Source organism: Vibrio sp. Y29_XK_CS5 (assembly GCF_024181835.1).
GTDB classification, from domain to species: Bacteria; Pseudomonadota; Gammaproteobacteria; order Enterobacterales; family Vibrionaceae; genus Vibrio; species Vibrio harveyi.
In genome coordinates, this window is the sequence record NZ_JAMZAM010000005.1 from 57,672 (window position 1) to 115,342 (window position 57,671).

At 43.2% G+C, this 57,671-nt stretch carries 51 protein-coding genes (1 of these 51 only partly in view); 32 read left to right on the top strand and 19 right to left on the bottom strand.

Annotation, left to right across the window (positions count from 1 at the left end; all coding sequences use genetic code 11):
* Positions 1-181, top strand: the end of a protein-coding gene (gene sixA / locus NL647_RS18975) for a phosphohistidine phosphatase SixA (protein ID WP_061065315.1). It extends 284 nt beyond the left edge of the window; only the last 181 of its 465 coding nucleotides appear in the window; its start codon lies off the left edge, out of view; its stop codon occupies positions 179-181.
* 102 nt (positions 182-283) lie between these two features.
* Here the strand turns inward: sixA and smrB are convergent, their stop codons facing one another.
* On the bottom strand, positions 284-814 hold the full coding sequence (smrB, locus tag NL647_RS18980; protein ID WP_253650554.1) for an endonuclease SmrB: 531 nt from the start codon (positions 812-814) through the stop codon (positions 284-286).
* 61 nt (positions 815-875) lie between these two features.
* Here smrB and prmB point away from each other — a divergent pair, with 61 nt between their 5' ends.
* Together prmB and aroC are read left to right on the top strand one after the other, a co-directional pair.
* Positions 876-1,808, top strand: a complete 933-nt coding sequence (gene prmB, locus NL647_RS18985) for a 50S ribosomal protein L3 N(5)-glutamine methyltransferase (protein ID WP_005433096.1) — start codon at positions 876-878, stop codon at positions 1,806-1,808.
* Between the two features lie 221 nt (positions 1,809-2,029).
* Positions 2,030-3,115, top strand: coding sequence for a chorismate synthase (gene aroC, locus NL647_RS18990; RefSeq protein ID WP_005448015.1), 1,086 nt, complete (start codon positions 2,030-2,032; stop codon positions 3,113-3,115).
* A gap of 83 nt (positions 3,116-3,198) precedes the next feature.
* On the opposite strand, the gene NL647_RS18995 is transcribed toward aroC, so the two are convergent.
* Positions 3,199-3,822 carry a trimeric intracellular cation channel family protein gene (locus NL647_RS18995; RefSeq protein WP_005433103.1) on the bottom strand — a complete coding sequence of 208 codons (624 nt, stop codon included), beginning with the start codon at positions 3,820-3,822 and terminating at the stop codon, positions 3,199-3,201.
* Positions 3,823-4,149: 327 nt separating this feature from the next.
* Between NL647_RS18995 and NL647_RS19000 the strand changes: the two genes are divergently transcribed.
* From NL647_RS19000 to NL647_RS19010, 3 genes are all read left to right on the top strand, one after another.
* Positions 4,150-4,680 (top strand): elongation factor P hydroxylase, encoded by a 531-nt coding sequence (locus tag NL647_RS19000; protein WP_253650635.1) that lies wholly within the window; start codon positions 4,150-4,152, stop codon positions 4,678-4,680.
* Between the two features lie 15 nt (positions 4,681-4,695).
* Positions 4,696-4,959 carry a YfcL family protein gene (locus NL647_RS19005; RefSeq protein WP_005448019.1) on the top strand — a complete coding sequence of 88 codons (264 nt, stop codon included), beginning with the start codon at positions 4,696-4,698 and terminating at the stop codon, positions 4,957-4,959.
* A gap of 177 nt (positions 4,960-5,136) precedes the next feature.
* Positions 5,137-5,661, top strand: a complete 525-nt coding sequence (locus NL647_RS19010; RefSeq protein WP_239910756.1) for an NADPH-dependent FMN reductase — start codon at positions 5,137-5,139, stop codon at positions 5,659-5,661.
* A gap of 168 nt (positions 5,662-5,829) precedes the next feature.
* On the opposite strand, the gene mnmC is transcribed toward NL647_RS19010, so the two are convergent.
* Positions 5,830-7,848 carry a bifunctional tRNA (5-methylaminomethyl-2-thiouridine)(34)-methyltransferase MnmD/FAD-dependent 5-carboxymethylaminomethyl-2-thiouridine(34) oxidoreductase MnmC gene (gene mnmC / locus NL647_RS19015; RefSeq protein WP_253650555.1) on the bottom strand — a complete coding sequence of 673 codons (2,019 nt, stop codon included), beginning with the start codon at positions 7,846-7,848 and terminating at the stop codon, positions 5,830-5,832.
* Between the two features lie 128 nt (positions 7,849-7,976).
* On the opposite strand from mnmC, the gene fabB reads away from it, so the two are divergent.
* From fabB to purF, 10 genes are all read left to right on the top strand, one after another.
* Positions 7,977-9,188 (top strand): beta-ketoacyl-ACP synthase I, encoded by a 1,212-nt coding sequence (gene fabB, locus NL647_RS19020; RefSeq protein ID WP_005448024.1) that lies wholly within the window; start codon positions 7,977-7,979, stop codon positions 9,186-9,188.
* A 327-nt stretch (positions 9,189-9,515) separates the two neighbouring features.
* A complete protein-coding gene (locus tag NL647_RS19025; RefSeq protein ID WP_005448026.1) occupies positions 9,516-10,649 on the top strand; it encodes a 4-phosphoerythronate dehydrogenase in 1,134 nt (377 codons plus the stop codon).
* A complete protein-coding gene (locus NL647_RS19030) occupies positions 10,646-11,659 on the top strand; it encodes an aspartate-semialdehyde dehydrogenase (protein WP_005448028.1) in 1,014 nt (337 codons plus the stop codon). The genes NL647_RS19025 and NL647_RS19030 overlap by 4 nt, the downstream gene beginning before the upstream one ends.
* Positions 11,660-11,858: 199 nt before the next feature.
* Positions 11,859-16,871 carry a FimV/HubP family polar landmark protein gene (locus NL647_RS19035; RefSeq protein WP_253650556.1) on the top strand — a complete coding sequence of 1,671 codons (5,013 nt, stop codon included), beginning with the start codon at positions 11,859-11,861 and terminating at the stop codon, positions 16,869-16,871.
* An 87-nt stretch (positions 16,872-16,958) separates the two neighbouring features.
* Positions 16,959-17,753 carry a tRNA pseudouridine(38-40) synthase TruA gene (truA, locus tag NL647_RS19040; RefSeq protein ID WP_253650557.1) on the top strand — a complete coding sequence of 265 codons (795 nt, stop codon included), beginning with the start codon at positions 16,959-16,961 and terminating at the stop codon, positions 17,751-17,753.
* A gap of 196 nt (positions 17,754-17,949) precedes the next feature.
* A complete protein-coding gene (gene accD, locus NL647_RS19045; RefSeq protein ID WP_005452095.1) occupies positions 17,950-18,876 on the top strand; it encodes an acetyl-CoA carboxylase, carboxyltransferase subunit beta in 927 nt (308 codons plus the stop codon).
* 46 nt (positions 18,877-18,922) lie between these two features.
* A complete protein-coding gene (gene folC / locus NL647_RS19050) occupies positions 18,923-20,185 on the top strand; it encodes a bifunctional tetrahydrofolate synthase/dihydrofolate synthase (protein ID WP_005452094.1) in 1,263 nt (420 codons plus the stop codon).
* A 14-nt stretch (positions 20,186-20,199) separates the two neighbouring features.
* Positions 20,200-20,796, top strand: a complete 597-nt coding sequence (locus NL647_RS19055) for an SPOR domain-containing protein (RefSeq protein ID WP_045489657.1) — start codon at positions 20,200-20,202, stop codon at positions 20,794-20,796.
* Between the two features lie 61 nt (positions 20,797-20,857).
* Complete coding sequence (locus tag NL647_RS19060; protein WP_005432921.1) at positions 20,858-21,349, top strand: CvpA family protein; 492 nt, start codon at positions 20,858-20,860, stop codon at positions 21,347-21,349.
* A gap of 36 nt (positions 21,350-21,385) precedes the next feature.
* Entirely contained in the window at positions 21,386-22,900 is a 1,515-nt protein-coding gene (gene purF, locus NL647_RS19065; RefSeq protein ID WP_009703819.1) for an amidophosphoribosyltransferase, read from the top strand.
* Between the two features lie 75 nt (positions 22,901-22,975).
* Here the strand turns inward: purF and NL647_RS19070 are convergent, their stop codons facing one another.
* Positions 22,976-23,851, bottom strand: a complete 876-nt coding sequence (locus tag NL647_RS19070) for a LysR family transcriptional regulator (RefSeq protein WP_005452091.1) — start codon at positions 23,849-23,851, stop codon at positions 22,976-22,978.
* 284 nt (positions 23,852-24,135) lie between these two features.
* Between NL647_RS19070 and NL647_RS19075 the strand changes: the two genes are divergently transcribed.
* From NL647_RS19075 to recR, 7 genes are all read left to right on the top strand, one after another.
* Complete coding sequence (locus tag NL647_RS19075; RefSeq protein WP_005452090.1) at positions 24,136-25,242, top strand: response regulator; 1,107 nt, start codon at positions 24,136-24,138, stop codon at positions 25,240-25,242.
* 227 nt (positions 25,243-25,469) lie between these two features.
* The gene (locus tag NL647_RS27170) at positions 25,470-25,601 is read left to right on the top strand and encodes a hypothetical protein (protein WP_005452089.1); all 132 of its coding nucleotides are present in this window, start codon (positions 25,470-25,472) and stop codon (positions 25,599-25,601) included.
* A 15-nt stretch (positions 25,602-25,616) separates the two neighbouring features.
* Positions 25,617-26,021, top strand: coding sequence for a YbaN family protein (locus NL647_RS19080; protein ID WP_005452088.1), 405 nt, complete (start codon positions 25,617-25,619; stop codon positions 26,019-26,021).
* 166 nt (positions 26,022-26,187) lie between these two features.
* A complete protein-coding gene (gene apt, locus NL647_RS19085; RefSeq protein ID WP_005452085.1) occupies positions 26,188-26,733 on the top strand; it encodes an adenine phosphoribosyltransferase in 546 nt (181 codons plus the stop codon).
* Positions 26,734-26,741: 8 nt separating this feature from the next.
* The gene (gene dnaX, locus NL647_RS19090; protein ID WP_253650558.1) at positions 26,742-28,916 is read left to right on the top strand and encodes a DNA polymerase III subunit gamma/tau; all 2,175 of its coding nucleotides are present in this window, start codon (positions 26,742-26,744) and stop codon (positions 28,914-28,916) included.
* 82 nt (positions 28,917-28,998) lie between these two features.
* Positions 28,999-29,328: a YbaB/EbfC family nucleoid-associated protein gene (locus NL647_RS19095; RefSeq protein WP_005432961.1), complete on the top strand. Its 330-nt coding sequence runs from the start codon at positions 28,999-29,001 to the stop codon at positions 29,326-29,328.
* Between the two features lie 30 nt (positions 29,329-29,358).
* Positions 29,359-29,958, top strand: a complete 600-nt coding sequence (gene recR / locus NL647_RS19100) for a recombination mediator RecR (protein ID WP_005452082.1) — start codon at positions 29,359-29,361, stop codon at positions 29,956-29,958.
* 53 nt (positions 29,959-30,011) lie between these two features.
* Here recR and aqpZ read toward each other — a convergent pair whose 3' ends face one another.
* Entirely contained in the window at positions 30,012-30,710 is a 699-nt protein-coding gene (gene aqpZ / locus NL647_RS19105) for an aquaporin Z (protein ID WP_005452080.1), read from the bottom strand.
* A gap of 203 nt (positions 30,711-30,913) precedes the next feature.
* Complete coding sequence (locus NL647_RS19110) at positions 30,914-32,173, bottom strand: amino acid permease (protein WP_005452078.1); 1,260 nt, start codon at positions 32,171-32,173, stop codon at positions 30,914-30,916.
* A 315-nt stretch (positions 32,174-32,488) separates the two neighbouring features.
* Here NL647_RS19110 and NL647_RS19115 point away from each other — a divergent pair, with 315 nt between their 5' ends.
* From NL647_RS19115 to NL647_RS19125, 3 genes are read left to right on the top strand one after another with little or no spacing between them, the layout of a single operon-like run.
* On the top strand, positions 32,489-32,869 hold the full coding sequence (locus NL647_RS19115) for a RidA family protein (RefSeq protein ID WP_005452076.1): 381 nt from the start codon (positions 32,489-32,491) through the stop codon (positions 32,867-32,869).
* Between the two features lie 14 nt (positions 32,870-32,883).
* Positions 32,884-34,161, top strand: a complete 1,278-nt coding sequence (locus tag NL647_RS19120; protein ID WP_253650559.1) for a serine dehydratase subunit alpha family protein — start codon at positions 32,884-32,886, stop codon at positions 34,159-34,161.
* Between the two features lie 29 nt (positions 34,162-34,190).
* Positions 34,191-34,847 (top strand): transcriptional regulator, encoded by a 657-nt coding sequence (locus NL647_RS19125; RefSeq protein WP_005452072.1) that lies wholly within the window; start codon positions 34,191-34,193, stop codon positions 34,845-34,847.
* Here the strand turns inward: NL647_RS19125 and NL647_RS19130 are convergent.
* Positions 34,844-35,092, bottom strand: a complete 249-nt coding sequence (locus NL647_RS19130) for a YkgJ family cysteine cluster protein (protein WP_005452071.1) — start codon at positions 35,090-35,092, stop codon at positions 34,844-34,846. The two genes, NL647_RS19125 and NL647_RS19130, sit on opposite strands and share 4 nt — an antisense overlap.
* Before the next feature lie 635 nt (positions 35,093-35,727).
* On the opposite strand from NL647_RS19130, the gene NL647_RS19135 reads away from it, so the two are divergent.
* A complete protein-coding gene (locus tag NL647_RS19135) occupies positions 35,728-36,423 on the top strand; it encodes an EAL domain-containing protein (RefSeq protein ID WP_253650560.1) in 696 nt (231 codons plus the stop codon).
* A gap of 2 nt (positions 36,424-36,425) precedes the next feature.
* On the opposite strand, the gene NL647_RS19140 is transcribed toward NL647_RS19135, so the two are convergent.
* Entirely contained in the window at positions 36,426-37,256 is an 831-nt protein-coding gene (locus NL647_RS19140; protein WP_253650561.1) for an AraC family transcriptional regulator, read from the bottom strand.
* Positions 37,257-37,528: 272 nt separating this feature from the next.
* On the opposite strand from NL647_RS19140, the gene NL647_RS19145 reads away from it, so the two are divergent.
* On the top strand, positions 37,529-39,085 hold the full coding sequence (locus NL647_RS19145; protein WP_253650562.1) for a methyl-accepting chemotaxis protein: 1,557 nt from the start codon (positions 37,529-37,531) through the stop codon (positions 39,083-39,085).
* Between the two features lie 36 nt (positions 39,086-39,121).
* Positions 39,122-40,558 carry a catalase gene (locus NL647_RS19150; RefSeq protein WP_253650563.1) on the top strand — a complete coding sequence of 479 codons (1,437 nt, stop codon included), beginning with the start codon at positions 39,122-39,124 and terminating at the stop codon, positions 40,556-40,558.
* A 942-nt stretch (positions 40,559-41,500) separates the two neighbouring features.
* Here the strand turns inward: NL647_RS19150 and NL647_RS19155 are convergent.
* Positions 41,501-42,727, bottom strand: a complete 1,227-nt coding sequence (locus NL647_RS19155; RefSeq protein WP_253650564.1) for a hypothetical protein — start codon at positions 42,725-42,727, stop codon at positions 41,501-41,503.
* Positions 42,728-44,189: 1,462 nt separating this feature from the next.
* Here NL647_RS19155 and NL647_RS19160 point away from each other — a divergent pair.
* Both NL647_RS19160 and NL647_RS19165 read left to right on the top strand, forming a co-directional pair.
* Positions 44,190-44,627, top strand: a complete 438-nt coding sequence (locus NL647_RS19160; RefSeq protein WP_005452070.1) for a YcgN family cysteine cluster protein — start codon at positions 44,190-44,192, stop codon at positions 44,625-44,627.
* Between the two features lie 184 nt (positions 44,628-44,811).
* The gene (locus tag NL647_RS19165; protein WP_050934718.1) at positions 44,812-45,522 is read left to right on the top strand and encodes a spondin domain-containing protein; all 711 of its coding nucleotides are present in this window, start codon (positions 44,812-44,814) and stop codon (positions 45,520-45,522) included.
* A gap of 54 nt (positions 45,523-45,576) precedes the next feature.
* Here the strand turns inward: NL647_RS19165 and NL647_RS19170 are convergent, their stop codons facing one another.
* Positions 45,577-45,828 carry a GlsB/YeaQ/YmgE family stress response membrane protein gene (locus tag NL647_RS19170; protein WP_005452067.1) on the bottom strand — a complete coding sequence of 84 codons (252 nt, stop codon included), beginning with the start codon at positions 45,826-45,828 and terminating at the stop codon, positions 45,577-45,579.
* Between the two features lie 325 nt (positions 45,829-46,153).
* Between NL647_RS19170 and NL647_RS19175 the strand changes: the two genes are divergently transcribed.
* On the top strand, positions 46,154-47,845 hold the full coding sequence (locus NL647_RS19175) for a mechanosensitive ion channel family protein (protein ID WP_005452065.1): 1,692 nt from the start codon (positions 46,154-46,156) through the stop codon (positions 47,843-47,845).
* Between the two features lie 62 nt (positions 47,846-47,907).
* On the opposite strand, the gene NL647_RS19180 is transcribed toward NL647_RS19175, so the two are convergent.
* The 9 genes from NL647_RS19180 to NL647_RS19220 form a co-directional block, all read right to left on the bottom strand.
* Complete coding sequence (locus NL647_RS19180) at positions 47,908-48,192, bottom strand: putative quinol monooxygenase (RefSeq protein WP_005452063.1); 285 nt, start codon at positions 48,190-48,192, stop codon at positions 47,908-47,910.
* Positions 48,193-48,217: 25 nt separating this feature from the next.
* Entirely contained in the window at positions 48,218-48,613 is a 396-nt protein-coding gene (locus NL647_RS19185; protein ID WP_253650565.1) for a VOC family protein, read from the bottom strand.
* An 83-nt stretch (positions 48,614-48,696) separates the two neighbouring features.
* Positions 48,697-48,993, bottom strand: coding sequence for a ribbon-helix-helix domain-containing protein (locus NL647_RS19190; RefSeq protein WP_029790484.1), 297 nt, complete (start codon positions 48,991-48,993; stop codon positions 48,697-48,699).
* Positions 48,994-49,132: 139 nt separating this feature from the next.
* A complete protein-coding gene (locus NL647_RS19195) occupies positions 49,133-50,710 on the bottom strand; it encodes an alkaline phosphatase (RefSeq protein WP_029790483.1) in 1,578 nt (525 codons plus the stop codon).
* 174 nt (positions 50,711-50,884) lie between these two features.
* Positions 50,885-52,783: a BCCT family transporter gene (locus tag NL647_RS19200; RefSeq protein WP_005452055.1), complete on the bottom strand. Its 1,899-nt coding sequence runs from the start codon at positions 52,781-52,783 to the stop codon at positions 50,885-50,887.
* A 121-nt stretch (positions 52,784-52,904) separates the two neighbouring features.
* Positions 52,905-53,264 carry a hypothetical protein gene (locus NL647_RS19205; protein ID WP_005452054.1) on the bottom strand — a complete coding sequence of 120 codons (360 nt, stop codon included), beginning with the start codon at positions 53,262-53,264 and terminating at the stop codon, positions 52,905-52,907.
* A 196-nt stretch (positions 53,265-53,460) separates the two neighbouring features.
* Positions 53,461-54,408: a ChaN family lipoprotein gene (locus NL647_RS19210; protein WP_253650566.1), complete on the bottom strand. Its 948-nt coding sequence runs from the start codon at positions 54,406-54,408 to the stop codon at positions 53,461-53,463.
* 83 nt (positions 54,409-54,491) lie between these two features.
* Complete coding sequence (gene rlmA, locus NL647_RS19215; RefSeq protein WP_017817821.1) at positions 54,492-55,334, bottom strand: 23S rRNA (guanine(745)-N(1))-methyltransferase; 843 nt, start codon at positions 55,332-55,334, stop codon at positions 54,492-54,494.
* Between the two features lie 110 nt (positions 55,335-55,444).
* Entirely contained in the window at positions 55,445-57,481 is a 2,037-nt protein-coding gene (locus NL647_RS19220; protein WP_009698536.1) for a methyl-accepting chemotaxis protein, read from the bottom strand.
* Positions 57,482-57,671 lie beyond the last annotated feature (190 nt).

The following is a 57,671-nucleotide window of genomic DNA, read 5'->3' on the forward strand; positions in this document are numbered from 1 at the left end:
GATTGAAGTTGAGAAGCTTGAATCTCTTTTGTTTGTGTCGCACTTGCCGCTGGTGGGCTACCTTACCTCGGAATTTGTGAAAGACATGACGCCGCCAATGTTCCCGACATCTGGCTTGGTGTGCATTGAATTTGATCCGCAAACACAACGCGGTGAAGTGCTTTGGCATATCACGCCATAGAGCAAAACCTCTCGGGATGATGGCTCGAAAAAAACAAAAAGGCAGGGTTAACCTGCCTTTGTCGTTCTTGCTTGTCAGCGAAATACAGTCGAAGTCGGTGGGCTATTTCTCTGGAATAGATAGCAGCACCAATAGGGCACCATCGCCACCAAACTCTAGAGGCGCTTGGTGGAATGCCATTACGTCTGGATGTTGAGCTAACCAAAGCGGCGCTTTCTGCTTCAGAATGTGCTTACCGATGCCGTGTTGTACACACGCACAGTGGATTTCGTTTTTCACGCAGTACGCGATCATCGCACCGAGTTCTCGCTTAGCTTCTTGTTGTGTCATGCCGTGCATGTCTAGGAAGACGTCAGGCACGTACACGCCACGACGAAGACGTTTCACTTCATAAGTGGACACATCGTCACGCGCATAACGAGTTGGTCCCTCTTCATTCAGAAGCGGAACAAACTCATCAGAAAAGTAAAACTCAGAATCACTCGCTTCACGGTTTGAGCGTGTGATTTCTTTTTGCTTAGTATTTTTTTTTGCTTGCTGGATTATGGTATCCTGTCGCAACTTTTTTACGCCCTGTACTGCATCCTTAAACAAGGCGAAATCGTCATCGTATTCGGTGTCTTTTTTGCTCATTAGGTAAACAATTTCATTTTTACAATTTATGGCAGTATTGTAGCGCTTTTCGGAGGCAATTTTGGATAAGATTTTTGTAGAAGAGGCGGTATCGGAGCTCCATACCCTTCAAGATATGATTCGTTGGACGGTGAGCCGCTTTAACGCCGCTAACCTGTTTTACGGTCATGGCACTGATAATGCGTGGGATGAAGCAGTTCAGCTTATCCTGCCAACATTATACTTGCCGATTGATGTGCCTCCGCACGTATTGAACTCTCGTCTTACGACAAGCGAGCGTCTGCGTATCGTTGAGCGCGTAGTAAAACGCATCAACGAGCGTACACCAACTGCATACCTAACGAACAAAGCATGGTTCTGTGGTCTTGAGTTCTTCGTTGATGAGCGTGTACTTGTGCCACGTTCTCCTATCGGCGAATTGATTCAAGCGGAATTCCAGCCTTGGTTGGTGGAAGAGCCTACGCGCATCATGGACCTATGTACGGGTTCTGGTTGTATCGCGATTGCTTGTGCGCACGCTTTCCCTGAAGCAGAAGTTGACGCGATCGACATCTCTACAGACGCGCTACAAGTGGCTGAGCAAAACGTACAAGATCACGGCATGGAGCAACAAGTGTTCCCAATCCGCTCTGACTTGTTCCGCGATCTTCCAAAAGAGAAATACAACCTGATCGTGTCTAACCCACCTTACGTGGACGAAGAAGACATGAACAGCCTGCCAGACGAGTTCACGCACGAGCCTGAACTAGGTCTAGCTGCTGGCACTGACGGTCTAAAACTGGTTCGCCGTATTCTTGCTAATGCGCCAGACTACCTAACAGACGACGGTATTCTTGTATGTGAAGTCGGTAACTCGATGGTCCACATGATGGAACAGTACCCACAAATTCCATTCACTTGGATTGAGTTCGAGAACGGCGGTCACGGCGTATTCATGCTAACGCGTGACCAATTGGTTGAGTGTGCAGAAGAGTTCAAACTGTACAAAGACTAAGTCTGTCGAAATAAACCATTCGAATAAACAATGAAAACACCGAGCCCAGTGCTCGGTGTTTTTTTATCCGCTTCGCACTGAGCTTGGAAAATTTCGGCTGTTTTGTTTTTTCCGCCAAATCGGGCTTTACATCAAAACGTAATACCGCCACTATGATTCCACGAAGAATTGAAAAGCAGTTGCGTTCATGGAGAGCGTGGCGAAAAGAACTTGAGGAAGTAATGGCAGGAAACAGTATCGGACAACATTTCCGAGTAACGACATTCGGAGAAAGTCACGGTATCGCACTAGGATGTATCGTAGACGGATGCCCTCCAGGTTTGGAAATCACTGAGGCAGATCTACAAACGGATCTCGACCGTCGCCGTCCTGGCACATCACGTTACACTACCCAACGTCGTGAACCGGACGAAGTAAAAATTCTTTCTGGCGTTTTTGAAGGTAAAACCACAGGTACTTCAATTGGTCTGATGATCGAGAACACAGACCAACGTTCTAAAGACTACTCAGACATCAAAGACAAGTTCCGTCCAGGACACGCTGATTACACTTACCACCAAAAATACGGTGTGCGCGACTATCGAGGTGGCGGTCGTTCGTCTGCTCGTGAAACGGCAATGCGTGTGGCGGCTGGTGCAATCGCTAAGAAATACCTAAAAGACGAGTTCGGTGTAGAAATCCGCGCTTACTTGTCGCAAATGGGTGACGTTTCAATCGATAAAGTGGATTGGAATGAAATCGAAAACAACGCGTTCTTCTGCCCAGATGCAGACAAAGTGGAAGCGTTTGATCAACTTATCCGTGATCTGAAAAAAGAAGGCGACTCTATCGGCGCTAAAATTCAGGTCGTGGCAACCAACGTGCCTGTTGGTCTTGGTGAGCCTGTATTTGATCGTTTGGATGCAGACATCGCGCACGCGTTAATGAGCATCAATGCAGTGAAAGGCGTGGAAATCGGTGACGGTTTTGATGTGGTAAACCAAAAAGGCAGCGAGCACCGTGATACGCTTTCACCAGAAGGCTTTGGTAGTAACCACGCGGGCGGCATTCTTGGCGGTATCTCTACTGGTCAAGAGATTGTTGCAAACATCGCGCTTAAGCCAACCTCAAGCATTACTGTGCCAGGTGAGACTATCACTAAAGAAGGTGAACCAACTCAGTTGATCACTAAAGGTCGTCATGACCCTTGTGTGGGGATCCGCGCTGTGCCTATCGCAGAAGCGATGCTGGCTATTGTCGTTATGGACCATTTGCTACGCCACCGTGGTCAAAACCATGGCGTACAAACCGAGACTCCAAAGATTTAAGTTTGAAGCTTAACTGGATAGAAACACAAAAGGCTGCTCAATGAGCAGCCTTTTTCATATCTTTCAATAGGTTTCTATTTGAATCAGTGAATCGACCCTTCGGTTTCCAAGTGGAATGAAGGCAAGCGCCATTTAAAGCGTACTGCCGCCATACGCAACATGTAACCAGTAATCAGAGTCACAATCGTCGCGGTTACGTCCGGTACGTTGAACTCAAGTAACGCTAGGTACAAACCTGATGCGATAAGTGCTACAGAGGCGTAAAGCTCTTCATGCAGCACAAGCGGCGTTTGACGACAAATCAAATCACGTAGCAGACCACCAAATACGCCAGTTACAAGTGCTGACACCATACAAATGCCAGGGTGTAAGCCCATGCCAATCGCTACCTTGGTGCCGATGATGCTAAATACGATCAAGCCTAGCGCATCCAAACGAATGAACAGACCTTTCAGCTTGATTACCCACTTCGCCAAGCCAGTTGTCAGTACACCCGCAACGCATGTAATTGCTAAGAATTCAGGATTCTTTACCCAACCTAATGGGTAGTGACCTAGCAAAATGTCGCGTACTGTACCGCCGCCGATTGCCGTTGCACTGGCTACCAACATAACACCAAACCAATCCATTTTTCTTCGACCAGCACTCAATGCACCAGTCATGGCTTCAGCCGTGATACCAATGATATACAACACACTTAGCAGCATAAGGGGACACTCAAATAAAAGGGCTCTGTTATGTCCTTGAGATTAAGGAAAACAGCAGCAAAACTTACCAACAAGATCTAAGCCTTGGGGATAGGCTTAAATCCAAAAAGAATCTCGCTTTAAGTAGCGTTGAAGTCGCCATCATCAAGCGTAAAAATAAGGCGTGAGTGTAGTGGGAAATGTGATCTGTGACGAATGAGAAATTGTATGGAGAAAGTGACTTTCAGATTAACTCAGCTAATAACCAAACATGTTGTGTGGCTTTACCTGTGTAAGAAAAACAGCGACAATGCGCACCGCATATCAATTTGAAGTACAGAATCGATGATGAATCACGAATATCAAGACCTTATCGCTATTTTCAATGACACATTTCTTGAGTCTTTTAATACCAAATTAGAACTTGGTGGTGATGAGCCTATCTACTTACCAGCTGACGAAGCGCACCCACATCATCGGATTATTTTTGCTCGTGGCTTTTACGCGTCAGCACTACACGAGATTGCCCATTGGTGTGTAGCAGGACCAGAGCGCCGTTTGCTAGAAGATTTTGGTTACTGGTACGAGCCAGATGGTCGTACAGCAGAGGTTCAAGCTGAGTTCGAAAAAGTTGAAGTTCGCCCCCAAGCTTATGAGTGGATTCTCGCGAAAAGTGCTGACTTCCCTTTTAACGTTAGTTGTGACAATCTACACGGCGATTTTGAACCAGATCGTCTTGGTTTTATGCACAAAGTGCACAATGAAGTAATGGGTATTTTAGAAAACGGTCTTCCGCCGCGCGTACAAATGCTATCGGATGCCTTGCGTGCCTTTTACCAAACTAAGCCGCTGGAAACGTCTGACTTTATCGTTAAATAACCTCAGAGAAACGCCATGATTATTGAATTTGAAGAAAAACTACTAGAACTGATTGATGCTCGCATTGAAACAGCATCGGATGATGAATTGTTTGCTGGTGGTTATTTACGTGGTCACATTTCTCTGTCTGCGGCGGCGTGTGAAGAAGAAGGCATTAACGATGTGGCTGAGTTGAAATCTCGCATCGAAAACAGTCTTGAGGAAGCGCGTTCAGAATTAACACCAGCAGACCGCGTGATTGTTAACGACCTTTGGCAAGAGCTTCAAGCACAAGCTTAAGCCACCATCAGTTTTTATAAGCTTCGACAGGTTGCGCTAAACCTCTGGTTGAAGCAAAAAGAGTTAAATTAAACTCCTTCGAAATTTTCGAATCTCTCCTTAAAATTTTTGTGGTTGTAGCACACTCGTTCACCTCTTACTCTTGTTAGTACAAAACGTGAACAAAGGACTACAACCATGAAAATTATCGCATTCGGCGCTTCTACTAGCTCTACCTCTATCAATAAAACTCTCGCGACTTACGCAGCCAATCTTGTTGAAGGTGCAGACGTGCAAGTGTTAGATCTCAATAGCTACGATGTTCCTTTGTTCAGCGAAGACAAAGAGAAGGAAATTGGTCAGGCAGAGGGCGCAAAAGCGTTTCTTGCTGACATCGCAACAGCAGACGCTTTGGTGATTTCTTTTGCTGAGCATAATGGCTCTTACCCAGCAGCGTATAAGAATTTATTCGATTGGGCGACACGCATCGAGCGTAACGTATTCCAAAATAAACCAGCGGTGTACTTAGCGACTTCACCAGGTCCTGGAGGTGCACAAACGGTACTCGCTGCGGCGACAGGCTCTGCGCCTTACTTTGGTGCTGAAGTGAAAGCATCGCAATCTATTCCAAGCTTCTACGATAACTTTGATTTGGAAGCGGGTGAGTTCCGTAATGCGGAAATTGTAGAGCAGGTGAAAGCGGCCGTGGCGGCGTTGAATTAAACACTTGTAACCCCCCTCTAATTCCCCCGTTAGAAAGGGAAAGATCAGTGCGGAGTTCGCAACTTGCTCCTTCTGGAAAGATGGAAGGACTATAGCGGTGTTAAGAACTTGTTCCTCCCCTTTTTTAAGGGGGAGGATAGGAGGGGTTCTTTACACTCTCGAAAAACGTTACAACTCAGTAATCGCCTTACCTTTACGTAGCTTTCTTACCCACATACGGCTTGGGTGCAGTTCAGTCAGCACATCAACAGGCAGTGGTACCGGATCGCCACAGATTTGTGAAGCCAACACTTCTGCCATTAGAGGTGCTGAGCTCAAACCACGAGAGCCTAAACCTAGGAAACAGAATAGGTTAGGGAACTGGTGAATCGCGTCAACGTCTTGCTCTTGTTGATTTTGCAGATCCGCATATTGCGTTTTGATGGTTTCAAAGTCGCCTACGTTCCCTACAAACGGAAGGTGGTCACGGCTAACACAGCGAATACCTTGGCGTGACAAGTTACCAGAGGTATCCACTTCTTTCGTCCAAGTTTGGTTCGGCAGGCACTTCACCAATTTCTCAGCGTTGTCTTTTTGCGCATCCTCGTCAAACTCGTAATCGAGGTGGCTGCGGTCGTAGCTTGCACCGATGCACAAGTGCTGATTATTCGGGTTAACAGGTGTCATGTAACCGTCGTAACACAGTACCGTTTTCAGCTTGGACAAAGTTTCTGTCGCTGGTGCGTGGCTAACTTGACCTTTTACCTGACCCATTGGTAAATCAGCGGTTTGGCTTAGTGTTTGGAACTCACTGCCATTAGCAACCACTACAGTTGAATGTTCAAAGCTTTGACCGTTCGCTTTCAATATCCAAACCTTGCGCGATTCGTCCCAAGCGAGCGACTCGACTTGATGCTCGAACTTCGCTTCAAAAAGTTCTGTTTTATCCAATTGAGCTATCAAGCCTCGGGTGAGTTCAGCAGGGCATAACCAACCGCCAAGAGGATAGTGAACCGATGCCATATCAATCGGCAAGCCTATCTTCTCTGCGGTCTCTTCAGCAGATAGTTTATGAATTAACTCTGGTGTGAAATTGCCAGCAAGCATTTTCTCTAATTTATCTGCAGATTTGTCATCCCACATCAGCTGAGTAATGCCGCACCAATCGTGATCAAATTGGATATCTTGCGCTGCTTGGTCAACAAACTGACGGGCAAACAAAAAGCCCGGAGCGAATACACGAGAAACGCCTTTGTGTGGACCATTTAATAATGGGTACACTGCGCCTTGGCGGTTGCCTGATGCGCCTTCTGCAGGTTGAGCGTCTTTGCAGTAAAGCGTGATATTTTGACCGCGACGAATCAGCGTTTTAGCCAAAGCCGCGCTAGCGATACCGCCACCAATAATCGCGATGGAATCATGATTGGTCGAGGCAGTGCGGTTAAACCAAGGTAGGTGGTTTGAATGCGCTTCACGCTGCTCCATCGAACCTGCAATCATTTCACGTTTGGTGCCGAAGCCTTTGACTTTTTTCATTGCAAAGCCCGCTTCGTTTAAGCCGCGACGCACAAAGCCCGCTGCCGTAAAGGTTGCGACCGTACAATCCTGTTTCGCCAATTTTGCCATACCGTTGAATAGGTTTTGGTTCCACATTTCTGGGTTTTTGCTCGGTGCAAAACCATCTAAGAACCAAGCATCAATCAAGCCTTGCTCTTCATAAGGAACAAGCGGCATGCAGTCTTTGATATCGCCAAACCAAAGATCGAGTGTGATAGCGCCGTCTTCTAAAACAATGCGATGACACTCAGGCACTGCTGCTGGATAGTGCTGTTGCAGTTTTTCGGCAAACTCTGCCAATTCTGGCCATGATTGATGCGCTTTTTCTAAATCAGCTTTGCTTAGTGGGTACTTCTCAAAGCTAACAAAATGCAATTCTTTTAGGGTTGCCTCTGGATATTCGCGACGAAATTCGGTAAACCATTGCCACACGGCTAAGAAGTTCAACCCTGTGCCAAATCCGGTTTCACCAATAACAAAACGTCTTTGGTCAAATTCCTGCCATCTTTCTGGTAGATGATTTTGTTTGAGGAACACGTAACGCGTCTCTTCGAGACCGTTTACGTTGGAGAAATAAACATCATCAAATTGGTCAGAAACCGGTGTACCAGCTTCGTTCCAACCAAGTTCTGCGTTTTTAATCGAAGTCATAATGGTGCAAATATGTGATTTGGCGCGGTTAGAATTCGGCGATTGTACGAATTTCTGGGAAAGCTGACCACTTTTGTTGACTATCTTAGTTATTATCTAGCGGATTTTTGAATTATAGGAATGTCATAATGAAACGAGTCGTAATCACCGGTATGGGTATTGTTTCAAGTATCGGTAACAACGTCGAAGAAGTTCTAGCGTCTCTTAAAGCGGGCAAATCTGGCATCACTGCGTCTGAGCAGTTTAAAGAAAACGGTCTGCGTTCGCAGGTATGGGGTGATCTGAAAATCAACCCAGCAGAATTTATTGACCGTAAGCAGATGCGCTTTATGGGTGATGCGGCTGCTTATGCATACCTATCAATGCAGCAGGCAATTGAAGACGCTGGTCTATCTGAAGAACAAGTTTCAAACGATCGTACAGGTATCGTTGCTGGTTCTGGTGGTGCTTCTGCATTAAACCAAACAGTAGCAACTGACACGATGCGTGCAAAAGGCGTAAAACGCGTAGGTCCATACATGGTTCCACGTACTATGTCTTCAACAGTATCAGCGTGTCTTGCAACACCATTTAAGATTCGTGGCGTGAACTACTCAATGAGCTCAGCTTGTGCAACGTCTGCACACTGTATCGGTCACGCGATGGAGCTTATCCAACTTGGTAAACAAGACATCGTTTTTGCAGGTGGTGGTGAAGAGCTAGATTGGTCTCAAACTATGATGTTTGATGCGATGGGCGCACTATCAACTAAATACAACGAAACACCAGACAAAGCATCTCGTACTTACGATGCAGACCGTGACGGTTTCGTAATCTCTGGTGGCGGCGGCATGCTAGTTATCGAAGAACTAGAGCACGCTCTAGCTCGTGGCGCGAAAATCTACGGTGAGATCGTAGGTTACGGTGCGACTTCTGATGGCTACGACATGGTAGCACCATCAGGTGAAGGCGCCGTTCGTTGTATGAAGATGGCAATGCAAGATGTTGATGCTATCGACTACATCAATACCCACGGCACTTCTACTCCAGTAGGTGACGTGAAAGAGCTAGGCGCTATCCAAGAACTATTCGGTGATAACAGCCCAGCAATCTCTGCGACAAAAGCAATGACAGGTCACGCACTAGGTGCAGCTGGCGTTCACGAAGCGATTTACTCAACGCTAATGCTAGACAACAACTTCATTGCCCCAAGTGTGAACATCTCTAACTTGGATGAAGCAGCACAAGGTCTAGACATCGTAACGGAAGCTCGTGAAGCTGAGTTAACGACGGTTATGTCAAACAGCTTTGGTTTTGGTGGTACAAACGCGACATTGGTAATCAAAAAGTACCAAGCGTAAGCGACTCAAAGCTAACTGAATTTGTTGGTCGGAATGTCACTATGATGTCTCAAATGGCGTCAACGGACCGACAAACCAGTTTCCAGAGCTTGATCAGTCAAACTGATCGAACAGACGCAGACTCTATCCCAAGGAGAGCGGGATAGGATCCTTTTGTTCTGGAACTTTGCCCGGCTAATTTAGCCGGGCTTTTTCTTTTCTGAAACCTGTTTAGGAAAGTCACTTGGGTATAGTTGTTGAGATTTTTCAAGAAAAGGGCACAATCGCTTTAGCTTCGCATCTTGCGAATAAACGAACTCATACAAATGGATGTTAAACGCTGGCGCTATGAAAATTATTGTTGATGAAAATATGCCGTACGCTGAAGAGCTATTCAGCCAACTCGGTGAAGTGATTCTAAAACCTGGTCGTACACTAACCGCCGATGATTTAGTCGATGTCGACGCGCTAATGATTCGCTCAGTTACCAAAGTAAACGCAGAACTGATCAGCAAAGCAAACAAGCTGAAGTTCGTTGGTACAGCAACCGCAGGTATGGATCATGTTGATCAAGCGCTATTGCAAGAGAAAGGTATTTTCTTCACCGCAGCACCTGGTTGTAACAAAGTTGGTGTTGCCGAGTACGCGTTCAGCGTCATGATGGTGCTAGCACAACAACAAGGCTTTTCAGTTTTCGATAAAACCGTTGGTATTATTGGCGCGGGTCAAGTCGGTAGCTACCTTGAAAAATGTTTGAAAGGCATGGGCATAAACGTGCTCATCAATGATCCATTTAAACAAGAAGAGGGTGATTCTCGCAGCTTCACTCCGCTAGCCGAGCTGATCGAACGTTCTGACATCATTACGCTGCATACGCCTATCACTAAAGATGGTCCACATCCAACGCATCACCTGATTGATGAGGCAGTGCTAAATGGTCTTCGTAGCGATCAAATTCTTATCAATGCCGCGCGCGGTCCGGTCGTTGACAACCAAGCGCTAAAGCAACGTTTACTGAAAAACGACGGCTTTACAGCGGCACTCGATGTGTTTGAGTTTGAACCAGAGGTTGATATGGAGCTTCTGCCTCTGCTAGCATTCGCAACCCCTCACGTTGCAGGCTATGGTCTGGAAGGGAAAGCTCGCGGTACAACAATGATTTTCAATAGCTACTGTGAGTTCTTAAATAACGAATTACGTGCGCATGCCAGCGATTTACTGCCAACCGCGCCTGTTCCTACTATGGTATTGGACAGAGCATGGGATGAAGCAACGCTGCACAACATCACGCAGTTAATCTATGATGTGCGTAAAGATGACGCTCTTTTCCGCCGCGAAATCAGTAAGCCAGGCTCTTTTGACCTGATGCGTAAAAACTACTGGGATCGCCGCGAGTACAGCGCTGTCACGCTAATGGGTAACGAAACATGCAATCTTGCACCATTAGCAGAACTAGGTTTTCAGGTTGAGGTAAGTCAATGAGCCAGCAATACAATGTTGCCGTATTAGGTGCGACCGGTGCGGTCGGTGAAACAATTTTGGAAGTGCTTCAAGAGCGCAAATTCCCGGTAGGTGAAATCTTCCTACTTGCGAGTGAGCGTAGTGAAGGCAAGACTTACCGCTTCAATGGTAAAACGGTACGTGTTCAAAACGTAGAAGAATTCGATTGGTCTCAAGCGCACATCGCACTGTTCTCTGCTGGTGGCGAACTGTCAGCAAAATGGGCACCAATTGCCGCTGATGAAGGCGTTATCGTTATCGATAACACGTCGAACTTCCGTTACGAATATGACATTCCTTTGGTTGTGCCAGAAGTAAACCCAGAAGCGATTGCAGAATTTCGTAACCGCAATATCATTGCAAACCCGAACTGTTCAACCATCCAAATGCTGGTGGCACTAAAACCAATTCATGATGCAGTGGGCATTGAACGTATTAACGTTTCAACTTACCAATCTGTATCGGGTGCAGGTAAAGCAGGTATTGATGAGCTAGCAGGTCAAACAGCGAAGCTGCTAAATGGTCTACCTGCTGACAAGAAGCAATTCTCTCAACAGATCGCGTTTAACTGTATTCCACAAATCGACCAGATGATGGAAAACGGCTACACCAAAGAAGAAATGAAAATGGTGTGGGAAACGCAAAAGATCTTTAACGACCCATCAATCACAGTAAACCCAACTTGTGTACGCGTACCTGTATTCTATGGTCACGCAGAAGCGGTTCATATTGAGACTCGCTCACCAATCGATGCACAAGAAGTGATTAACTTACTTGAGCAAACAGATGGTATTGAAGTATTCCACGGTGAAGACTTCCCAACACAAGTTCGTGATGCGGGCGGCAAAGACCATGTAATGGTTGGTCGTATTCGTAACGATATCAGCCATCACAGTGGCGTGAACCTATGGGTTGTTGCCGATAATGTTCGTAAAGGCGCAGCAACCAACGCAGTTCAAATTGCAGAAGTTCTGATTCGCGATTACTACTAAGTCGACCACGTTAAGAACCTTAAAGCCTCGCACTATGCGAGGCTTTTTTGTTCGAATAGCGTAAAATTGTGTGAGATTAGTACGAATATGGTGAGAGCCACACATTTTTTACCCTCAAAGCTATAGTTTTGAGGGCTATATCCGATATATTTAACCGATCACTATTTCAAATTGTTACTAGCACCAAACTGAGCCTTCTATGCGTCAAAATTATAAGCGTTTGTTAGCAGCCCTTGTGCTGATGAGCGCGACTCAGACATCGTCATTGGTTCAAGCCGAAGGTATTCGTCTTGTAGGACCCTCTGGTGAAGTGCAAGCGTCTCCGAGCTTTGCTGAGGAGATTGAACGAGCGTTGCCCGCTCCACCTAAAAATGACCAACCGTCGCGCTTCTTTGGCCCGACAGGTCAAAATGAGACTTTATGGTCGATCGCTTCTCAATTGCGACCTTCTCGAAATGTTTCCGTACAACAAACGCTGCTCGCCATCTATAGAATCAACCCTCAAGCGTTTGATAAACAGAATATCCACGAACTGATTCCTGGTAGTCGATTACGTGTCCCTTCTCTGGAGCAAGTGCAAAGCGCAACAACTGCGCAAGCTGTTGCCATTATGAAAGCGCATGAAGCTCGACTCACTCAGCCAAAAGCAACGCCTACTCAACCTGTAAAACCGAAAGTTGAGCCGCCAAAACCAGTGGTTGAAACCGCAAAGCCTGATCCAAAACCAGAGGCTGCGAAACCAGAGCTGGTAAAAGTGGTAAAACCTGAGACGCCAGTGCCTGCAGTGACCACCTCACCAGAAGGCGAGAAGCAAGTCAGTGCGCTGAAAGACAAACTGCAAGGCTCGCAAAGTGAATTGGAGTCTTTGGAAGAGAAGAATCATCGCCTGCGTTTGATGCTTTCTGAAGTACAAAGCGAAGTTGAAACGCTGAAAACATCGTTGAATGACGAAGAGCGTATTCGCTCAGAAGTTGAAAAATTGTTAGCTGAAGAGCGTCAGCGTGTTGCCGAGCAACAGCGTATGCAGCCAAGTACGATGGATAAAATTCTATCGAATGGCTGGCTTGTTGGTCTTGCTGCGTTGATTCCGGGTGCGTTAATCGCCTTGTTAGTCGTGATGATGCTTGGTCGTCGCTCGAAAGCGAAAGAGGAAGAAGCGGCTGCGCAAGAGCAGCAAAGTACAGATCCTCTTGCTGCGCCAATTGGTTTAGCAGCTGCAGATGAATTAGACGAAGAGCTGAGCCTTGATGACGACTTGTTCGGAGATGATGACGAAGCTGAAAACCTATTCGAACAAGAAGAACAGCAAACTGAAGAAGAGGATGTCTTCGGGAACCTTGATGATGACGAGCTTGACTTCAATCTTGAAGGTGATGATGGCGAGGACCCATTTGCTGGCATCGGTGACGATGGCGATTTAGACGTTGGCTTTGATGAATTTGATTCCTCTAGCAATGGCATCAAGGTTAATGGCGAAGAAAAAGCCCTGGGTCTTGAAGAAATGGAGCGCGCCTTGGATGAGGTGGCACCTGAACTTGAAGTGCTAGATGACGATGATGCTGGCTTCGATCTTTCTGACGAAGATGGTTCTGATGCGATGTCTGATGATGCTTTTGCTGAATTACTCGCAGCTGATGAACCGGCAGAAGAGCTGCAAACAGATGGCGTAGACCAAGCAATGTTGGACGACCTGTTTGCTGACCTAGATGGTGATGATCTCAATCTGGACGTTGAAGAAGATAAGCCAGCTGTAACTGAGAACGCATTTTCAGCTGGTGAAGCAACGGACGATGACATCGATAAACTGCTAGCACAATACGAGCAACCAACATCAAGCGAATCAGATGATGATGTATTTGATGAACTTGAGGCGCTTTCCGGTCTAACAGAAAACGACTCAAGTGAAGATGACGCATCGGCGCTTCTTGATGAGTTGATCGGCGAAGATGATGGTGAGTCCCTTAACGAGCTTGACCCTCTTGAAGAGCTAGAGGATATCGCGGGCTTGAGCGAAGAGCCTGCGATCGACGAAGACAGTACCGATTTACTCGATGAGTTGATTGGCTTTGATGATGAGGACTCATCCGACGATGACTTTGATCCGCTTGATGAGCTAGAAAAACTATCAGGTTTCGAGAATGACGATGCTCTGGCAGACATTGATGAAAATAGCGTTGATTTGTTGGACGAGCTGTTAGATGACGATAACGAAGAATCGCACAGCGAACCGAACAGTGAAATTGACCCATTTGATGATCTAATTCGTGAAGATGACGAACCAGAGAACATTCAAGATGATGAAGACCTGCTTGCCTCGCTTGGTTTTGATGATTTAGAGCCTGTAGAAGAGGAAGCGTTAACTTCGACTCCTCAACCTACTGCTGGCGTCGAATCAACATTAGATTTAGAAGATGAAAAAGCAGCACTTGGATTAGATTCCGGTTTGGATATTGATGCGCTGCTTAGTGACAACCAACCAGAGGCTGAAAGTCAGCCTCTGGCTGAGCCTCTCAGCACAGAAGCTGAAGCCGAGCAGTCTGAATCCGATGTTAATTTCAACAGCAATGATTTCTTTGGTGACCTAGAAGATGCTTCACCAAAGCATGACCCGTTAATGACGGAGCTGGATGATCTCTTCGATACCGACAGCGAAGCTCTAAAACCTGCAGAGCAAGAAGGTGCGGACTTTGCTGCAGAGCTTGACGCATTGATTGGCGGTGAAACGGAATTCGCGGATGAATCCGAGCCAGAAACATCAGTTGAAGAACTAGCAGTGGTGGAAGAATCTGTTGAGCAGCTTGATACAGCAGAGCTTCAATCAGACAACGTGCCACAAGTGAACCAAGCTGAAAGTGAATCTATTGCAACTTCTGATATTGAAGAAGAGCCTGCTTTCACTCCGACACCGAACACTGTTGAAAATGAATTTGGTATTCCTCAAGAGGAAGATTGGCTAGTTGATGATATTGAGCCAGAGGGCAAAACAGAGCAAGAGCCAGTTGCAGCTAACTCAACTGCATCTAATATCGATGAAGAAGAGTTCAACCTAGACGATTTAGAACTTCCTGAATTCAGCGAAGAAGATACGCTAGCGTCAATGGCAGAAGAGCCAGCGTTAGCGGAATCGGAAATGGCTGAACCTGAAGTACCAGTTGCGGACGCTGAAGAAGAGTTCAACTTCGACGACTTAGAGCTTCCTGAGTTCAGCGAAGAAGATGCGCTAGCGTCAATGGCAGAGGAGCCTGCGCTAACAGAATCGGAAACAGCCGATGTTGAAGCGCCAGTTGCGGACGCAGAAGAAGAGTTCAACTTTGATGAATTAGAGCTTCCTGAGTTCAGCGAAGAAGGTGCGCTAGCGTCAACGGCAGAAGTGCCAGTGTTAGCGGAATCGGAAATGGCTGAGCCTGAAGCACCAGTTGCGGAAGCTGGAGAAGAGTTCAACTTCGACGACTTAGAGCTTCCTGAGTTCAGCGAAGAAGATGCGCTAGCGTCAATGGCAGAGGAGCCAGCGCTAACAGAATCGGAAATGGCTGAGCCTGAAGCACCAGTTGCGGAAGCAGAAGAAGAGTTCAACTTCGACGACTTAGAGCTTCCTGAGTTCAGCGAAGAAGATGCGCTAGCGTCAACGGCAGAAGAGCCAGCGTTAGCGGAATCGGAAATGGCTGAGCCTGAAGCACCAGTTGTGGAAGCAGAAGAAGAGTTTAACTACGACGACTTAGAGTTTCCTGAATTCAGCGAAGAAGATGCGCTAGCGTCAATGGCAGAAGAGCCAGCGCTAACAGAATCGGAAATGGCTGAGCCTGAAGCACCAGTTGCGGACGCAGAAGAAGAGTTCAACTTTGATGAATTAGAGCTTCCTGAGTTCAGCGAAGAAGATGCGTTAGCGTCAATGGCAGAGGAGCCAGCGCTAACAGAATCGGAAACAGCCGATCTTGAAGCGTCAGTTGCGGACGCAGAAGAAGAGTTCAACTTCGATGAATTAGAGCTTCCTGAGTTCAACGAGGAAGATGCGCTAGCGTCAATGGCAGAGGAGCCAGCGCTAACAGAATCGGAAACAGCCGATCTTGAAGCGCCAGTTGCGGACGCAGAAGAAGAGTTCAACTTTGATGAATTAGAGCTTCCTGAGTTCAGCGAAGAAGATGCGTTAGCGTCAATGGCAGAGGAGCCAGCGCTAACAGAATCGGAAACAGCCGATCTTGAAGCGTCAGTTGCGGACGCAGAAGAAGAGTTCAACTTCGATGAATTAGAGCTTCCTGAGTTCAACGAAGAAGATGCGCTAGCGTCAATGGCAGAGGAGCCAGCGCTAACAGAATCGGAAACAGCCGATCTTGAAGCGCCAGTTGCGGACGCAGAAGAAGAGTTCAACTTCGACGACTTAGAGCTTCCTGAATTCAACGAAGAAGATGCGTTAGCGTCAATGGCAGAAGAACCATCAACTGCTGAATCTGACACTATTAGTCCAGAAGCATCGAATGAGCGCTTAGAAACGCCTCAGCCAGTGTTGCAAGCTGATAATGACCACGATGCTTTGTTCGAAGTCTTTGCGCAACCAGAAGCTTTCAGTGCCGATGTGGAGCCAGAAGCGAACAATGCCTTTGAGTCAGAGTTAAATGACTTCGAAGAATCAGCGATGGCGAACCTGTTATCGGAAAATGCTGAATCTGAGGTCTTTGATGGCAAGCTAGATAGTGACACGATTGCAAGCGCTGGTATGGACTTCGAGACTATGCTGGATGTTGGTGATGACTGGGACGGCTTTAAACTGTCGCCAGAAAGCACTTCATCAGCAGCAGAGGTACCAGAAGATCAGCGTGAAGTATGGAGTTCGTCTGACGCGTTAGCACAGCCAGAAATCGCGCAAGAAAACTGGGGTGAGCAAGAAGACTTAACGGACTTTGATCCTAAGAAGAATCAATTCATGACGATTGATGAGTTGATGGCGCAAGTGGACAAAGACGGTGGCGAGTTTGAAGAGCAAGATCTCAAACTCGATGTGGGTCTGAACGAATTTCCTGACGTGATTGGTGATATTGGCGATGTCGATGTAGATACCAATGCAGAAGCTGCAGGTAAGCTGGATCTCGCAAAAATCTACCTTGAGATGAACGATCCTCAAGGCGCGATTAAGTTGCTAGAAGAAGCGATTGTCTACGGAGAAGATGATATTCGCCGAGAGGCTAAAAACCTTATCGATACGATTAACGGTCGGTAACTAAAAGGGCAGCAAACGCTGCCCTTTTTGTATCTGGAAGGACTTACGTATATACTTCCCGCCCCATTTTAGAGTTCGAAGGTTAAAATGAGAATCGCATTAGGTATCGAATACAACGGTACAAACTACTTTGGCTGGCAACGTCAAAGAGAAGTGAAAAGCGTCCAAGAAGAGCTAGAAAAAGCATTGTCTGTGGTAGCGAACCACCCTGTTGAAGTTCAGTGTGCAGGTCGTACAGACGCTGGTGTGCATGGCACTGGTCAGGTTGTTCACTTTGACACCAACGTGAGTCGTAAAATGGTGGCTTGGACTATGGGTGCAAATGCAAACATGCCAAGTGATATCGCTGTCCGCTGGGCAGTGGAAGTGAACGATGACTTTCATGCTCGATTCTCTGCAACTGCGCGTCGTTATCGCTACATCATCTTCAATCATGCACTGCGTCCAGGTATTTTGAATTCTGGGGTGAGCCACTACCATGGTGAACTCGACGAGAAGAAAATGCATGAAGCAGGGCAGTATCTATTGGGTGAGAACGACTTTAGCTCATTCCGTGCTGCGCATTGCCAATCATTGAGCCCATTCCGTAACTTGATGCACCTTAACGTAACTCGTCATGGTGACTACATCGTGATTGATATCAAAGCCAATGCATTTGTTCATCATATGGTGCGCAACATCACCGGTAGCTTGATCAAAGTGGGTCGTGGTGAAGAAAAATCAGAATGGATAAAATGGCTACTAGAAGCGAAAGACCGCAAATTAGCAGGCGCGACCGCCAAAGCTGAAGGCTTATATTTGGTGGATGTGGACTACCCAGAAGAGTTTGGATTGCCACGAGTGCCGATCGGTCCGTTGTTTTTGCCAGATAATTTGAACTAAATTTGCGATTTTGTTTCAAAATATCGGTACTTTAGGCTGGATACGTGCTGAAACTGTGCGTTATTAATGATATCAAAAATAGGTACAACCAGTTTTTTATCTACAGTCGCGGCAAGATATGTTTTAATCCATCCGCAATATTCCCGAATTTATATCTTTCGCAATGAAGCGGAAGAGTTGAGAGAAAAGGTCTTCCATGAGTTGGCTTGAAAAGATTTTAGAGAAAAGCAACCTAGTAAGTTCACGTAAAGCTTCTATTCCTGAAGGCGTGTGGACCAAATGTACTTCTTGTGAGCAGGTTTTATACCACGCTGAGCTTGAGCGTAACCTAGAAGTTTGTCCTAAGTGTAACCATCACATGCGTATGAAAGCGCGCCGTCGTCTAGAAACATTCCTAGATGAAGGTAACCGTGTGGAACTTGGTACTGAGCTTGAGCCGCAAGATAAACTGAAGTTTAAAGATTCTAAACGCTACAAAGAGCGTATCTCTGCTGCACAAAAGAGCAGTGGTGAGAAAGATGCACTGATCGTAATGCAAGGTGAATTGTTGGGCATGCCACTAGTGGCGTGTGCTTTTGAGTTCTCTTTCATGGGCGGTTCAATGGGTTCTGTTGTTGGTGCGCGCTTTGTAAAAGCAGTAGAAGCAGCAATTGAAAACAACTGTGCACTTGTTTGTTTCTCAGCAAGTGGTGGTGCGCGTATGCAGGAGGCGTTGATGTCTCTAATGCAAATGGCGAAAACCAGTGCGGCACTTGAGCGTCTTTCTGAGAAAGGCTTGCCATTCATCTCTGTACTGACTGACCCAACAATGGGCGGTGTATCAGCAAGTTTGGCAATGCTAGGTGACATCAACATTGGTGAACCTAAAGCACTTATCGGCTTTGCTGGTCGCCGTGTAATTGAACAGACAGTACGTGAAGATCTTCCTGAAGGCTTCCAACGTAGCGAGTTCCTTCTTGAGCACGGTGCGATCGATATGATCGTTGACCGTCGTGAAATGCGTCAGCGTGTGGGTGGTCTAGTAGCTAAGCTAACTAACCACAAGTCTCCTATGGTGGTCTCGGTTAACGAATCTCCAAATGAAGAGCCATATTCTGTACCAGAAGCGGACGAAAAAGGGTAAAGTATCAACTAACATAAAAACCAAAGAAATTAATGGTTAAAGTTAGATGACCCAAAACTCTATTCCTCAAGCCACATCTCCTCTAACGATGTGGCTTGATTATTTAACAAATCTCCACACTTCAGCGATTGACCTTGGCTTAGACCGCGTTCAAGCGGTAGCGCAAAAGGCTAACCTTACCAAACCAGCTCCTACTGTGATTACTGTTGCCGGCACCAATGGCAAGGGCTCAACATGTGCGTTGATGGAAGCCATTCTATTAGATGCCGGTTACTCTGTCGGTGTTTACAGTTCACCACACCTGATTCGCTACAATGAGCGAGTACGTATCAATGGCGTCGATGCAGAAGATAGCAAACACTGTGAGGCGTTCGATTACATCGAAAAACAGCGCGGCGAGATAAGCCTAAGTTTGTTTGAATTTGGTACGTTAGCGGCACTTCGTATTTTCCAAGTTGAGAAAGTGGATGTGGTCCTGTTAGAAGTTGGTCTAGGTGGACGCTTAGACGCGACTAATGTGGTTGACCATGACGTGTCTGTTATCACTAGCTTGGCTATCGACCATGTTGATTGGCTGGGCGATGACATCAATGTGATTGGCTTCGAGAAAGCCGGTATTTACCGTGCGGGCAAACCTGCAATTTGTGGTCAGCCAACACCGCCGGCGACGGTTGCTGCCCATGCTGATGATATTCAAGCTGAGTTTTTCCAAGTCGGTATTCAATTTGATTACCAGATAACTGAGAAAGGTTGGAAGTGGAGCAGTGGCGCATTTGATTTAGAAGATCTGCCATTGCCATCTCTACCGTTACCGAATGCAGCAACAGCGTTAATGGCTCTCGGCGCGTCAGAATTGCAAATCACTGACATTAATATCGTTAATGGCTTGAATAATGCTCGCTTGGCTGGCCGAATGCAGGTTTTGCAAACGGGTCCGGAAATCGTCCTTGATGTTGCACACAACCCTCATTCAGCTGAATACTTGGTTGAGAAGGTGAAACGTCAATACGCGGATAAGAACATCCACGTTGTGGTTGCTATGCTGCACGATAAAGACATCAAAGCAACAATCGAAGCATTAACTCCAATTGCAACGCAATGGTATCCAGCATCGCTGACAGGTCCACGAGCAGCGACAGCAGATGAACTGTGCCAATACTTACCTCAAGGTCAAGTTGAGTTCCAAGCTCCAGTAGAGGCGTTTGAGAGCGCGAAGACTCACGCAGCTCACGACGATGTCATTTTGGTGGTTGGTTCCTTCCATACTGTGGGCGAGGTGTTGGAGCATTGGCAATCAAATAATGAGTAATCAAAGGTAATTTGATGGCAAGTAAATTCCAAAGTCGTTTAGTCGGCACCATCATTCTAGTAGCGGTGGGGGTCATTGTGCTCCCTGACGTCCTAGATGGTAAGAAACTGCACTACAAAGAAGAGTTTGCCAGCATTCCTATCAAACCAGAACTTGATAGCGATGTGGAAAACTTTGAAATCTTGGAACCTGAAGAAGACAACGTTTCGTTACCAGAATCTCCGGTAACTGCGACGGTGGATGAATCTGAAGTGTCTCCAACTGACGTTTCTGTACCAAAAACAGAGCCTGCCACTCAACCTGAACACGCGAACAAGCAGCCTGAAAAGGTAGAGGTCGCTGTTCGTCCGGTTGAAGAAAAAAATCAATATGAGGATTCGGCTTGGATCATTCAATTGATGGCACTGAAAAATCATGAGAATGCAGTTGCATTGGTAGAGGATTTACAGAAGCGCGGGTATCAAGCTCATGTAAAAAAAGAGAATACCTTTACTCGAGTAATTGTTGGTCCTGATGTATCAAAAAGTAAACTTGAACGACAGGTCAAGGAATTACAAAAAATTACAGGCTCAAAAGGTCAATTGCTTAAATTTAAGCCATTAAATCCATAAGAAAACGTTTGCGTCAGCATTTTTTCTGTTAAAATGCGCGCCAACTTAAGATGAAGAAAACATGAATTGGTTAGATTTTGTCATTTTAGGTGTGATCGGATTTTCAGCTCTGATCAGTTTAGTTCGCGGTTTTGCTAAAGAAGCTTTGTCTTTGGTGATTTGGTTCGGAGCATTTTTTATCTCCAGTAACTACTACGCCAAATTGGCGGTGTACTTCACCAACATCGAAGATGAAATGTTTCGAAACGGAGCCGCAATTGCGGCGTTATTCGTCGCAACCCTAGTGGTTGGTGCAGTGGTGAATTACGTCATTGGTCAACTGGTACAAAAAACAGGGCTATCAGGAACCGATCGAATTCTCGGTGTGGTGTTTGGTGGTTTACGCGGAGTACTGATTGTTTCTGCGGTGCTGTTTTTTATGGATGCGTTTACTGCATTCCCAAGCTCGGATTGGTGGAAAGAGTCACAGTTGGTCCCTGAGTTCAGCCGTATCATCGCCCCATTCTTCGAGCATTTAAAAGCAACATCAAGTTTTCTGTCTGGCACTATCTAGTAGTGCCAGCTACTGTCGCAAATCGAGGATTAGGACATGTGTGGTATTGTTGGAATCGTGGGCACAACGCCTGTAAACCAGTCTATTTATGACGCGTTAACGGTGTTACAGCATCGTGGCCAAGATGCCGCTGGTATTTGTACCATAGAAAGCAATCGTTTTCGTCTGCGCAAGGCGAACGGTTTAGTGAAGGATGTGTTCGAAGCAAGACACATGCAACGCTTGCAAGGTGAGGTGGGTATTGGTCATGTTCGTTACCCTACTGCAGGTAGTTCAAGCGCCTCAGAAGCTCAACCTTTCTACGTAAACTCTCCTTTCGGTATTACACTTGCCCACAACGGTAACCTGACAAACGCTCATGAAGTTCGTCAGAAGCTGTTTGAAAAAGACCGCCGCCATATCAACACCACTTCAGACTCAGAAGTGTTACTTAATGTACTGGCTCATGAAATCGACACCGTTAAAGGTAACGTGACTTCTGAAGACGTGTTCCGCGCGGTGACTAATGTGCATCGCACTATTCGCGGTGCATACGCAGTAACAGCGATGATCATTGGTCACGGTATGATTGCATTTCGTGACCCTCACGGCATTCGTCCTCTTTGTCTTGGCAAGCGAGACGTAAACGGCAGAACCGAGTATATGGTGGCGTCAGAATCTGTCGCATTGGATGCTGTTGGCTTCGATTTTGTTCGCGACGTGGCGCCTGGTGAGGCAATTTACGCGACATTTGATGGTGAGCTATACACTAAGCAGTGTGCTGACAACCCTAAGCTGAACCCATGTATTTTTGAGTTCGTTTACTTTGCTCGTCCAGATTCATTCATCGATAAGATTTCAGTGTACAGTGCTCGTGTTGAAATGGGTAAGAAGCTCGGTGAGCGTATCAGCGAAGACTACGCAGATTTAGACATCGACGTGGTTATTCCTATTCCAGAAACGTCTTGCGATATCGCACTGCAAATTGCTCAAGCGATTGATAAGCCATACCGCCAAGGTTTTGTGAAAAACCGTTACGTAGGTCGTACCTTTATCATGCCGGGACAACAGCAACGTAAGAAGTCGGTACGTCGTAAGCTCAATGCAATCCGCTCTGAGTTCAAGGGCAAAAATGTCCTGCTAGTCGATGACTCTATCGTACGTGGTACGACTTCAGAGCAGATCATTGAGATGGCTCGTGATTCCGGTGCGAACAAAGTGTTTATGGTTTCTGCCGCGCCAGAAGTTCGTTTCCCGAATGTTTACGGTATCGACATGCCAAGCGCAACAGAACTGATTGCTCATGGACGCGATAACGAGACCATCTGCAAGCAAATCGGTGCGGATGCTCTGATTTATCAACGTCTCGATGATTTAGTCGAGGCAGTTGGTCTTGGTAACCAAGATATCACTACGTTTGATACATCCGTATTTAACGGTGAGTACGTGACGGGTGATATTGACCAGCAATATCTGGATTTCCTTGATGGTCTGCGCAACGATGATGCGAAAACACAGCGCGAAATCCAGCAAGACCTAGCAAACTTAGAGTTGCACAACGAAGGCGCTTAAATCGCACTTCTCAAGAGATAAAAAAACCAGAGCTTCGGCTCTGGTTTTTGTTTTCTATCGGCTTATGTTTTTAGCTTAGTGAATGTTGTAAGCAATCACGAAGTCGATGAATAAGCGTACCTTTTCAGGTAAGTGGTCTTTGTGGTTGTACAGCATGTAGATGTCACGCGGGTTTGCGCTCCAATCTGGTAGTACGCGCACAAGATCGCCGCTTTCGATGTACTCTTTGATCATCACGTCAGGCATCAAAGTAATGCCTAAACCTTCTGAACAAGAGCTACGAACCACGTTAAGTGCGTTTGCTTGAAAACGACCGCGCTCTACGTTCACCACAGACTCTCCTTTGCTGTTAATCAGTGTCCACTTGATAAGCGGTGAGCCTTTTAGCAAAGAGTGGTTAGAAAGCTCCTCAGCGTGATTTGGAGCTGGGTTCGCCGTTAAGTAGTCAGGGCTTGCAACCAAAATATCTTTTACTTCACCAATTTTGCGTGCAATCAGACTTGAATCACGTTGCGGACCAACACGGAAGATCACGTCCCATTCGGTCGGATCAAGTTGATCCGCATTGCTTTCCGTCGTCAACTCAATGTTGATATCTGGGTACTGCTTCATGAACGAATTGAACATTGGCATCATCATGCGCTTCGTCAGATTGTACGGCGCAGAAATTTTGATTTTGCCCGATGCACCGCGGCAGTCATCCGTAATTTCCTCAGCTGTCGAGGTTAGGCGTTGCAGCAGAGGTGAGCATTCATGGTAAAAGCGTTCTCCAGCTTCAGTGAGAGAAAGCTTACGCGCATGACGGTTCAGCAATCGAAGATTGACAGAGTCTTCTAGCGCTTGAATGCGTCGGGTGATGGTTGCCACCGGAATCATGGTTTTTCGCGAAGTTGCGGTATAGCTCCCATTTTCGACAACCAATCGAAACAGGTTTAGATCATCTAATTTCATATTTCCAGACACATTAAATTACCGTTTATGGCTAATTTATAATTAACTTTGTGATCAAAGTTTGCTTTAAGTCAACATGTTGCACCATTTGAACACAGCAGGACGCTCTTAGTAAATACTGATAAACCATGGAATATTTGTATAAACGTCAATTTAAGGCTACGGTTTATAACAAGGTGAAAGGGCCTGACGTCTTGCTGCACAACGTTTTGTAAGATGTGAATACAACAAAAATAATAACGTATAAATTTGTTTTTTGACTGAGCTTTGTGAGGTGCAAAGGTATGTTTAAGACTCACGGTCAAACGGCAATGGTCTCGGCGCAGGAAGTGGTCAATCACAAGCTCATCATGTTGGTGGACGATGACCCCATATTTCGTAGAGTAACTAGTGCCTATTTAGAAAGTCAGGGTTACAAGGTAGTAGAAGCTGAAAACGGTTTAGAAGCACTGCAGCAATTGCGTGAGTGCGAGCCTGACCTTGTCTTATGCGACTTATCCATGCCCGTTTTAGACGGAATCGAGTTTGTGGAGGAAGTAAGCCTAGAATATCCATCGATGCCATTGATCGTGGTGTCAGGTACAGACGAAATGTCTGACGTGGCAAAAGCGCTTCGATTTGGTATCAAAGACTTCCTACCAAAACCTATTGGAAATTATCACCATCTCTCTCAAGCGATTGACAATACGCTGGAAGATTCGGACTGCCACTTTGCTGAACAACGAGATTTTTCGAGCCAGTGGTTCCGAGTTGATGATGGTGGAGAGATGCCAGATGACCAAGAGCTTCATTGGCATCTTGAGTATCTACAGCAAAACCCGAATGCAGCGCGTGATTTGTTGCACGCTCTATTGCCTGAGAAAGACACCTCTCAGGGAGATTGGAAGTGCTCGTACCGATTACTGCAATCGACAGACGTGATGCCATTGGTGTTTGACTACCGATGGTTAATGAACGGGCAATTTGCTTTCTACCTTGTGGATTCGGCTTCACTGCAGCAAGACGGCGTAGCAACCACATTACTGGTGAGAGCTCTGTTTGATGATTATCTACGCAACTTAAAAAGCTTTAGTGCCGATCTTAAAGACATGGTTGAGATCATTGAAAAGGGCATACAATGTTCAGAGTGTGCAGGTGCAGTAAATGCAGTGTTCGGCGTGGCTGATTTAGCATCATCGTCAGTCTCTATATTGCCGGCAGGTCTGGACAGCCAGTGGTCTGATGGACATGTTAATCAACACATCGCGGCCGGCAATCGTCTTGGTGATGGTAGTATGAAGAATTTTATTACCCGCGAACTTCCAATTACCACAGGTGGACAGCTTTCAATTGGCTGCTTAGGGACCTCAAGCTTTAGCCTAAACATTGTACGATTGAATCGTTTAATGTAATGAATTCAGAAATTCACGAGCAGCACTCATGTGCTGCTTTTTTTATTGTTTAAAATCCTATATCTTATTAATAATCATTCTCACAATAGCCTTACTTTTTGTTGGTGTTTAGCGTTTGCTGTTTAAGGTATAGTCAGCGCTTAAAACAATAATGACCCATTTGCGTAACGATAATTTAACGATATGTAATTGGGAGAAAGCTAAGTCAACAAGTGAGAAGAAGCATCATGGCAGACAAAGATTTTAAAGAGCCTTATAATATTTTTTACTTTTTAGGTTTCATTGCAGTTCTTTTGATCCCAACTTTACCTGCAACGCTAACCTGGATTCGCGTACTGAACGGTTACGCAGGTTTTTAATTAAACGATTGTTTTTTGGAGTCCACCATTCGTATTAAGCGTTACTTTTTCAATATTGCTGGTGGACTCTGCATGATACTTGGCATTGCTGGTATCGTCCTTCCATTACTTCCAACCACACCTTTTATTCTATTAGCCAGCGCCTGTTTTATGCGTGGTAGTCCTGCTTTTCATCGTTGGCTGCATGAGCATAAAACGTTCGGACCTATGTTAGAAAACTGGCACAAACACCGAGCGGTTACACGAAAAGTGAAGCAGCGTGGTGCTGTATTTATCGTGCTCAGTTTTACCGTATCTATTCTGGTTGCTCCCATTGTCTGGGTAAAAATTGCGCTTTTAGTGATGCTAATCGTTTTACTGAGCTGGTTTATGCGTCTACCTGTGACTGAGCTGGTTGCTGACCGAGAAGAAAATCACTAAGATTGTAGAGAATAGTGTGCCCGCTCTTCGAGTGGGCGTTTGTATTTTCAGCGCCTGTAACTTTTAAAATAATGAGTACGTCGCGCTGAAAACCTATTGTTTATTGCCCTCATATATACTGCGATAAGAACAGAGGGTGATGAGCCAATCTAAGTAAATCGGTATTATGACTACAGAAACAATTTCGCTGATCAAATCTAGCATCAAAAGCATCCAAGATTACCCAAAACCAGGCATTCTTTTCCGCGACGTAACTAGCCTACTGGAAGACGCAAAAGCGTACCAAGCAACGATTAACCTATTAGTTGAACGTTACAAAGACATGGGCTTCACGAAAGTGGTCGGCACAGAAGCTCGTGGTTTCCTATTTGGTGCGCCTCTAGCACTTGAACTGGGTGTGGGTTTTGTCCCTGTGCGTAAGCCAGGCAAACTACCTCGTCCTACTGTGGCTCAATCTTATGAGCTTGAGTACGGTGTGGATACGCTAGAGATTCATACTGATGCAATCGTAGAAGGCGATAAAGTATTGGTTGTTGACGATCTGCTAGCGACTGGCGGTACAATCGAAGCAACAACAAAACTGATCCGTCAGCTTGGCGGTGAATTAGAGCACGCTGCGTTCGTTATTAACCTGCCAGAAATTGGTGGTGATAAGCGCCTAGAAGGTCTAGGTCTTAACGTATACAGCATTTGCGAGTTTGAAGGACACTAATACATTCAATGAGTTATTTAGCTTTAGCGCGAAAATGGCGTCCTAACAAGTTTGATCAAGTGGTTGGACAAAGTCATGTCTTAACTGCTCTGGAAAACGCGTTAGCGCAAAATCGCTTACACCATGCGTACCTATTCAGTGGCACGCGAGGCGTTGGTAAAACGTCAATTGGCCGCCTGTTTGCTAAGGGCTTGAACTGCGAAACAGGGATCACTGCTAACCCTTGTGGGAAATGTGATACTTGTCGTGAGATTGATGAGGGTCGCTTTGTAGACTTACTTGAAATCGACGCAGCTTCTCGTACTAAAGTTGAAGATACTCGTGAACTGTTAGACAACGTTCAATACAAACCCGCGCGCGGACGTTTTAAAGTGTACCTCATCGATGAGGTACACATGCTTTCGCGTCACTCTTTCAACGCGCTGTTAAAGACATTGGAAGAGCCGCCAGAGTATGTGAAGTTCTTGTTGGCAACGACAGATCCACAGAAACTGCCAGTGACGATTTTGTCACGTTGTTTGCAGTTCCATCTTAAGCCAATCAGTGTTGATGATATCCATCAGCAACTTGACCATATTTTGGAAAAAGAACAAGTCTCTGCAGAAGCAAGAGCACTTGGCATGATCTCGCACGCTGCAGATGGCAGTATGCGCGATGCACTGAGCTTAACTGACCAAGCTATCGCCCTTGGTAACGGTACGATTCAAACTGACATCGTTAGCCATATGCTGGGTACGATTGATACAGACCAAGCTATCCATTTGCTGGAATCAATCAGTAGTAAGCAACCTCAACAAGCGATGGATAAAATCCAACTACTCGCATCAAATGGTGTAGAGTGGGATGGGTTACTACAGCAATTAGCTTCTCAGCTTCATCGTGTTGCGATGCACCAAGCTCTGCCTTCGACTTTGGACCAATCGCAGCCTGATGCTGAAAAAATTGAATTATTAAGCAAAGCTCTGACACCGCAAGATGTCCAGCTTTACTACCAGATCGCCTTGAAAGGTCGTGAAGACCTGACGCTGTCACCAAATGGTCGCGTCGGCATGGAAATGATTGTATTGCGTATGATGGCATTCCGTCCGTCAGCAAATAACAACGCAAACGTAATTTCTACCTCATCGCAGCCTCAAGTCGCGCCGACTGCGACAGTGAGCCAACCACAAATTGCTCCACAGCAGCAATCACCTCAACTGCAGCCATCGAAGCAACAAACACCTGCAGCACAAGCGCCAATGCAGCAGATGCAAAGCCGCCCAGCGCAATCAGCGCCACAGCATGCAGCTTCTCAAACGATGAGCCAACCAGCGACGCAGAACGAAGCGCCACAGTATCAACCTGAGTATCAGGGTGGATACGATATGGCACCACCGCAATATGACATGGCTCCACCAATGAGTGAGAATCCTGCGCCAACGCAGCACGCTCCTCAACAGTCTCAGCCACAACAAAGTGCGCCTTCTCGCGGTAATTTGAGTGGTTTACGCCATCAATTGCGCTCACAGCGTCAAGGACAACAACAAGCAACGGCTCCGACTGGTGGTCCAAAAAAGCCTAAAGCGGCACCTGCACAAAAAGAATCGGTTATTGACCGTTTAGCGCAATTGCATGGCAATTCTGCGCAGGTGTCGCCTAAATCTACTCCTCAAGCTGAAAATCAAGAGCCAGAGGATCAGGCATACCGTTGGCGACCAACAAAACCGGTCGAAAAGAAAGCCAATACGGAACTGACACCGACGCAGCTCAAACAAGCGTTAGAACATGAAAAAACGCCAGAAATGGCGCAAAAGCTGGTGGATGAATCTCTAGAAAGAAGTGAATGGGCGAATCTAATTAGCCAAATGGACACACCTAAATTGGTGGAACAATTGGCTTTGAACTCGCACTTTGATAAAGAAGGTTCAACGGTTTCACTACAATTAAGAGGCAATCAAGCTCACCTCAACACCGATAGAGCGCAGAGCGAGTTATTAAATGCTCTCAATACAGTGCTAGGGGAAGAGTGCCATTTAAGCATTGATGTCGGTGAAAATGGTGAAACCCCGCTAGAGTTAAGAGATAGGCTCTACCAAGAGAAATTACAACAGGCTCTGATCAGTTTAGAAAACGATCCACACGTACAGTTCATCGAACGTCGATTTACAGCAGAGCTTGATAAAGATAGTGTACGCCCTATCTAAAAATTGAACGGAATGGGGTTGAAAACGTAAAGTGATAACCCCATTAACAGATGCAACACCTAATTAAACCAGAGAGATAAACATGTTTGGTAAAGGCGGTATGGGCAACCTAATGAAGCAAGCCCAGCAAATGCAAGATCGCATGCAAAAGCTTCAAGAAGAAATCGCGAATATGGAAGTAACTGGCGAGTCTGGTGCTGGTCTAGTTAAAGTTACAATCACTGGCAGTCACAGTGTGCGTCGTGTAGAAATCGATGAAAGTCTGATGGAAGACGACAAAGAGATGCTAGAAGATCTAATCGCTGCAGCATTCAACGATGCAGCACGTCGCGTTGAAGAGACTCAAAAAGAGAAAATGGCTTCTGTAACTGGCGGTATGCAACTACCACCAGGTATGAAAATGCCATTCTAATCTGCTGAATTCTAACTAAGCGGATTTTCAATGCGTACCAGTCATATGCTGGAACAATTGATGGAGGCCTTACGTTGTCTACCTGGGGTAGGTCCCAAGTCGGCGCAACGTATGGCCTTTCATTTGTTACAGCGTGATAGAAAAGGCGGTCTGCAACTGGCAGACGCGCTGAGCCAAGCAATGACAGAAATCGGTCATTGCACCGAGTGTCGTACCTTCACTGAAGAAGAAGTTTGTCATATTTGTACTAACCCAAAACGCCAAGAAAACGGTCAAATTTGTGTAGTAGAAAGCCCGGCAGACATCGCTGCAGTAGAAGCGACCGGTCAATACTCAGGTCGATACTTTGTGCTGATGGGGCACTTATCACCGCTGGACGGAATTGGTCCAAGTGATATTGGTCTTGATGTTCTTGACTACCGTCTGCGCCGAGGTGATATTTCTGAAGTGATCCTTGCTACCAACCCTACGGTAGAAGGGGAAGCAACAGCACACTACATTGCAGAATTATGTAAAGAACACCAAGTCGACGCCAGCCGCATTGCACATGGTGTGCCTGTAGGTGGTGAGCTTGAGCTCGTAGATGGGACAACCTTGTCACACTCACTCTTAGGTCGACACAAGATTTAATAAAAAAGCCGCTGAATTCAGCGGCTTTTTTGATCTTGCGGTTTGATAATCAATTAGTCGTTTGATTCTACACCTAGAAGATTCTTATAGATAAGCGCACCTAAGATACCACCAACAATTGGTGCTACCCAGAATAGCCAAAGCTGAGAAACCGCCCAGTCGCCAACAAATACGGCAACACCAGTACTACGCGCAGGGTTAACGGATGTATTCGTTACAGGGATACTGATCAAGTGAATCAGGGTTAAACATAGACCAATCGCGATAGGCGCAAATCCCTGAGGAGCACGTTTGTCGGTCGCGCCCATGATCACGATAAGGAACATCATTGTCATCACAACTTCTGTTACAAGTGCTGCTACCATTGAGTACTGACCTGGAGAATGTTCACCGTAGCCATTTGATGCGAAGCCAGAACCAACTAAATCAAAGCCAGCTTGACCTGTTGCAATAACGTAGAGCACACCGCCTGCAATCACGCCACCAATAACTTGTGCGATGATATAAGGGATAACGTCTTTGGTATCAAAACGACCGCCAGCCCATAAACCGACTGTTACAGCTGGGTTTAAATGGCAACCTGAGATATGACCAATCGCAAATGCCATGGTGAGTACGGTTAAGCCGAACGCAAGAGAAACACCTAGTAGACCGATGCCAATATCTGGAAAGCCCGCAGCTAATACCGCACTGCCGCAACCACCAAGCACTAACCAAAAAGTACCAAAAACCTCTGCCATGTATTTATTCATGTTGTTTCCTATTTCGGATTTAGATTACCCGCTGAACATAGTAGAGAATTGTCAGAAAAGTGTGATTCGAAGCACGGAAATTAAGCGAATAACCAGATAGGCGGGTTTTTGTCTCAGATATGAAACGAAATACTCTATGAAGTGGAAACGTAGAGAACCTCGGTCATCATCATGAAGACGAATAACCGAGGTGAGAGGAAGGGTTAACTAAATGCGATGAAAGGTGAGATACACAGTAGAATACCTGTCGCAATGATTAGGTAGAGTGAAGCACCTTTGTATTTATGCAGTGAAGGAACTTGATACACCAAGTACGCAGGGATCAAACAACCAATCAAACCAAAGATCGGGCTACATATTGAAGTAAAACTCAATACTGGCAAGTTCAACACGATAGCGCCCCAAGCCATCAAAATAGCAAATAGAATGATGCCTTTGGTTACCAAATTACGGTTAATCTGCTCTTCAGGCATGACTTTCTTAAGAGCCAGCATTGCAAGACCTTGGCAAGAATCGCGGAACCCTAGGTACACCCCAAAGAACGCCGTCATAACAGAGAAAATGTTCAACATTAAGCTAAGCAATTTCAATGTTGTCCCGTCCATGCCCTGTGCGACCATCGCTAATGCAGAGATGTTCTCTTCAGCTGCTTTTACTGCTTGATCGTGAGACATCGCAAGGGTGAACGAGATTGCATAGAAGAACACGGTGACAAACAGAATACCGAAAGCAATCTTCATCGCACGCATCGCTTTAAAACGCGCAACCTCAATTGATTTCTCTTTAGAGCGGTAAGAGATAACCATTGGGCTCAAGCTTTGAATAAACAAGATTGAAGTAAGAGTGAAGGGCAATAGTTCAATGGCGTCTTTCAAACCTGCACCTGCCGCAGGTACAGAGCCGACGTTAGCAAAGTCCCACTTTTCAATCATCATCACGCCAAGTAAGGCAACGGTACATAACTTGATCAAAACCAGACCAGTGCTCACTTTAAATAAGATCTTTTCACCACGTGACGCGATGGCCACTAAAGCACAAACTAAAGCAAGACCATACAGCGGGTTTTCCGACAATAGCCCCTTAGTGATGCCAAAGCTATGTAGGAAAGAGGCTGAGTCATTGTTGATTGCTGTGGAGTAAACGAACACCCAAATCACCAGCATGATGAAGTAGAGTATCCCCAACAGAGCCCCCCATTTATTTCCTAGGTACCCTGAAATGACACCAGCGTAGTCTTGGCATTTTGGTGACGTCGATAAGGTGTTAATGAATAATCGTTGGAATAAGTACATGGCAGGGTAACCAATAACTGCCGAAGCAAGGAATACCCAAATGCCCAGTACACCAACTTTTACAGGAAGAAAAACAATACCAGCACCGATTGCCATGCCGATACTCATGATCACCCAACCCCAGTCTGTGCTGTCAAACTTGGTTGCGGCTTTCCATTCTTCTACGGTCATTCCCGCCTTAACGTGAGGCGGCTCTTTGGTTATTGGAAGAGTTTGTGTAGGTACAGTAACGCTCATTGTCGTTGTCTCTTTGTTAGTATGAATTTTTCTCAAATCTATTTGAGAAAAAGAACAACAACAATTTTTTTGTGGAAAATTCAGATAAATTTGAGATCTCGGCAAAAATACTCAATAAAATCTGAAAAAAGATCGATTTATGTGATCTGAAGTAGTTGTTGTATTCGCATATAGTTGAAAGAATAGCTTTGAAATGAAAACTTATTTAAGAGTTTTCTTATTAAAACTAAAAATTATGTGAGGATTAACATGAAAGAATTGATTACTTCAGAGCACGCTCCAGCTGCTATTGGCCCTTATTCGCACGGCACTGCTTACGGAGACTTGATTTTTACGTCTGGTCAACTGCCGGTTGATAGTGCAGTAGGCAAAGTAGTTGAGGGGGGCATTACTGCTCAGAGTCATCAATCTTTGACGAACCTAAAACACGTCTTAGAAGCAGGCGGTGGCAGCATTGACACTGTTTTGAAAACAACTTGTTATTTGGCGAACATCAGTGACTTTGCTGAGTTTAACAAAGTCTATGCTGAGTTCTTTAATAAAGAGTGTCCTGCGCGCAGCTGCTTTGCGGTAAAAGATCTTCCGCTAGGCGTATTGATTGAAGTTGAAGCGATTGCTTGCAAAAAGTAATACGGAGAAAAAACATGAATCAGCAATGGAACCAATATATCCAAATCATTAAGCAAGTTGTAAAACCTGCACTCGGATGTACAGAACCCATTGCTGCTGCATACGCGGCAGCAGTTGCAAAACGTGAGCTTGGATGCCAGACCCCAGAGATGATAGAAGTCCGTGTCTCTGACAATCTATTTAAAAACTCAATGGGAGTTTATGTCCCTGGAACCGGAAAGATTGGTCTAAAGATTGCCGCATCTGTAGGTGCGTTGGCCGGCGACCCTAATGCCGAATTGGAAGTTCTTGCCCATATTAATCAAGACAATGTGACTGCTGCTCAACAACTGATTGATGAAGAGCGCGTTAGCGTTGCGCGCATTGATACCCAAGAATTCATCTTTTGCAGCGTCACCATGACTGCTGGAGAAGACACTGTATCAGTGACAATCAGTGGTGGACATACCAACATTATTCAGATCACTCACAATGGCAAAGTGACATTTGATGCGCCCCAAAAGCAACGAGTTGCAACTGGGTCTGTTTGTGAAGGTGTGGACATCTCTATCAAACAAATCTACGACTTTGCACTTAAAGCGCCTTTTGAAGAGATCAAATTTATCCTACAAGCGGCCGAGCTCAACAGCTCATTAGCGCAAGAGGGTATCGATAATGGTTATGGATTGGAGATCGGTCGTACATTAAAAGGTAATATCGAGCAAGGGTTGCTTGGTAATGATTTGATGAGCCGTATCCAAATGATGACCTCTGCCGCCTCGGATGCACGTATGGGGGGAGCTACGCTACCAGCCATGAGTAACTTTGGCAGTGGTAACCAAGGTATCGCGGCTACTATGCCAGTGGTCATTGCAGCAGAGGTTTTCCAAAGTACTGAAGAGCAATTAGCTCGTGCGTTAATCATGAGTCACTTAGGTGCGATTTACATTAAATCGTACTACCCACCGCTATCGGCGTTTTGTGGTAATACCGTCACCAGTGCCGCAGCTTCTATGGCGCTAGTATATTTGGCGGGAGGTTCGTTTGAACAGTCATGTTATGCGATTCAGAACGTGATTAGCGACAGTTCGGGCATGGTATGTGATGGAGCGAAATCGTCCTGCGCGATGAAAGTCTGCACTTCCTCAACCACCGCAGTACGCTCATATTTGATGGCTATGGGTAACCACAGCGTGAAGAATCAAGGTATAGTAGGTAACGAAGTCGAACAAACGATTAGAAATGTAGGCTCGATGGTTAGACTCGGTATGCCGTATACTGACAAATCTATTATCGATATTATGTCAGCCTAGCCTCAACGTTTTTGCTAAGGGAAGTAACATTGCTGCTTAAGAAACTCACTAAAAGTGATTTAGATATTTTGAATTCAATGAAGAACGTCGTGGATGGTATTGCACGCATGTATGGTGAGCACACCGAAGTCGTTCTTCACAGCCTTGATGCGGAAGCACCGGAAATTATCAAAATTGCCAATGGTCACATTACTGAACGTGGTGAAGGTGCACCGATTACCAACTTAGCAAGAATGAAGCTGTTAGAGGGCAATGACGTTTCAGACTCGTATTTAACGAAAACGGCGAGTGGAAAGACCTTGCACTCCATTACTACGATAGTTCGCAACCCTAAAAATAAACCGATCGGATTGCTGTGTATTAACGTGGACATGGACGTACCAATGCAAGATTTCTTGCGTTCAATTATGCCGCAACAGCAAAACGAATGTTGTACAGGAGCGCGTTCACCTGAGACATTCGCGCGTAATATTGATGAGACCATCATTAGTACGATTGAAACTGTTCAATCAGAAGTGTGGATGAATGAAGCGATCACACCATCCAAACGTAACCGAGAACTGGTCACCCGTTTGCAAGGGCTGGGTATTTTCAAATACAAAGATGCGGTTTTGATGGTGGCAAATCATCTCGGTATCTCACGCGATACGATCTACCTATACCTAAGAGAGCTGGGGAACGATTAAGTGAGTTGCTCTAATTCTGTAATGTTGTTTAACGCTTCCTGATTTGTTTTGCCACACACAACCGGACATGGTTTGAAGTCGTGGCAAACTTTCGGGCGTTCTGGTTTTCCGAACAGCTTACACAGATTATCGTCATTTAATTGGATACAACGTTCACCTGCTGGTTTGCCATTTGGCATGCCTGGAATCGGGGAAGAGATGCTCGGTGCTATGCAGCATGCCCCACAACCTAATCGACAATCCATCTTAAAGCCCTCGTAAAAAATGAAGGGGGCATTATGGACATTTCTCGCCAGATTGGAAGAGGCGCGCGTAAATTCATCGCAATATGATCGCATTGCTAAATGCGAACAAATCTTACTCAATATTCCTATCACTTCATCAATCTATCATTTTATCTTCAGAAAACATTATGTAATTAAGCTACTTAAATCTGCTTATAATTTAAGTAGCTATTACGTTGATGAATATCAAACCAACTCTATCTTTCCATCGGAATCGAATTTAATAACATTTTCTCTTTGTAAGTTAATTAAAGCGATATCAATACGATTTTTATCCTCATTTAGGATGCATTTCAGATCTAATGGTGACAATGGTAAGAATATGTTCGTTTCAACTCCTTGAAATAACAGTTCACCTTTTAGGCAAGATAATATTTTTTTTTCAAGCATAATAACCTCTCATGTAAAGGTTAAATTCTATAACAATCATGTTAAAAAAAAATTCAATAAGTGATAATAAACGTATAAAAATCGATAAATCATTACATTGTATTAAATTTCGATATGTTTTTTTAGAACTATTAAATTAATAGTGAAGTAAAGCCTGATTAAGTTAGATTGTTTTTATATCTTATACATCACATGGATATTAAATTATGGAGCTAACATTTGCGTATCAAGCTAAGTTTATGACATATGGGAATATGGATCTTAAGATATTTGGTTACGAGGCTCTTCTTAGAGTAAAAAATATTGATGGATCAATTTTGACTCCGGAAAGTTTAATTTATTTAAATAGGAATAACCCTTTGTTTGATTACCAAATTATACTACTTCTTGTGAAGGAAAGTAATCAATACAAAGATATTTTTATCAACGTTAATCTAAGTCTAAACATTAGCCCTATATTTTTAGAAACACTAACATCATCTGAAATAGAAGCGCTTAGTCAAATAAAATGTAAAGAACTTGAGTTAGAAATATTGGAAAGTGAAAAGTTTTCGAATTATGAATTAGTTAATTCTAATATTAGTAGTTTGAGAAAAAAAATTAAAGGTGTTAAGATAACATTAGACGACTTTGGGAAAGATTATTCGTGCTATGAACGGCTTATTAAATTAGACAAAGTAGATTGTATCAAAATAGATAAGGAGATTGTTAGCCTAGTATTAGATAACCCAAAAGCAATAAAATTAATAAAGTCTCTCATAGATAATACGAGCTGTAAGATTATTGCTGAAGGAGTAGAAGATATCCAGGTTTTAGATCTCCTAAATTCGATAGGGGTCCAATACTATCAAGGATACTTGATGTCAAAACCAAGTCTAGAGCCATATCCAATTAGCTTTTAATACTAAATGCTATTTAAGAGTTTGGAGTTTTTTCTAAACTCTTTTGGCGTTGTACCATGTTTTTTCTTAAACGCTGTACTAAAATAAGCAGAGCTATTAAATCCAGTCATCTCTGCTATTCGACCAATGCTGTAATCTGAAAAAGTTAAATAATTAAGAGCTAAGCCAAGTCTAGTTTCTGTAAGTAATTCTGAAAAAGTTGTGTTTTCCAAGGAAAGGTGTTTTCTTAAGGTCGAGGAACTTATGAATAATATTTCAGAGGCAACTTGAAGGTTCCAATCTATCTCTGGTTTTAGTAATATATTTTTAATTAGTTTTTCCTTTGTAGAATAATAATCTTGTTCAAATAAAACTGATAGATCGTATCCTTGAGTATGCATGGAAGAAAAAATAAAAAAACAACTCTGTTTTAAATGAATTAAAACTAAATCTTTATTTAAGGTTGTATTTTCAAGTATCTCGATTCCGTTGAAGAGTAAGAATACTTCGTCTATAGAATATTTTATTCTTACAAACTTAGATTTATAGCTATTTTCATATGAATTATAAGATAAACGGTCTTCTCTAACTGACTTAAGCGTATTTCTCAGGTTGGTAATGTAAGAATTAGATAGCGTAATGAAATATATATATGCGTCTTTATATTTTTTCTTCAGAGAGCATCCGACATTTAATCCTGGTGAAATAATAAAAGCATCTTCGTTAGAACATGCTAGCTTGTTATTATTTATTATGAGATCTCCTTCATAACCATAGATGAGTACTAAAACATGTTTCTTATTGTAAAAGGGCTTTAACTCTAAGATTGGGTTATTATATTTTTTAAACTTCATATGTTGATCCTATGGGTGACTATAGCTTTAGCTTCGTTATTCCAACTTAGTAAAAAGGTAAGGCTCAGTCAAAGATAGGTATAGATCAACGTATTGTTGATTTTTAAAAAAAACATGACATATTTTGAAATAAAATGAAAATATAACAAATTTCTTAGCTTAATGAAAAGTAAACTAGTTTGATTTGTTAAATAAAAGTGTCATTTTTCAAAATAAATAGCTGAATTGATAATATATAATTATGAAACGTTCTATCAAACTAGTTAAATATTATGTCTAAATTTAAGTTATCAATAAGAAATGTGTTTTATATTCTGTCTACAATAATGATCTTTCAAGTAGTAGTTCTTGTAGCGTTTTTTTCTAAATCAATTAGTGAAGGTATTGAAATTAATACTATGCTTAAGGATGAATCAATACCAGCTGTCGCTATATTAGGGAAAATAGAAAGCGATCTAATTAAGTATCGTCACTTAGATATGAATGAAGGAATCGCATTAAAAAATAATATAATAGATTCATATGCTGAATATAGTAAGATTCCAGGGACAAAGGATATAGTTGAAAATAAAAAAAATATTGATGTTAAACTAACTAAGTTTTTGCAACAAAAGGATATTCTATTTAATCATAGTAATGATTATTTTGATGATCTATTAAAGGACCTGGATAAACAAATTGAATTAAATAAAGCACATGTGATTAATATAGTTGATACATCAACCACCAATTTATGGCGTTCAATTAAATTAGTTATTATTATATCGTCTATTTCGATTTTAGTAACACTATTTATCATTTTATATAGCTTGAAAAAAACTCAATCAAGAGTTTCCTATATAAATACGGCCTTAGATCATATATCTAGCTTTGATATAAAAAGAGGAAAGCTTAATGATTTTATTGATTCAGATGGTTTTATAAATGATGAGATTGGGTCTATTATGGAAGGAGTATCTTTGGTTCAAGGTCAAATGGCGGATTTAATAAAAGAGACATTATTAATATCCAACGATAATAAAGTTATGTTTGAAAAAATAGTTTCTGATACATCATTAAACCAATCTGACTTGACTGATACCGTTAAATTAGTTGATTCTTTAGCTACAGCTATTAATGAAATGGAATGTACTGCGAATGAAATATTATCAAATATAACAAATGTAGCCTCGTCAACAAGTTCGACAGCTGATAGTGGTAAAGTTGTACAGAAAATAGCTTATGAAACCAGAGCTTCTTTAAGTAGTACCAATGAATATTTAGATGAGTGCAATGAACTTATTAAGGTTTTAAATGACGATACGTTGGAAATTAATACTGTTTCCGAAATGATCAGTAATATTGCAGATCAAACTAATTTGCTTGCTTTAAATGCAGCAATTGAAGCTGCCCGAGCTGGGGAGCAAGGACGAGGCTTCGCTGTAGTAGCAGATGAGGTTCGTGCATTAGCTAAAAAGACGCAGCAATCTACAGAAGAAATATCAACTATTATTTTAAAACTACAGCAAAGAGCGCAATCAGTAGCTTCGCTTGTTGAGTCAAGTAAAGAATATATGGATGAGTCTCTTGGTAAGATAACGGATACAGTAGATCGCATTGATGATATGGCAAATAACTTGGGATCTATATCTGAAATGAATCACCAAATAGCTGTATCTGCAGAAGAACAAAATTCAGTTATAAATGAAATAAATAGAAATGTAGTAAATGTCAATGATAATACTGTCCAAGTATCGAAAAAAAATGAGTTAATATCTGATGACATTAAAGAGGCCTCTATAAAAACAGATAAGTTAAATAATAACTTATTAAACTTCAAGGTAGATTGAATTTATGAGACTTACTTTAGAGACAAAGGAGTTTAAATGAAAAATAAGCTAACTACAGCAGCAGGTTGCCCTGTCGCCCATAACCAAAACGTTATGACTGCTGGTCCTCGTGGCCCTCAACTATTACAAGACGTTTGGTTCCTTGAAAAATTAGCGCACTTTGACCGCGAAGTGATCCCAGAACGTCGTATGCACGCAAAAGGCTCTGGTGCTTACGGTACGTTCACTGTAACGCACGACATTACAAAATACACTCGCGCGAAACTCTTCTCTGACATCGGTAAAAAAACAGAACTATTTGCTCGCTTCACTACCGTAGCTGGTGAGCGCGGTGCTGCAGATGCAGAGCGCGACATCCGTGGTTTCGCACTAAAATTCTACACTGAAGAAGGTAACTGGGACTTAGTTGGTAACAACACGCCAGTCTTCTTCCTACGTGACCCGCTAAAATTCCCAGATCTAAACCACGCAGTAAAACGCGACCCACGCACCAACATGCGTAGCTCAACCAATAACTGGGATTTCTGGACATCACTACCAGAAGCGTTCCACCAAGTGACTATCGTGATGAGTGACCGTGGTATCCCTGCTTCTTACCGTCATATGCATGGTTTTGGTAGTCACACGTTCAGCTTTATCAACGCTGAAAATGAGCGTTACTGGGTGAAATTCCACTTCAAAACTCAGCAAGGCATCAAAAACCTGACTGACCAAGAAGCTGAAGCGATTGTAGGTAAAGACCGCGAAAGCCACCACCGTGACCTATACGAAGCGATTGAGCGTCAAGACTTCCCTAAATGGAAGATGTACGTACAGATCATGCCGGAACTAGAAGCGGATGAAGTTAATTTCAACCCATTCGATCTAACCAAAGTATGGTCTCAAAAAGACTACCCACTGATCCCAGTTGGTGAGTTCGAACTGAACCGTAACCCAGAAAACTTCTACGCAGAAGTTGAACAATCAGCGTTCAACCCAGCAGCAGTCGTACCAGGTATCGGCTTCTCTCCAGACAAGATGCTACAAGGTCGTTTGTTCGCTTACGGCGATGCACAGCGTTACCGTCTAGGTGTGAACCATCATCAAATCCCAGTGAACGCGCCTCGTTGCCCAGTTCACAGCTACCACCGTGATGGCGCAATGCGCGTAGATAGCAACTACGGCTCAACCATTGGTTATGAGCCAAACTATAAGCAAGAGTGGGCAGAGCAACCAGATTATTCTGAGCCACCACTGCGCATCAAAGGCAATGGTGATAACTTCGACCACCGTGCTGATGAAGATTACTTCAGCCAAGCGGGTGACCTATTCCGTCTGATGAGCGAAGAGCAGCGTCAAACTCTGTTCGAAAATACAGCTCGTGCAATGAATGGTGTGCCAGAGTTTTTGAAAGAAAAGCACTTACAACATGCTTATTATGCAGATATTGAGTATGGAAGGGGGTTGGAGCAAGCTCTGAAAATAAATAATTAACAAATCAAGATTTTCAATAAGAAATAAGTTCAATGGTTTTATCGATTATTTATGGTAAGACCATTTTTAATTTTTAATTTTTAATTTTTAATTACATTTTTATTTTTCGTTATCGTATAATATTGACTATTGTATTTATTATCTCAAGTCGTTCAATTAGAGTATGTCTTTATTGTTGGTTATATTGGTTTAATTCTCTGGCAAAACTGTCATTTGATTTTAATAAAGAAGAATTTAATTCAATCTCCTATGTTTGACTTTGATCTTAGGAGCCCTGAGCGGTTTTTAACAAAAGGAGTAGTTTAGCTTGGTGGATAATATGATATAGGATCTAAAACTATCTATGATGATTGAACAACAGCATTAACTCTAACTTTGCATTATAAGAACAAGCATATAATCGGATGCTTGGAAGTGAACTATTTGTTAGATAAATCAGAAAGAAATAAGATTCAAGCGATTTATGAAAATATAGACTCAGAGCCAACGACAGAAATTGATGAGCCTTGGATTAACTTTGATACTGTTTATGGTGTTGTATTTTTTGTTAGGAATACAATACTGCGTGAGATATGATAGACAAAATATTTTAGATTATGAAGTATCTACTATAATGGAAAATATTACATTTAGCTTGCTCTAACTTGGGTTAAATTAACATAATAGAGATCCTAGATGAAGGGGGTGTGTCTCAGCTAGAACTCATATAAATGATAGGCTGCTTATATAATGCGTTTATGATTAAAATAAGAATTACAAAGATTCTTCTTCATCAAATATTGTATTATTTTATAGTTATAAGGAATGTTAAAATAGGATTGCATATAAAGAAAGGATTAAGAATAAACAAATTACTATAATAAAGTAGTGCTAATTTTTTCTGTAGTGTTTTTATTACATTTAAATATTTTAAGGTAATATTTGAAATTTGGTATTGCATTCTTATTTATTTTTTGTTTTAAATTTTGAATTAAATTCTTTTCTAAGACTTAAAGATTCTAAATAGATATTAATAATTTTTTTGTTATCAAGTTTTCTTTTTGTTTCTCTTATTAAAGATATGTGTTCATTTCCTGTTTTTAGTGTTAGAAAAAATACTGAGTTATAAATTTCTACTTTAGAATATTTTTCACATTTCCTTAGTGTTAGTTTTGAGGTAAAAACTGTCTGAAGATTTTTTTTATTCTTTGTTAGTTTTCCGATTATTCTATAAAATGCTTTTTGCATAATATAACTTAGTTTTAACTTATTTTTTTTGATGAACTTTAATGCATCAATGTCTAAATTATTAATTGATATTAGTAAGACAATTGTTTGAGTTGTTTTATTCATGAAAGGGAATAGATTAAACTTTCTTTGGTATATGAACATTAAAACAAGGTTTTTATTAATTGGATACTTTGTCTCCACTGTTTCACACAAGGCGGAATATATATTAAAATAAGGAGATTTGATTAATTTACTTATTTTATATTCAGGCTTTAACTTTGTATTTTCTAAAGGGATATTTAAATAGTCAATGATTAACTGTTCACAATCATCTCTTAGGAAAAAGTTTATTTCCATTCTAATTATATCTTTTAATGTCTTTAGACAATCGATTTTATCTAAAATTGATAACATTTTTATCTCTGGATGTGTGGGTATTTTATTCTCTTTGTAATATTTTTCTCTGATTTTTTCTGCATCATCAAAGCTTTTTAATGCATAGAATGCTTCATAAAAGCAAAGTAGTTCATCTTCATTCTTAATATTGTCATTGAATAGGTTTACAATTTCCTCCCAAGATTCACTTTCTCTTAAGTTCATCAATTGCCTAGTGAATTGGAATTCATTAATGTTCATATCAAAAAAATTTTCAATAAAGAAAAGGTTAAAAGGGTAACTTAGCATTTGATGGTAAATATAGTATGGGATTGTTCTTAATATTTGTGCGTTAGACAACGGAATAAGGCAAATTAATTTTTTACTCTTTTCTTTTAATTTATAAATGTCATTGAGGGAGATAAATAAATCTTGAGAGTAATCTACAATACAAATGTCTGTATTTTTGTTTTTATTGATAAATGTATTTATAGATGATGCTGTGTATTTTTCAATTTCAATTTTCTTATTTAAAGAAAAGTGTCTATATAAAATAAGTTCTTCAGATACAATCGTTACTTTCATGGTTAATATATGTTATATTTCTTTTTGAGAAAGCCCACAGTTTGTGTGGGCTTTATTTAATGCTCCAAAGTACTTACTTTGAAATTATTATGCAAACTCGATGAGAGCGTTCGAGTTCTACTCATTTATGGAATCCATTATAGATGGGCAGTGGAACCTTAAATGAGATAAGGCTAAATATATAAATAACTTTAAGAGAGGGCAAATAATAATTTATTGAGTTAAATTAGTATGGCAGATATTAAAATTTAAGGAAAGCGATTGTTTTCGATAATCATAGCTAATGTTTATCGGCTATTAAATGTGATTGTTGAGTTTGAAGGTATAAGTTAATTATTATTAAAAGTAACGTTTTTGAATGATTTATTTTTAAATGAAAATTTCAGAAAATTATTTGTGACAAAAAAAACCTAGGTCATCGACCTAGGTTAAACAGCTATAAAATTATATTCAAGGACTTGTAACGCCTTTGGTAGCAATACAGAAGGTATGAACAGACCTTACGAGATATGAGAGCAGGAGACTCTACTACCAAAGGCGTCATTGAATATTATTCTTATATACTTTACTTTTCAACAAACTTAGAGCAGTTATAAAAAAATGTAGCAGATTTTAAACATGCCTTGTTTTAGGTAAAAAAAACCCGAGAAATTTTCTCGGGTAGCTTAATCATGCTAAACTTAATCATCCATTTATACGTAATGGACTCCTCGAAAACCGCCTAAAGCTAGAGGAATTAGAGGTTTATTAACGAGGAGACTACTATCCTAGTTATGTTTGAATAAATTTCAAATAAAAACCTATCTTAAATACATGTAATGGCATTTATTTAAAGTTAATTAACGATAATTAAAGTTTTACCGCTCTAAAATCAGGTAGATCACTCGCTGTTATCTTAATGGTCAATGAGGATAAGGACTATGATTTTATGTCTCGATACTATATGGCCATTTACTTACCCAACTGAAATATCGCCTAGTTTATTATGTCCTTATCATACAGTTAGCTAACAAATTATATTATAGATTTGAGATGTATTAGGGTATCCCACCGTTTCTTTTATTGGTTTCCAGAGATAGTAACTACGTCCTTGAAATCACTGGATTATTTCTGTCATCGAGGCTTACAGAGCACTAAAAATAAGTTGTCGCTGCCAAGATACTTATAGTATTTGCTGCTTCGGATAAAGAGCTTAAGAATGGTGCTATGCAGCATGCCCCACAACCTAATCGACAATTCATCTTAAAGCCCTCGTAAAAATGAAGGGGGCATTATGGACATTTCTCGCCAGATTGGAAGAGGCGCGCGTAAATTCATCGCAATATGATCGCATTGCTAAATGCGAACAAATCTTACTCAATATTCCTATCACTTCACTCACACCGTAAAACTTGAATTTTGATGCCCAGAGGGGTATAAAACGCACCCAATTCATTCCCACTCAGTAATAAGTAGTAAGCGTATGAGCACTCCATTTTGGCAAAGTAAATCGTTAGAGAACATGACAGAAGAAGAATGGGAATCTCTCTGTGATGGGTGTGGCAAGTGCTGTCTACACAAGCTAATGGATGAAGATACGGACGAAATTTATTACACCAATGTTGCTTGCAGTTGGCTGAACAGCAAAACGTGTTCGTGCAAAGATTACCCGAATCGTTTCACTTCAGGGGAAGAGTGCACCAAGCTCACACGTGAAGATATTGATGACTTTACTTGGCTACCGCACACTTGTGCCTACCGTTTGCTCGCAGAGGACCAACCACTACCAGAATGGCACCCACTGATAACGGGTTCCAAGTCAGCCATGCATGCTGCTGGCGAAAGTGTCAGAAACAAAGTGGTGTACGAGATAGACGTGGTGGACTGGGAAGACCATATCTTAAATCACCCTAATCGATAATATCGGAATAAAAACAAGCCTTTCATGTGAGTGAAAGGCTTGTTTGTTATTGGGGGAGGATAATTCACTTTGTTGATTAGATATTGTAGAAGTCCGTTTCATTTGCATCTGTGAACAAAGCTGCTTTACTTGAGATAAGTTTTCTGGTTAACACGTTGTTAACTTTTGTCTGGGGAGAGATGCGATGAAGCCTACGAGGAATAATGTTCTAACTGTCTCTGTATTGAGTCTTATGCTTCTGGGGTGTGGGGGAGATAGTTCTGGGGATAGCTCCGGTTCTACTGTTATCAATGGTGTTACCTATAAGCTTACTTTTAAGAGCGACTGGAATGCGACAAACTTCCCTACCAATTACCCGAGCGGGAGTGCACATTTTTCTCCTTTGATTGGCATGACGCACAACGCTTCAGCTTCCCTTTTTAGCACTGGTAAGTTGGCGACTTCTGGGGTTGAAATTGTAGCAGAGGCAGGTTCAACGAATAGCATAAAAAGTGAAATCGGTAACATTCAGAATTTGGGATTCAGCCAGTCTTTAATTGAAGGTGGGGATTTGCCGAATGGCCAGACTCAAGTTGAAGTGACCTTTAGCTTAGACGAAGATTTCAGTTTAGTTAGTGTGATTACTATGGTTGCGCCAAGCCCAGACTGGTTTGTTGGCGTCGATAGTCTTAACTTGTTCCAAAATGGTCAATGGGTTGATGAACTGGTTGTTGAACTCAAAACTTATGATGCAGGAACCGACGACGGCGTATCATTTACTTCAGGGAATGCAGATACCTCTCCTAAAGAAAACATAACTCTGTTAACGTCTGCGGCTTCAGATACTGATTTTTCAAATGGTGTTCATCGCTCATCTGGGCAGCACATTGGTACGTTTACATTTAAGCGTCAATGAGTAATAACGAGCCTATCGTGATGTTTTGATAGGCTCTATCTGCTATGCATTACATTAGTTTTTCAAGAAGCGGTTGTAGACAAACAACAATACAAACGCGCCTAATGTGGCGGTGATGATGCTGCCGATATTTACGCCATCAGCACCGCCCAGCCCGACAAAGCTTCCCAAGAATCCGCCTACGAAGGCACCAGCAATGCCCAACACCATAGTCGCGATCCAACCGCCGCCATCATTGCCTGGCATCAGCCACTTAGCGAGTGCTCCGGCTATCAAGCCCAGAATGATCCAAGATAGAAAACCCATGATTTCTCCTTATTGATGAAACAATTAGCGTTCACTCCGTTCAATCATAGTCCATTCTTACTCAGGTGCTGTATTTGTGGCGACGGTGATGCACACCTAATCTTCAGTTTGTATCAATATCAACACAATGGAACTTGTCATAGGTTTGAGCTAATGGCGAATAAAACAGAGTAAATAATGGACATTGATTATGAATTTTGACGCTTAATTTACTAAATGCTGCTCGGTTTGCGAATTCGTGTTGTAAACTTAGAGCATCTAATTTCAAGGATTTACATTCCATTTCTCGATCGTGTTGATTGGGATTGTCTCTTACGAGGTAAAAATGACGTTACTATCCCCCTTTAAAGTGCGTTTGACCCCATGGTTGGTTTTAATGGCTCTGCTGACTCTGACAATGAGCCCTTTCATTGTACAAGCAACGGAAAGCGTTGAGACCACAGTAGATATGCCAAAAGTTTCTGCAGCAGAGAAGGCTATTGATAATATTAACCGAGACATTCTCGACTTATCTGAAAGTTTAAAGTTAGCTAGTGGAGACGAGCGCGATGCACTTCAACTACAGCTTTTCCAGAAAAACGAAGAACTGAGAAGTCGTCTCGCTACTGCGATCAGTAATAAGTCCATTCCTCATGAGAAGTTGATTGAGCTCGTACAAACTCAAGAGAAGTACTCGGAAGGTGCCGTGGTTTATCTCGATGACAAAATCAAAGCGCTGAATGAGGAAATCAATAAGTCAAAAGACGAAGATAAGCTTTCTTTAATCAATAGCTATCGTGAGCTGCAACAGTATTTGGATGTGAGTTATGAATCGAGTTGGCAAAATTTAAACTGGTTGAAGAAGTTAGACGTTCAAGACGAAGATGCTGATGCTGAGTTTAAAGAGGGCGTAGATAAGCGTATGCGTCTGCTATCTGCGTCTATCGAGTACCTCAACCAGCAAAGCGAAATCATCGGTTCACAAGTCTCTTCCAGCCCAGAATCTGAAAAAGCGTCTTTACAACTGAGCCAACTGATCCTTAAACAACGCCTTAATATTGCTACCGATAGCCTTCGCAAATTAATTTCGATTGGTGACAAAGTAGGGCTGGAGACGTCTGAGTATAAACGTCAGATATTTGAAGTGACAGGTAGCATCACCCATGATCTTCTGAACTCAAAAGTCATTCTGTCTATCCTGAGTCATTGGTCGAACTCTGCGGTAGATTGGTTCGCGGAGAATGCGCCACAGCATGTTTTCCAGCTTTTTGTCTTTGCCCTGATCTTATTGATTGCTCGTTCATTGGCGAAGTTAACCCGAAAAGTCGTGAGTAAAACGGTAGCCTCTAAGAATTTGAAATTGTCGCATTTGATGCAAGATTTCTTTATTTCGATGTCGGGCAAGGCGGTATGGATCATCGGTATCATGGTCGGTTTGTCTCAAATCGGTTTAAACCTTGCTCCAATCCTAACTGGTTTCGGTATCGCCGGTGTGATCATTGGTTTTGCATTACAAGATACATTATCGAATTTTGCGGCAGGCATGATGCTGCTGATCTATCGCCCATTTGATGTTGGCGATTTCGTATACGCGGGTGGTGTTGACGGTAAGGTAAGCCACATGAGTTTGGTGAATACTACGATTCGTACATTCGATAACCAAATTATCATTGTGCCAAACAGCAAGATTTGGGGCGATGTGATTAAGAACGTGACGCACGAGCGTATTCGTCGAGTTGATATGGTCTTTGGTATTGGCTATGCCGATGATCTGCTAAAAGCAGAAGAAGTTCTGAATGATATAGTCACGTCTCACCCTTCAGTGCTTCGCTCACCAGAGCCAAACATCAAGGTTCATACGCTAAATACATCATCGGTTGATTTTATTGTTCGCCCTTGGGTGAAAACCGACGATTATTGGGATGTGTACTGGGATGTGACAAAAGAAGTGAAATTGCGTTTTGACCGCGAAGGTATTTCGATTCCTTTCCCGCAACAAGATGTTCATTTACATATGGTCGACAAGAAAGACGCGTAACTCTCTCAACAGAAACTAAAGGCACTCACTTGAGTGCCTTTTTTATTTTTGTGCTTTAACGCTTATAGCTCTTCAAAGAAGGTGATTTTTGGTTCACTAGCTAGTAAACCATCGATAGTACTAAGCAGAGCTTGGAAATGTTCAGTATTACAGTGTTGGTCAAAAGCCGCTTGGTCAGCAAATTGCTCTTGGAACAAAAATTGGCAAGCGTCATTTTTGTCTTGGAAAAGTTGGTAACGCACGCATCCTTCTTCATTACGAGTTGGCACTAACATAGCTTCTAGTGCCTGCTTAAGTGTCGATGTGTGTTCTGGTTTTGCGTGAAATGCAGCAGTTAAATGAATCATAGTTATGTTTACTTCTTTGTTGTTATTAAAGGTAACGACCTTGTCGTTGTAAGAATTCGATTTTGTAACCGTCAGGATCGGTGACGAAGAAGAAGGTTGCTAAGTGTTTTTGCTGGTGGTCAAACACCTTGATATCACTTGCCTCAATATCAAGTGATGTTAAGCGGCGGTGTGCGGCTTCAATGTCTTCAACACTCACCGCAAGGTGACCATAACCCGAGCCGTGAGTGTACGGTTCGCTTTGGTCATGATTGTGAGTCAGTTCAAGTTCGAACCCTGTTTCTGAGTTCGCTAGGTAAGTAAGAGAAAAGCCGTCGAATACGTATTGGTCTTTGATTTCTAGCTCAAGTGCGTTGCGGTAGAACTTAAGAGAACGCTCCAGATCGCTTACGCGGATCATGGTATGAATTATTTTTGTCATGAGTACTCCTTAATCGTGCGCCTAGACTAGTCAGTTTCGACGCGCAATGGGTAGTACTCAGGTACGACAATAAAATGCAGGGATCAGTGTTGCTCGCTCAAAGCTCTTTCAATCGTTGCCTGAGGTTGGCGGGCGTAGGTGAGGCAAGCGCAACGAAGTAGGGAAGCAAAGTTGTTGACTTCACCGTTGTGTTCCAGCGCTTCTTGGTAAACAGTGCTGATGAATTTTGGTACCGTCATGTCTTGTGCTGAGGCAATTTCTTCTAGTGTCAGCCAGAAACTTGATTCGAGCTTCACACTGGTTGCATGACCATCAATTCGAATCGAACGGGTCACAAACTGATAATTTTCCTGGGGCTGTTTGGCAAATATTTCACACATAGCATTGGTCATTTTTATAAATATTTGGCAAATAGTGGAGCGCGAAGCGCGAAGCGTCAACCGTTTCAATGTAAAAAAACGCCCTCAAACGAGGGCGTTGAAGTTTCATCAGAAGATGAAAGTAAGTGCAGAACGGAAGTTATTTAATTTGTTGAATGAGGTATTCGCCCAGTTGTGAGTGATGCATGATCTTTGATACTGGCAGGATGGTCCCCGCAGGTCCCCAAGCGAATACATTGACCGGCGTATGCGTGTGTGTACCCGTTCCCCACACTGTATTTTGTTTGGTCGCTTGTTCTCGAGCCAACAAGTTTCCGCGATCGTTGTATGGGAAAAAAGCATCAAAATCATTGATTGCTGGAACATTCTCTTCACTCAGGTACTTGTGGCTTGCCAGTCGGTAAGGGTTTGGCTTACTTGCCAATACGCGCTCAGCTTGCTCCGGAGTAATGGTAAAGTCGCTACTTGCATTCACGATTTCTGCTAACTTTTCTGGCGTTTGCTGCGCTTTATCGAGTTTTTGGAACTCGCTGATCATACCGTAGTAGCTTTGTTTTTGATTGTAGAGTCCATCGAGAATGTCAAACTGACCAAAGTTGAAGTTTGGTGCGTAATCACGCTTAGCAAAAGCTTCGCCACTGCGCTTTTCTGGTTTAGGAAGGTTTGCTGAGGAGTAGCTGAAGCCAAAAGAGCCTGTTTCATGGTCGGCAGTGACGATTACTAGCGTATCTTCACGACCTTTCGCCCATTCATAAACGGAATTGACGGCTTCATCAAATTTGATCAACTCATGAAGCATGGTACCTGCATCGTTGCTGTGACCTGCCCAGTCAATTTGACCGCCTTCTACCATTAAAAAGAAGCCATCTTTGTCTTTTGATAGCACATCCAGTGCTTTTTCTGTCATCTCTTTAAGGGATGGTTGGGTGCGTTTCGGGTCATTTTTGCTATGGCTGTAAGCAATGCCATCGTTCATTCCTGAGTAAGCAAATAGACCAAGAACTTTTTCTCCTTTAGCGTTTTCTAACATGTCGCGATTAAACGCTAAGCTGTAGCCTTGCTGTTGCGCTTCTGTCAGCAAGTTGCGCTCATCTTTACGCTTTGATTTTAGGTAAACATCGCCTTGGGTGAGCTTTTCAAGTTGCTTATATGTGTCGCCTTTGTCGTTGGTAGATTTTGGGATCCAATGACGAAGACCGCCAGAAAGCATGACATCAACACCCGTCTCTAGCATGTCGACGGCGATACTGTTTTCTAGTGAGCGGTGAGGTTGGTGCGAGGCGAAAGCGGCTGGGGTCGCGTGCGTCATTCGAGTGTCGGAAACAAGACCTGTCGCTTTACCTTTTGCCTTAGCTTTTTCTAAGATCGTTTCAACGTGGTTGCCTTGACTGTCGATACCAATTACTTCAGAAGCGGTTGGAATGCCAGTGGCAAGCATGGTTGCAGAACAAGCAGAATCCACCACAATGGCATCTTCAGGGTTGGTTAACGATGAACCAATAACACCTTCCTGTGCCAGTTTATAAAGTGCGGTGGTTTCGCCTTTGTAGATTGAATTAGGTGCATGATTCGCGTAGGTCTCAAGCAAACCGACTTGTTGAGGTCCCATACCATCGCCAATCATTAAGATAACGTTTTTGATCTCTGCCGACAGAGCGCTGAAAGAGAGCGTAGATGCCGCCACTGCTGTGACGATTGGGGTCGCTAAGTGCTTCATTGTATATTCCTTATTTATAAAAGCGCTCGAATTACAACAAGGATTTATGACAAAAATACTACCGTCACAAAAGATTCATATGAGATACACAGGCGCATACTACGTCAGACACAAAAAAAGCTCACCGAAGTGAGCTTTGAGTTATGTTTAGGAGTTGAAAGTCATGGGCTAAAGCTACACTGCGTAAGAGGTACTTTGGGCCACGATTTGATTAAACTCGGCTCTGGATTGCTGGGCAGTTTCCGATAACTCGAGTTTTCTCTCTTTTGCCTTCATCACATTATCCAATAGGGCTTGCAACTCCTCTTGCATATCCTGCGGTAAGTGATGATCGGCAAAATCATTGTCGTCGCTATGTTCAAGAGCGAAAGCACGGATGCGTTTACGCAGTGTCATCAATTGTGCCAGTGCGTCACGCTCTTGCTCCGCGGCTTCTTGAGCGGCGTCTCGTGCGCGTTCAAACCTAGCCATTGCCATCCCTTCTGTTGACCAAGGATCAAACTCTGGTAGCTCTTCAATATTAATGGTTGGTTCGATGTAATCTTCCTGATGTCGAATATCCAATGTTGTCGCTCGAACAGCCGACACCATGAGCATAATTGAGATGCCAAGTAGAGGTAAGCCTCCAACAATCGCCGCTGTTTGTAAGGTGCTTAGTCCCCCCATAAACATCAGAACAGTAGGCAGGAAAGACAACGTAAATGCCCAGAACATTCGGTTCCAACGCATTGGCTCCTCAGTTACGTTGTTTTGTACAACAGAGGCCAGAATGTATGAAATCGAATCAAAAGTCGTCGCTGTAAAAATGATGCACAACAAGGTAAATACAGCGATAACAAAATAGCTCATCGGTAATGCATCAAGCATCGAGAATATCGCTGCTGTAGCGCCTTCGGCATTCAAAATGCCGACGACATCGAGTTCTCCGGATAACTGCAAAGACAAGCCGTAGTTACCTAAGATCATGAAAAATAGGAAGCAGCCCAGTGAACCAAAGAAGATGGAACCGGAAACCATCTGCTTGATGGTACGACCGCGAGAAATGCGAGCGACAAACAGTCCCATACTTGGAGCGAAGACTAGCCACCACGCCCAGTAGAAGATGGTCCAATCTTGTGGGAAATGTGTGTTGTCAAAAGTGCCGTATCCACCAAATGGCTCTGCCCATGTCGCCATAACAAAGAAGTTAGATAACATACGACCAATCGAATCTAAGCCAGTCTCTAGCATGAAGATGGTTGGTCCTACTGCCAACACAAAGGCTAGTAGTCCCATCGCTCCCCAGAAGTTAATGTTGCTTAGTACTTTGATGCCTTTTTCCATGCCTGCGTAAGAGGAGTAAGCAAAGATCGCAGTACAGATCAGCAATACAAGCACTTGACTGTAAGTATTTTTAGGCATGCCGAAGAGGTAATGCAGACCTTCTCCGATCAAAGGTGCAGCTAAGCCTAAACTGGTTGCTGCGCCGCCAAGTAGACCGAAGATAAACAGTACGTCAACAATCTTGCCTGCAGTACCTTTGCTGCGTTCTTCGCCAAGTACTGGCATCAATGCACTGGAGACTTTCAGTACGGGTTGTTTTCTTACGTAGAAGAAGTACGCAATTGGTAATGCAGGAATAAGGTAGATAGACCAGGCAATTGGTCCCCAGTGGAACAGACCGTAAGTTGCAGCCCAACGTACAGCTTCTTCGCTACCAGGCTCTAGTTGAAACGGAGGAGACTGGTAATAGTATGCCCACTCGATACAGCCCCAATAGAGTATACTTGCCCCGATGCCGCCACAGAACAGCATTGCGGCCCACGATGCCGTGGTGAATTCTGGCTTTTCATCAGGATCGCCTAACTTGATTTGGCCCATGTCGCTAAAAACGACATAAATCATGAAAATAAAAGCGGCAAGTCCTAGTGCAAGGTATAAGAAACCGAGCTTGTCAGTCATAAAGGTTTTAGCAACGGCAATCCATTGTGCACCTTCAGCCGGAAACAAAATTAAAGGGAAAACAATCGAAAGGAGCAGCGCGATTGCGCCAAAAAAAGTGGGTTTGTCTATAAGCGAAAATGCGTTTTTCACAGTTCATCGTCCGTTAATGAATAGTTTTCCATTATGGACTTGGACAAAAAAAGCGTTCAAATGAGGTTACTTATCGTAACGAAAGAAACTCTTGTTTAACCTGATACTAAACGGTTAACACCTAAACAAGAGCTAAGATGATACCACCAACCGTGAGGGCTGCTGAAAGATATTGACCTGCAGAGTAAGAGCCATCTTCCTCTTCTTCGATAGTGTGAGGATGGTCCATACCCAGTGCTCCATGAGCAAAAGATTCGACTTTGTCGCCAACGGTTTGGTTTTCGAGTTCCGCCTTCTTGCTTTCATGATCGATTTGCTGAAGCGCAGCGAGTAGTGCTTTCCCTTCACTAGAGAGTGATACTTTATTTTGCTCAATCTTTAATGGTGCGCCATCGGTGATTTTTTCGCTGGCTTTCGCTTGTTCAACTTTATTTTGTTGAGCAGCGTATGTATTGACTGAATTGCTTCCTACTGGATTCATCTGTTACCCCTTCGAACAACGACACTCTCTGATTGAGTGCAGGTAAAAAGCAGTTATCTTTATATCGACGGCAATAGGTATATCTTGAATCAATCAGAAAAAAATAGGTCTGTTTTTGCCGCTTCTTAGGTATACAAACCAAGTTGCTTGCAAAAAGCAGACCTATTTCTCTATATCGGTTGTAAGATGCTTCTGATTACTTACATTGAAGGTCACTGTTGCGTGTTGCTAGGTGCTTGTACGCTGCCATTCGGTTGGCATCTTGTACATAACGAACTGGTGGAGAAAGTACTTCTAGTTGGTAATCCGAACTTTCCGAAGTAACCTCTGCTGTTGGGGTAATAACAACGACTTTTAGGTCTGGGTTACGGCGTAAAATGGAAGCAGCAGTCCCCAAACCATCTTCTGTGTGGAACTTACCGGCTATATGCACGACTTGAGTGTCAGGGTGTTTTGCAAGGTATTTGACGATCGAGTCCGCCATCGTTTCATCCCAAGTAACCTGAGCGGCGTATTGTTTCTCTGTTTGCTCTGGCTTGCCATGGTGCATAGATGCCATGAACTTTTCTTTGTATGGGCTGTTTGCCGTATTTACTTCATCAGCGATGAAGCTGCGCTCGTCACTGTCGAGCTTATTTATGTAATCAGCACCCTGACGACCGATACAGCGAACGATGTTCTTCGGCGCGTTTGCTGCGATCACAGGAATATCGGCTTGCTTAGCAAATTCCACCAAAGGACGGTAATCGCTTTCGTAGTTCGGCCATGCGTTGCTCTGCTTCATGAAGTACTGCTCGCCAATCTCTCCATCAAGGTAAGCGTCTAAGATAGCTTGTTTGTCGCGAGTAACTTGTTCCATTGAAAGTGCTATAGGACGGTCTGTCTTTGACAGCTGTTTGAGCATATCTGTTTGAAAACGATGGATACCTGCGTGAGTGTGCCATTCACCAATTAAAATAACGTCTGCTTGTTGTAATTCAGAGGGTAATTGGTTGATTGAGATGGCTTTACCAGCAGGGTCATGTAGCTGGTAGTCATAGAAACTGGTTACGTCACCAGTTATCGCGTCAGGAGTGGTGGGTGCATTTGAAGCACAGCCAGTTAGCAAGCCTGCAAAAATCAGACTTAGTGTAGAAAAGCGCATTAAAAAGCCTCCAAAAATGTCCGGACGATATTAATGGAGGCTGATAAATGAATCAATGGTAATGAGAATAATTAGCGTTACATTTATTCTTCGGTACCTGCTTGAGTCGTTTTCTTACGGTAAACACGCAACATAAAGTCAGCCTCACATTGGAAAAGTGTAGATGACTTTAGCTCGTCACGAAGTTCATCGCTGGCTTTCCATGCGAATGGTGTCATTTGCAGCAAATCGAATGCGACGCCATCTTTTAAGTCCATGGTGTAGTTCAGCTTCTGTTGGTGCTCTAATTCGAAACCTTCGATGTGCTCTGGCTCTTCATTGTGCAGGCGAACTTCTTGATAAATGCGCTCGCGGAACTGATACAAGTGGCGACCCGCTGGCGTCACAGTGATCACCACACCATTGTCTTTGATAACACGCTGCAATTCTTCTGCTTTGCATGGTGCATAGATTCGCAAAATAGCATCCAGAGACTGATCTGCATATGGTAGCCGATGGCTTGATGCAACACTGAAATCGCAATGTGGGTAGCGTTTAGACGCATAACGAATAGCGACTTTTGAGATATCTAACCCATAGACATTGGCGTTTTCATCTTGTGCATGTAATGAGCGCTGAACTTGGTCTGTGTAGTAACCTTCACCACAGCCAATATCCAATAACTGATGACTTGTACCTTGAGTATAGGTTGCACAAAGACGAGCGACTTCTTGGCGCATTGGGTCGTAATGATTTCCCTCAAGAAAGCGACGACGCGCCTGCATCATCTCTTTGTTGTCACCTGGATCTTTTGAGCGTTTGTGGTGTGCTGGCATCAAGTTTACGTAGCCTTCTTTCGCTAGGTCGAATTGATGATTGTTTTCACATTTAAACGTCTTTGCGGTGAGCTCAAGAGGTTGATGACATAGAGGACATTGATAGTTCATGACGATCTCTGGACAAGAAGTAGGGCGGCAGATTCTATCAAAAAGGGGGTGGGTAAGCGAAACAAAAAAGAGCCGAAAATATCGGCTCTTTGATGGTTTTACTTGATGGCTTAGTGGAAGAAGTCCACTTGGTGTTTCAAGTTTTGTGCTTGCTGTTGCAGCTCGGTCGCACTGTGTGATGTTTTTGCACTTGTGTCACGGCTTTCACGATTCAACTCACTGATAGAGTGAGCATTTGCCGCGATTTCTTGAGAAACTTGTGCTTGTTCTTCAGACGTTGCCGCAATTGCGTCTGCTTGAGAGGCGATGGATTGAACTTGACCCGCAATGGCTTCAAGCGCAGTGCCTGCTTCTTGTGCCTTATCAAGTACCTTATTCGCGTTTTGCTGACTTTCCGTCATCATGCTTACGGCATTGCTTGTTGAGCCTTTAAGTTTCTCAATGATTTCCACAACGTCTTTCACCGAGGTTTGAGTGCGATGAGCCAGTGTACGAACTTCATCTGCTACGACCGCAAAGCCACGACCCTGCTCACCAGCTCGCGCCGCTTCAATTGCAGCATTAAGAGCGAGTAGGTTAGTTTGCTCAGCAATTTCATCAATCATTTTCGTGACAGTTTGGATGCTTTCACTATCACGGTTTACTTGCTCAATCGCTGCCGCAGATTGGTCTAGCTGATCGTTGAGCTGTGCCACATCAATGCAAACCCCTTCAACTACGCCCAAACCAGATTGGCTATCTGTGTTTGCAGAGCGGACGTTTTCTGCAATTTGTTCAACCTGTTGTGCAACGGATTGAGCGGATGATGCCATCTCCTCAATCGCAGTCACAACTTGTTCAACCTGTTCTTGCTGAAGATCGGATTGCATCAAGTTGCGGTTCGCATCATCCACAACACTTGTTGAGTTGCTCTCAACTTGGTCGCTTGTTGTTCGAATTTGACCAACTAACTCGTTCAATTGCCCCGCCATGTTAGCGACGCCGTTGTTCAGGTTAATGATTTCATTTTTAGACGCTTTTCCTGATGCAGGAATATCAATACTTACTTCACCTTTCGCTAAGCGGTTCATATAACCGTTCAGTACAGTGAGTGGGTTTAGCATGCGGTTTAGAACCAATGTCAGCACCAAAAATGTCGCCGCAGCAACAATGACAGAGATAGTCGCGATCAGTTTAAGCAACGTTTGGCTGCCTTTGGTCACTTCGTGGATAAATGTGCCACCCAACAGCTTCCAATTCCAACCAGGCACTTGAGTGTAAACAAGGTATTTCTCACCTACCGTTCCTTGATATTCAAATGGGTATCGAATCAGCCCACTGTCTTGTTCGAATAATTGGTGGAAAGGCTTGTTACCGTTGTAGTCAGCAACTTCTTGAATCGGTGGCTCACTTTCTGTTCGTGTTGGATGAAGAAGGTAGTGACCTTGGTTACTTTTCTCATTATCCAAGATAATGGTGTAACCCGTATCTCCCCATTTTACAGTCTTTAATGAGTTGAAGAGATCTTGTGTCGCGCGCTCAACAGGGAGACCGATAAAAGAAATTCCTTGGACCTTACCATTTGCATCTTTTAAAGGGGCGTAGTAGGTGATGTAGCGCTCACCATAAAGTTTGATTTGTGCGTAGTAAGGCTGACCACTCATAAGTTTCTGATAGCCCGGGTGATTTTGACCAAGTGTCGTTCCCAGAGCTCGCTTACCTTGAGGATCTTTTAATGATGTTGCAACACGAATGAAATCATTTCCTAGTGGGGCAAATAGCGTTGCGATAGCGCCAGTATCACGCGTAAAGGTATCCACCAATTTTGTATCACCAATCAGGCTTTCGCTGTATTGGGTAATGTTTGGAACCTGGTGACCTTGAAAGTCGACAGTGTAATTCTCTACATATACACCAGCTAGATACCCATTACGGAAAGTTGATTCCAGAACTTCTGCCGTGTGTAAATAAGCGTTGAATTGACCGGCAATGGTTTTTGCCATCGATTCAACTTTAGATTGGTGTTCTTTGAGGGTGTTTTCTAAAAGTACGTTAGAAGCGTTTTGATAAACAAGCGCAGCAATGCTTGAAAATGCGATGAGTAGACACAGCGTGATTACCAGCTTTAGCTGAAAACCGACACTTTGGTTTCGATAATTGTCTAGCATGTAGTGTCATTCCTGATATTTTTCGATGTTATAAATCTTGTATCGGCATGCTATCGATTTATATGACGTGTTTTTTTGATTTTTATTAAGTTAGTTGTCAAAAAACCACCGCAACCAATAGCTTAGGCACTAACTGACCGTTAATTAAGCAATTTTCTTTCAAAAAAAGCTCGAAACTTTGATTTTAAGT

What these genes read in the sequence shown, in the direction of transcription:
- NL647_RS19110 (WP_005452078.1), bottom strand. Translation starts at nt 32,173, where the DNA reads ATGACCGTAGAAGAATGGAAAGCCGCAACCAAGTTTGACAGCACAGAC.
- NL647_RS19070 (WP_005452091.1), bottom strand. Translation starts at nt 23,851, where the DNA reads ATGAAATTAGATGATCTAAACCTGTTTCGATTGGTTGTCGAAAATGGG.
- NL647_RS19145 (WP_253650562.1), top strand. Translation starts at nt 37,529, where the DNA reads ATGTCTAAATTTAAGTTATCAATAAGAAATGTGTTTTATATTCTGTCT.
- NL647_RS19165 (WP_050934718.1), top strand. Translation starts at nt 44,812, where the DNA reads ATGAAGCCTACGAGGAATAATGTTCTAACTGTCTCTGTATTGAGTCTT.
- NL647_RS19025 (WP_005448026.1), top strand. Translation starts at nt 9,516, where the DNA reads ATGAAAATTATTGTTGATGAAAATATGCCGTACGCTGAAGAGCTATTC.
- NL647_RS19150 (WP_253650563.1), top strand. Translation starts at nt 39,122, where the DNA reads ATGAAAAATAAGCTAACTACAGCAGCAGGTTGCCCTGTCGCCCATAAC.
- NL647_RS19205 (WP_005452054.1), bottom strand. Translation starts at nt 53,264, where the DNA reads ATGAATCCAGTAGGAAGCAATTCAGTCAATACATACGCTGCTCAACAA.
- aroC (WP_005448015.1), top strand. Translation starts at nt 2,030, where the DNA reads ATGGCAGGAAACAGTATCGGACAACATTTCCGAGTAACGACATTCGGA.
- NL647_RS19140 (WP_253650561.1), bottom strand. Translation starts at nt 37,256, where the DNA reads ATGAAGTTTAAAAAATATAATAACCCAATCTTAGAGTTAAAGCCCTTT.
- fabB (WP_005448024.1), top strand. Translation starts at nt 7,977, where the DNA reads ATGAAACGAGTCGTAATCACCGGTATGGGTATTGTTTCAAGTATCGGT.
- purF (WP_009703819.1), top strand. Translation starts at nt 21,386, where the DNA reads ATGTGTGGTATTGTTGGAATCGTGGGCACAACGCCTGTAAACCAGTCT.
- rlmA (WP_017817821.1), bottom strand. Translation starts at nt 55,334, where the DNA reads ATGAACTATCAATGTCCTCTATGTCATCAACCTCTTGAGCTCACCGCA.
- apt (WP_005452085.1), top strand. Translation starts at nt 26,188, where the DNA reads ATGACTACAGAAACAATTTCGCTGATCAAATCTAGCATCAAAAGCATC.
- NL647_RS19035 (WP_253650556.1), top strand. Translation starts at nt 11,859, where the DNA reads ATGCGTCAAAATTATAAGCGTTTGTTAGCAGCCCTTGTGCTGATGAGC.
- aqpZ (WP_005452080.1), bottom strand. Translation starts at nt 30,710, where the DNA reads ATGAATAAATACATGGCAGAGGTTTTTGGTACTTTTTGGTTAGTGCTT.
- NL647_RS19180 (WP_005452063.1), bottom strand. Translation starts at nt 48,192, where the DNA reads ATGATTCATTTAACTGCTGCATTTCACGCAAAACCAGAACACACATCG.
- NL647_RS19115 (WP_005452076.1), top strand. Translation starts at nt 32,489, where the DNA reads ATGAAAGAATTGATTACTTCAGAGCACGCTCCAGCTGCTATTGGCCCT.
- NL647_RS18995 (WP_005433103.1), bottom strand. Translation starts at nt 3,822, where the DNA reads ATGCTGCTAAGTGTGTTGTATATCATTGGTATCACGGCTGAAGCCATG.
- NL647_RS19195 (WP_029790483.1), bottom strand. Translation starts at nt 50,710, where the DNA reads ATGAAGCACTTAGCGACCCCAATCGTCACAGCAGTGGCGGCATCTACG.
- smrB (WP_253650554.1), bottom strand. Translation starts at nt 814, where the DNA reads ATGAGCAAAAAAGACACCGAATACGATGACGATTTCGCCTTGTTTAAG.
- folC (WP_005452094.1), top strand. Translation starts at nt 18,923, where the DNA reads ATGACCCAAAACTCTATTCCTCAAGCCACATCTCCTCTAACGATGTGG.
- dnaX (WP_253650558.1), top strand. Translation starts at nt 26,742, where the DNA reads ATGAGTTATTTAGCTTTAGCGCGAAAATGGCGTCCTAACAAGTTTGAT.
- NL647_RS19130 (WP_005452071.1), bottom strand. Translation starts at nt 35,092, where the DNA reads ATGGATTGTCGATTAGGTTGTGGGGCATGCTGCATAGCACCGAGCATC.
- accD (WP_005452095.1), top strand. Translation starts at nt 17,950, where the DNA reads ATGAGTTGGCTTGAAAAGATTTTAGAGAAAAGCAACCTAGTAAGTTCA.
- NL647_RS19060 (WP_005432921.1), top strand. Translation starts at nt 20,858, where the DNA reads ATGAATTGGTTAGATTTTGTCATTTTAGGTGTGATCGGATTTTCAGCT.
- NL647_RS19055 (WP_045489657.1), top strand. Translation starts at nt 20,200, where the DNA reads ATGGCAAGTAAATTCCAAAGTCGTTTAGTCGGCACCATCATTCTAGTA.
- NL647_RS19175 (WP_005452065.1), top strand. Translation starts at nt 46,154, where the DNA reads ATGACGTTACTATCCCCCTTTAAAGTGCGTTTGACCCCATGGTTGGTT.
- NL647_RS19030 (WP_005448028.1), top strand. Translation starts at nt 10,646, where the DNA reads ATGAGCCAGCAATACAATGTTGCCGTATTAGGTGCGACCGGTGCGGTC.
- NL647_RS19000 (WP_253650635.1), top strand. Translation starts at nt 4,150, where the DNA reads ATGAATCACGAATATCAAGACCTTATCGCTATTTTCAATGACACATTT.
- mnmC (WP_253650555.1), bottom strand. Translation starts at nt 7,848, where the DNA reads ATGACTTCGATTAAAAACGCAGAACTTGGTTGGAACGAAGCTGGTACA.
- NL647_RS19155 (WP_253650564.1), bottom strand. Translation starts at nt 42,727, where the DNA reads ATGAAAGTAACGATTGTATCTGAAGAACTTATTTTATATAGACACTTT.
- truA (WP_253650557.1), top strand. Translation starts at nt 16,959, where the DNA reads ATGAGAATCGCATTAGGTATCGAATACAACGGTACAAACTACTTTGGC.
- NL647_RS19075 (WP_005452090.1), top strand. Translation starts at nt 24,136, where the DNA reads ATGTTTAAGACTCACGGTCAAACGGCAATGGTCTCGGCGCAGGAAGTG.
- NL647_RS19185 (WP_253650565.1), bottom strand. Translation starts at nt 48,613, where the DNA reads ATGACAAAAATAATTCATACCATGATCCGCGTAAGCGATCTGGAGCGT.
- NL647_RS19135 (WP_253650560.1), top strand. Translation starts at nt 35,728, where the DNA reads ATGGAGCTAACATTTGCGTATCAAGCTAAGTTTATGACATATGGGAAT.
- NL647_RS19120 (WP_253650559.1), top strand. Translation starts at nt 32,884, where the DNA reads ATGAATCAGCAATGGAACCAATATATCCAAATCATTAAGCAAGTTGTA.
- NL647_RS19170 (WP_005452067.1), bottom strand. Translation starts at nt 45,828, where the DNA reads ATGGGTTTTCTATCTTGGATCATTCTGGGCTTGATAGCCGGAGCACTC.
- NL647_RS19005 (WP_005448019.1), top strand. Translation starts at nt 4,696, where the DNA reads ATGATTATTGAATTTGAAGAAAAACTACTAGAACTGATTGATGCTCGC.
- NL647_RS19160 (WP_005452070.1), top strand. Translation starts at nt 44,190, where the DNA reads ATGAGCACTCCATTTTGGCAAAGTAAATCGTTAGAGAACATGACAGAA.
- NL647_RS19010 (WP_239910756.1), top strand. Translation starts at nt 5,137, where the DNA reads ATGAAAATTATCGCATTCGGCGCTTCTACTAGCTCTACCTCTATCAAT.
- NL647_RS19210 (WP_253650566.1), bottom strand. Translation starts at nt 54,408, where the DNA reads ATGCGCTTTTCTACACTAAGTCTGATTTTTGCAGGCTTGCTAACTGGC.
- NL647_RS19190 (WP_029790484.1), bottom strand. Translation starts at nt 48,993, where the DNA reads ATGTGTGAAATATTTGCCAAACAGCCCCAGGAAAATTATCAGTTTGTG.
- recR (WP_005452082.1), top strand. Translation starts at nt 29,359, where the DNA reads ATGCGTACCAGTCATATGCTGGAACAATTGATGGAGGCCTTACGTTGT.
- NL647_RS27170 (WP_005452089.1), top strand. Translation starts at nt 25,470, where the DNA reads ATGGCAGACAAAGATTTTAAAGAGCCTTATAATATTTTTTACTTTTTA.
- NL647_RS19220 (WP_009698536.1), bottom strand. Translation starts at nt 57,481, where the DNA reads ATGCTAGACAATTATCGAAACCAAAGTGTCGGTTTTCAGCTAAAGCTG.
- NL647_RS19095 (WP_005432961.1), top strand. Translation starts at nt 28,999, where the DNA reads ATGTTTGGTAAAGGCGGTATGGGCAACCTAATGAAGCAAGCCCAGCAA.